The sequence below is a fragment of the Paenibacillus sp. FSL M8-0228 genome (assembly GCF_038007385.1).
GTDB classification, from domain to species: Bacteria; Bacillota; Bacilli; order Paenibacillales; family Paenibacillaceae; genus Paenibacillus; species Paenibacillus polymyxa_D.
The window spans coordinates 5734214-5791884 of record NZ_JBBOXA010000001.1; the positions used below are offsets into that span (position 1 = coordinate 5734214).

Below are 57671 nucleotides of genomic sequence, written 5' to 3' on the forward strand. Positions count from 1 at the left end.
GTCTGCCCCTTTCTCCTTTGTCTACTGAGATCAATCCACCTATTTACTCTCGGATTCCCACTTGGATATCTCTTCACGAACCCGTGGTGCTACCTCTGTTCCCAATAGCTCAATAGCTCTCATGACATCGTCATGCGGCATCGTACCGACGGGCACGTGCAACAGAAAACGTGTAATGCCTACCTGTTTACGGAGATGAATGATTTTCTTGGCAACCGTGTCTGAATCACCTACATATAACGCTCCTTCAAAGCTGCGTGCGGCATCGAAGCTGGAGCGAGTGTAAGGGCCCCAACCGCGTTCACGCCCAAGCACATTCATGCTCTGCTGAGTGGAAGGGAAGAACTTATCCGCTGCCAGCTCAGTAGTCTCTGCGATAAAACCATGTGAGTGTGATGCAACCGGAAGCAGCGATGCATCATGACCGGCATGCCTCGCGGCTTTTTTATATAGTTCCACCAACGGGGCAAACTGTACAGGGCTACCCCCGATAATCGCCAGAACCAATGGCAAACCGAGCAATCCTGCACGAACCACAGATTCCTGATTCCCCCCACTCCCAATCCATACGGGCAACGGATTTTGAACTGGACGCGGATACACGCCCAAATTGTGAATTGCAGGCCGATGTCCGCCCTTCCAGGTGACTTTCTCGGATTCTCGGATTTTCAATAACAGCTCCAGTTTTTCATCAAATAACTCATCGTAGTTATCCAAATCATACCCAAATAACGGGAACGATTCGATAAAAGAGCCCCGGCCTGCCATAATCTCAGCTCGTCCATTCGAAATGCCGTCCAGTGTAGCAAAATCCTGAAACACACGTACGGGATCATCCGATGAAAGTACCGTAACTGCACTGGTTAATCGAATCCGTTGGGTCTGTGCAGCAGCAGCAGCGAGGATAACAGCAGGTGCAGATGCCGCATAATCTTTACGATGATGCTCCCCGACGCCGTACACATCCAGCCCTACCTGATCTGCAAGCACAATCTCCTCGACCACTTCACGTATTCGTTGTGCGTGACTGATAACCTCCCCCGTTTGGGGATCCGGCGTTGTTTCTACAAACGTGCTTATCCCTATCTCCACTTGCTCTACCCCCTATTTTCATGTTTCATTCTCATTCGGCTGCTTTCGAAGCCAATCATTTTAAAAACCGATATCTTTATATTGAACCTTTTTCGCATCTTTTTCAAGCTCTCCTTTTCTGAGTCTGAAAATCAGCCAAGGGAAGTGTCAAGATTCGCCGCAGGAAAAGAAGTCTCTTTGTCGAATATTGTATGGAACAAAGAAGTTTCCCATCCCCACACCATGAATACAACAAGGAGGCACTTACATTTATGGCTTTTGTTATTAATAATTTAAAGGATAACAGCAATGTTGCTATCACTGACCAATTAGGCGGATTTACGGTACTGGAATACATAACAGATTTGAGCTGCACCTCGGTTGCGGCTGCGCAAGACAATTACTATATGAGCAAAAGTAACATGCGCCGCAAGCAACTCATGATCGAAATCAACAATAGTGAGATTATGATGAAGGCGGGAGCCATGCAATATACTGTGGGTAGCATGGAAATGACTACCGGTGTAAAAGGCGTGGGAGGCTTAATGCGAAACTTGGTGTCCGGCGCTGTAACAGGGACAGGGGCCATTAAACCGCACTATAAAGGCACGGGTACCATTATGCTGGAGCCTACCTACCAATATATTTGGCTTATTGATGTCGACAATGATGATATTGCCATCGAAGACGGCTTGTTTTTGGCTTGTGACACGACGCTGGACATATCCGTCGTTGCACGTAGTAATCTTTCCTCTGCCGCACTGGGTGGAGAAGGGTTATTTAATTTAAGCGCCCGCGGAAAAGGAGTTCTGGCACTTCAAGCGCCAATCCCTTCCGAGGAAGCGGTCGTTATAGAATTGCAAAATGATGTGCTGAAGGTGGATGGTAACTTTGCCCTCATGTGGTCCAATACCTTACAGTTCACCGTCGAAAAATCTGGAAAAACCAAAATGGGCTCGGCTGCTTCCGGCGAAGGGCTGGTAAATGTGTACAGGGGAACAGGAACCGTATGGTTAGCGCCCTTATAAACAAAAAAAGGAGAAGCCCTCGGCTTCTCCTTTCTTACATTTTAATTCTTTTTTACAAACTCCGATTTTAGCTTCATTGCTCCAAAACCATCAATTTTGCAGTCAATATCGTGATCGCCATCCACCAGACGGATGTTTTTTACTTTGGTGCCAATTTTTAAGACGGATGAGCTTCCCTTCACTTTAAGGTCTTTAATGACAGTTACAGAGTCACCATCCTGTAGGATGTTACCATTCGCATCTTTGACGACCTTTACGTCTTCACTACTTGCTTCTGGCTCGGTAGACCACTCATGAGCGCATTCCGGACAAATGAAAAGACTGCGATCCTCATAAGTGTACTCTGAATTACATTCAGGACAATTTGGTAAATTAGACATGGTATTATGTACTCCATTCATTTTCAAATTCTACTGCTGTGCTAAGCTTCCCTGGATAGACCAAGCTTGCTCCAAGTCTTCCTTGGAGTTCCCTACAAGTATATTGGATAATCCGTCACGATTCCACTCATGGATGAAACTAATCTGAGTATTGTTGCACCTCATATGTAAGCGTTCTGTCTGCTGAAAATGTCCATAGGTGAACATATAACTAAAAACGGATGTTGCCTACGTAGGCAGCATCCGCTTTACGGCACGTTTATTATGCTTGGATTTGCTTGATCAGTTCACTAATTCCTTGGCTAAGCGGTGTAAGGGGGCGTTTCAACAGCTTCTCAAAATCGCTGCTTACGACATCCAAGGCTCCTTCACGAATCGCTTGTTGAATACCAACCACAATAGGGATTGCTCCTTCCGGGACTCCCGCACCGAGCATAACCTCGGCATACGTAGCATCATCCACCTGCTGGACAGGAACGTTTTTGCCCAGAACCTCAGCAAGTACCGCTGCAAACTCTTCTTGGGTAATCGGCTTACCGGAGAGCTCGTATATTGTATTCTCATGTCCTTCACCAGACAAAACAGTTGCAGCTGCTTGCGCATAATCTGCGCGGGTAGCCCAACCTACTTTACCGGTCCCTGCCGAGGTAAGCCAAGGAGCCCCCGCGAGTACGGATTGGATCGTGCCTGCCTCATTCTCCAGGTACCAATTATTACGCAAGAAGGAGTAAGGAATACCTGACTCGCGAATGAACTCCTCCGTGATGCGATGTACGGGTGCAAGGAATAGAGTACTGTCAGCGGCATTGGCGGCGCTAGTATAGGCGATGAAGCCTACTCCAGCACGTACAGCAGCATCAACAGCCGCTTTATGCTGACGGATTCTAGTATCATTATCCCCGTCTGCGGATATAATCAGCAATCGGTCTACTCCAGCAAACGCCTGATCCAGCGTCTCCGGTTTATCAAAGTCGCCATGACGAACATCAACGCCACGAGACCGTAAGTTCTCTGCTTTTTCTGGATTTCTTACACTAACAATAAGATCGTTTGTGGAGACAGATGTAAGCAACGTATCTACCACGATGGAACCCAATTGCCCCGTTGCTCCTGTTAATGCGATTTTCATTTGAAATCCTCCATTCAGATTGTATTTACTTTTATATAGTAACTAAAAATATAACACATGTCTAATCTAGAGTCTAAAGGTCTGCTTTTCGGGTAAGAGTTGGTACAACAAACTCTCCCCAGAGAAAGGAACATGTATATGAAAAAAGCTATGATCATTGTAAATCCCTCTTCCGGCAAAGAGGAATCTCTCCAACATGTCAGAAACGTAGAAGAAATTCTACGTGATCAAGGATACGTTGTTACGGTTAAAGAAACGGCAAAGGAACTGGACGCCACCCGTTTTTGCGTTAATGCGTGTGAGGAAGCTTGTGACCTAGTCGTTTCCATCGGCGGGGATGGCACACTTCACGAAACCATCAACGGTTTCATGGATCAAGACCACCGTCCAAGACTGGGGATTATCCCCCTTGGGACAGTCAATGATTTTGCCCGTGCCTTGCAAATTCCGCTAAGTCCCGAGCTGGCGATCCGTACACTGACTTCTGCCCGCGTGAAAAACGTAGATATGGGCCTCTTAAACGGCCGAATGTTTGCCAATGTTGTTGCTACAGGTTCGCTTGCTGAATCGCTATCAGCTGTATCGTCAGACGATAAATCCATGTTTGGCACATTTGCCTACTTCAAAGAAGGCATGAAAGAGCTTATCAGCCATCCAGCCCACTCACTTATCGTCCGCTATGATGACAAGACCTGGGAAGGAAAGTCCCCACTCTTTTTGGCCACGTTAACCAATTCAGTTGGCGGATTCGAGAAACTGGCACCCGATGCGACTGTTGACGATGGTCTGCTTCACTGCTTTATTTTTAAAAACCTCAACATATTGAACACCGTGACGGCCAGCATATCCTTATTTTTAGGCAACCTGAAGGATCATAGTGATATCGTTTACTTTACTGCAAAGCATGTAAGTGTCAGCTCCGCAGAACCGATAAGTACGAATGTAGATGGTGAGGAAGGGCCGTCTTTGCCTATCGAGCTTGGTATTTTACCGCGTCATATCGAGGTAATTGTGCCGGAAGACGTTTAAGTCATGCGGTGCTGGTCCTCAAGCTTGAGGATCATACTCGCTTAATTTCCCCTCGTAGATCAAATGGAATCGATCACTTTGCCGAAAATCGTCTGGCGTAACAAGAGCGGGCAGTTTGTTCCATATTTTTATGCCGGATCGCTGTAAAATTTCCGCAACGAATTGCGAACAAAAATAAGAATTGCTGAACTCGACTGGTTCTTTGAGTGCAATACCAATCAAACCCAGTAAGTTATACATATATTTTTGACGACTTCGGATAAATACATGTAAAACTCGCTTCATTTTTTCAACTTCACGGTCGGTTACTTGAAGCTCGTAGATAACACATGTTGTATTCGGAAATCTGCTGTATGTACCTGTCTTAATATCCTCTTTCACGAAACCACCATCCAGAGGGTTATTAGGGGTCTTTCTCCCGAAGCTGTATAACTCCGAAAGTTCCCGGTTGAAGGAAATGGAGGCGTGATTATATGGCGCTCTCGTATAGCTTTTAATGACTCTCGTAAGAAACGTTCCCGTATTCGTAAGCAAGATAAAGACGGATTGATCTGCTACCATTTACGAAATTTCCCCTTATCAAGTTTGAATTATTCCTTCATAATAACATAGGAACCCTAATGGAACCCTATTTCGCGATAAGTTGGTGAGTGGTAATGGACAGTTCGATATTAACGTTAATCCTTATTTTTACAGCCTTATTGGTCATCCATCTGATTTACATAGTAGTAGTCAAAACACAACCAGACAAAGACTATGCAGGGATTGGGCTTCGCATCAAGACATGGTGGGGTATGTTCTTTATCTTTTGCTTGGCAACTCTTTTCAATCCGATCGTTTCACTGCTTTCCCTGATGGCACTCACCTTTTTTGCGCTAAAAGAATACTTTTCCATGATTAGATCCAGAAAAGCTGATCGCAGATTGTTTCTATGGGCGTACTTGGCGATTCCTGTACAATTTTATTGGATTTATATCGGGTGGTACGGAATGTTCATTGTCTTTATCCCTATCTATGTATTCTTACTGCTACCGCTCCCACGATTGATCAACAAAGGAACGGTTGGTTTTCTGCGCAGTGTCAGCTCGACCCAGTGGGGCCTCATGCTGATGGTTTTCGGGTTGAGTCATCTGGCCTATTTTCAGTTTGCTACGCCGCAATACGGAGCGAAACTTGTGCTTTTTTTAGTAGTACTGACGCAGCTCAATGATGTCGTACACTATCTAGCATCACTCTATTTCGGAAAACGGAAAATCGTCCCGACATCCAATCCCAATATAACTTGGGAAGGCTTTGTATTCGCTTTTCCCGTAACTATAGCGGCTTCCTATTTCATCTATCCTTACCTGACGCCGTTTGACCTGAAATTTGGAATTATTTTCGGCATGCTGATCAGCTTGAGCGGTTTCTTCGGCAGCTTAACGGTTTCCGTGCTGAAGCGAGATTTATTAATCGGCGATGATGATAAGTTCGATGCTTTGAAAAAAAGCTATTTAAGCCGGGTGGATAGTTTGACCTACACCTCACCCGTCTTTTTTCACGTAATTCGTTATTTTTTTGACTTTATGTAGCGATTACCTCCGCAATACTCCGCTTCTCATCGGTTTCATTTTGGTTAGCCGGGGTAAGTACTACCGTACCGTAAGCAGTCCTTATCCTAGAAAACGATCTTGAGGAGGCGTTAGAAATGGCAGAGCACAATCATGTTGTGAATAAGGAAGGCGAAGTGGCCTTGAACAAGGTAGATGACGTATTAAATCGGATAGACGACAACAAAAAGGATAACATTCTGGGCAGCTTTGATTCATTCAAAAGTTATTTGAGCGACAAGATTGAAATGGCTCAAAATATTGGTTTGAATGAAGAATTGATCGCAAAAGCAGCTGAGAAGATAGCTGGATATCTGGCAGCCAAAGAAGAACCTCGAAACAGCGAGGAGAAGCTCCTCCAGGAGCTGTGGAAAGCGGGGGACAAGGAGCAGCAGCATGCGCTTGCCCATATGCTAGTACGCGTGGCTCAAACCTCGTATGAATAGTGATGATGAAACACAATATCTTGCTATGAAAAGGGCAGCCTATCCTCACCTAAGGATAGGCTGCTTTCGCGTTTACTACCGTTGCAGTGCGTTCCTGATTCTGCGAACCCCTTCACGAATTTCATTTTCCTTTAGATGCCCATAGCCCATGAGCAGCCGGTTCCCTTCAAGCTGTGCCGCAAATACATTTTGACTATGGAGACATTTCGGCAAATCCTCTCGGAACGGGAACTGAAACTCTGCTACCAAATGTAAACCCGCCGATCGGCCACACACCCGATATTGCCCTGTAAAATGCTGCTCAAGGCTATCAAGCAGGACTTGACGACGCTTGGCATACACTTTCTTCATCTTATGTACATGTTTATGAAGGAGTCGCTTCCTGATATACCGACTCAACACAATTTGCTCCAGGCTCGCCGTCTGGTAATCCGCCAGTTGCTTTAAACGGATAAAATCAGCGACTCGTGACGAGGGAAGAACAATATAGCCGATCCGCAGCGCGGGGAATAATATTTTGCTAAACGTCCCGACATATAGCACCCGTTCTGGGTCCAGACTCTGCAAGGAGTGGACGGGCGCCCCGTCATATCGGAACTCACTGTCATAATCATCTTCGAGCAGAAGACATCCTGTCCGGGCTGCATACTGAATTAGCTCGATCCGCCTTTGGATCGGCAAGATACCCCCCAGCGGGAACTGGTGCGAGGGTGTCAGATATGCCAGTTTGGGGTGTTTCTTTTGCGGCAGATCGGCTGTTATAACTCCCGAATCATCAACAGTCATACTCCGCAGTGTGGCTCCTGTGGCCGCCAGAATGCTTTTTAAATCTTCATTTGTCGGTTCCTCTACCAGGGCTTCATCTCCAGCTGACAGTAACAGACGGGTGACAAGCTGAATCGCTTGTACTGCTCCGCTAGTGATTACAATATGTTCCGGGCTGACTTTCACTCCTCTGGTGTGACTCAAATAGTCGGCTAGCTCCCTGCGTAACTCAGGCTCTCCAGCAGGATCGCCATAACCTAGTGCCAGATCAGGAGCCTCTTTGCATACGCTCTGAAGCAAGTCAGCCCATGATTTGCGCGGAAATAATTCCAATGCAGGAAGGCCTGTCCGGAAGGAAATTACCGACATCTCATTTGAATATGCAGATTCCACTGCAGACGCAGACGCCTCGATAGGCGGTGCGGATACATAACCTGGAAGGACGGCCCCTTCGGCTACATAAGTTCCTGAACCTGAGCGCGCAATGGCTAAGCCTTCGGCTAGCAGCATTTCATAAGCTTCGAGGATAACATTCCGGGAAACGTTCAACTGTAAGGCCAGCACCCGGGTCGAAGGAAGTTTATACCCTGCATTCAGTTCTCCAGCTAAAATACGGTCCCGTATTGCTTGATATACCTGACGCAGCATCGGAACTGTCACATTCTTATCGATAGATAACCACATAGCTACCCCCCAAGCGGTACTGTCGAAAACCTCTTCAACTGGATCTACAAGTGCCCAGTTTCTATTGCTACAGTATATATCAATATCTGTACAAGAGGTGAGATAAAATGAACAAACCAACCTTTTCGACTTACATGGAATTAGTGATCGCCACTTCCATTGTCGGCAGTTCTGTGGTAGTCGGCAAACTGGTCGTGATGCAGCTGCCTGTTTTTTTATCGCAATCTGCCAGTCTGGCTGTTGCCCTTCTGTTCTTGGTACCCATTGTATTCATCAAGAAGTATTCATTAAGGATCAGCAAACGGGATGCCTTAATCCTGTTCATTCAAGCACTGGTCGGCATGTTTCTCTTCCGTGTCCTAATGCTGTACGGGCTGGCCTACGCCTCTGCTTCCGAAAGCGGAATTTTAACTAGCTTAACCCCAGCTATTGTTGTACTTCTTTCGTATGTGCTGCTGAGAGAAAAGATTACGCTCCGCCCCGGACTAGGGATTGCCTGTTCACTGCTCGGTGTTTTGGCACTACAAGTACCTCACATATCGGCGCTCTGGTTCAATGCTCCTAACGCAACCTCGTTCATTGGCCTGCTGCTTGTTCTGTCTGCTGTGTTCGGAGAAGCGGCACTGACAGTGTTACGCAAGATGCTATCCAGCCATGTCTCTTCCCTGCTTGGAACCATGTATATAACACTCTTTTCATTCCTCATGTTCCTGGCTTGTTCCTTTGTGGAGGCCCAACAGTTCAACTTTAACCACGTTGGTGTAGGGGAGATTGGGCTAGTCTTATATTATGGTATCTTTGTCACCGCATTAGGCTACGTATTATGGTTTAGGGGTGTATCAAGAGTACCGGCTAGTACAGCAGCTGTATACACGGGTTGTATTCCCGTCAGCACACTGCTGCTGTCCTATATCATCCTCCGTGAATCCTTCTCATTTGCTCATCTGGCTGGTGCAGGCTTTGTATTTCTCGGCATCATACTTATATCACGCGGTGAACGCCGCTGACTCACGCAAAGACCTTCTCAAAAAAAAGGCTCCCGGCTGAAACTTCGGGAGCCTCTTTTCTTTATTTTAGGTTCTTATCGCATTGAATTAATGCACCTGATCCAGCAATTGATATGCTTCTTCCTTCGTAGTAACTGCCAGAAGCGCCTCTCTGAAATGATCGTCCATCAGCTTACGCGATAACATTTGCAGCACTTTCAGATGCGCATTTTCCTTGCTGTTGCGCGGTACGGCAATCATAAAGATCAGTTTTGCTTCACTTCCGTCTGCACTATTCCAGTCAACACCGCCTTGCTTGATGCCAAATACCACGCTTGGCTTCAGGACAGCTTCCGATTTGCCATGAGGAATGGCAATATTCATACCAATGCCTGTTGATCCTTCTTCCTCTCTGGCTAATATCGCCTGTTTGAAATCACTGGCAGAGCTTACAGCTCCAGTTCTCTCAAGTGCTCCGATCATTTCATCAACCACAGCATCTCGTGTCGTTCCTTCCAGATCCAAATTAATCAGATCCATCGTTACAATATCCGTCAGTTTCTCAATGTGAATGCCTTGCGAAGACACGGCTGGCCCGTTACTTGTGACAGTTGTTGAAACTGATGACTCCGCAACGGCCGTTGTAGTAATCGCAGATTGTCCAGCTCCTGTGGTAGAATGTCCAGGCATCGCTTCCCCAGCAGCATCCGGAGTTACAGTTGCTGCAATATCTTTTTTCAGCAAGCTCACCAGGACAACCGATACGGCTACGCCGACAATAACGGCAATGAAGAACATAAGCACATGGTCCACTGCACCAAGTACAGCTACAATCGGTCCACCGTGAGCTACCTTATCACCTACATTTCCCAACATGGCGATGACAGAACCGACCATGGACCCTACCATAATACTGGGAATAACACGCAGTGGATCTTGCGCCGCGAATGGAATCGCACCTTCGGTAATCCCGAACAACCCCATCGTGAATGTTGCCTTCCCGGCCTCGCGTTCCGCAGGTGCAAATTTACGTTTGTTGATCATCGCTGCAAGTCCCATCCCAATCGGCGGAATACAAATCGCAACGGCGATTGGCCCCATAATTTCATAATTCCCTTCGCCGATCATGGCCGAACCGAATAAGAAAGCAACTTTGTTCACAGGGCCGCCCATATCAAAGGAGATCATCGCACCTAGAATCAATGCTAGTAGAATTGAACTTGTACCTTGCATACCTGCAAGCCAGCCCGTTAAAGCTTCAAACAATTGTGCGACTGGAGCACCAATCACAAAGACAAAGATTAATCCAACAATTAACGATGCCAATACAGGGATAATAATAATAGGCATGATCGGCTGTAACGCTCGCCCAACCTTCATTTTCCGAATACCCAGTGCAACATAACCCGCCAGAAAACCAGCGATAATCCCGCCGATAAATCCGGCCCCCGCCTCACTTCCATAAAAACTGCCGTTCGCAGCAATGAATCCGCCAACCATACCCGGTGCAAGCCCCGGTCTATCCGCAATACTCATTGCGATAAATCCGGCGAGGATCGGTATCATAAAGGTAAACGAAGCTGAGCCGATATCCTGAACCGTCTTCCAAAATGAACCGTCCGGTATAACCAGACCGCCTGGTGTCTTCTCACCGCCAATCGTCAACGCAATAGCAATGAGCAATCCTCCAATGACGATAAAGGGTACCATATAGGATACACCGTTCATCAAGTGTCGGTAGATGGGATTTTGTTTCGGTTTGTTCTCCTGTGAGCTACCCTCGGCAGAACGTGACTCTGCTTGGTACACAGGTACATTCCCCTTCATCACCCGCTGGATCAATTCTTCCGGACGGCGAATGCCATCCTGTACGCCTACGACCAGCAGTTTCTTACCGACGAAACGGTCTTTAACCACCGTTTTATCCGCTGCAATAATAATGCCATCTGCCTCACGGATCTCCTGCTCGGTCAGTTGATTTTCGACTCCAATGGAACCTTGTGTCTCAACTTTCATCTCAATGCCCAGCTTTGCTGCTGCCTTTTGCAGATTCTCAGCTGCCATATACGTATGTGCAATTCCGTTAGGACATGAGGTAATCGCCAATATCTTCATGTTCATTCCCCTTCTCTCTGGTGTTTCCGCTTACATTGATAGTATAAACGCCTATCCTGCTGTTATCGGGCGAACTTTTTACCGGAACTTTCGGAAAAACGGAATTATACCGACAAAAAACAGGACTTATCTATAAGTCCTGCTCCAGAGCACACCTTTTTGATTTTAGTTTATCCCTTCATTCTCCCTAATAATCTCATCGCATCGGTCTCCTTAGATAAGGCATGAACCAAAGCAGGTTGCTCACTGATCAGGGACAATTCCTTGAATAACTGGCGCATCTCTTCCCGCCCATCCTGTTTAACCGCAAGCAAGAACACAAGCTCTACTTTCTCGGTCCCCCAGGTAAGCGGCTGCTTCAAGGTAGCGATTACAATAGAGGACTGCCTTATCCACTCAGAACCGCCATGCGGGATGGCTATGCCTCCCCCAATCGTCGTAGCCGACATTTTTTCTCGCGCCAGTACGCTGTCCACATAACCGGGCTCCACATATCCTTTGTCCTCCAGTATTTGCGCCAGCTTGGAGATCAATTGTTCCGGATGCTGCACTTCCTGCTGGGGAAAGACCAAAAAAGGTGTTGTATATTTAAAAAATACAGATTCGTCTGCCGCCCTATGTTCCGGCTCATCCAGTCGTCGGATCACTTGCTCCAATCGACGCTCGTCCTTGGCATCCAACAAGGGAGAGACGAGAATGTGCGGAATGTTCATCTCTGGGAGATCTACAGTGGTAATGACTAGATCCACCTCCTGGGCTGCCAGATAGTCCTGGACTTCTGCTTTGGAAAGGGTTGTCTCCACATGTACAGCCGGAAATTTACGTTCCACCTTGGTGCGCAGCAGTTGGGACATACCAATGCCCATGTGACACACGATGATGGCTCTCTGGGGATGACTCTCTTTCTGGTGCAATCGCTCCACAGAAGCCTGAAAATGTAGCGTTAAATACGCCGCTTCCTCCTCGGGGAAGGATAACCGGATCCATTTCCCCACCTCTTCCAGCGTAATAATAACTCGGTCGAACATGTAGGGGTACATCTTCTTGATCTCGGCCAGCATAGGATTGGACACGGTCAACCCATATTGAAGACGGTTCAGGGTCGTATATAAATGGACATTCAATCCTTTCAGCAACATTTTGTCCTTGGAAAAGGCAATCATATTCAGCTCGGACATCCGCCGGACTAACTGCTCAATCAACTCAGGCAAAAGCGGGTGGCTATCTGCCAGCTCACCTTGTTTTCCTGTTCTTTCCTCCTGCTGGTAACGGAACTTCCCGCTAAGCAGGTGCAGAGTTAAATACGCTGTCTCTTCCTTGGAAAAAGGCACGGCAAACAACTTTTGCAATTGCTGCAAAAAAGACGTAGCCCATGTAAATTCGCGTCTCTCCTGCAAAAAGGCAATGTCCTGCTTGGAGAGGGAAATGGGTTGTCCCATCTTAGTTCGTTTGACCATTAAAAGGATATGCAGCATTAGAGTTTCGAAAGCTTCGTCAGTAAAGCTGAGCTCATTGCGTTTTTGCAATGCTTTTAATTCATGATTTATGGTTGTAATCTCGTGCGATTCAAACTGTTTGCGCATCAACTGTCCTGTTAACTCAGGACTGTCAATCAGCTGGTTCATCCGCGCCAAAGCGATGCGCTTATTTTTCTCAGAGCCTTGAATGGTTAAGCCTACGCGCTGCTTGGTAATTAAGGCCAGATTAAAGCTGTGCAGCCAGCCATCAATCTTCTCCATATCTCTACGAATTACCGTCTTGTTCACATAATACTGTGAAGCTAGATCCTGGATGGTCACAGGCTTGGCATTCATCAAGAGCCGATAGGCGAGATGCAGTACCCTTTCCTCATCCGACTCATGTTGGGCTGTACTCTCGTCCGCATACAGTCGATGGAACAATTCATTCTGATCTGCTTCACCCATCTCTAGATAAATGCCGCGTCCCGGCCTTCTCACCAGATTGGCATCAGAATGCTTAACGATATAATCTTCAATTACTTTCAGATCGTTGCGGATCGTCTTTTCAGAGCAGTCGGTCAGATCTGCCAAATCCTGCGCTAACCACAACCGGTCCGGTTCAGTTAACAACATGCGTAAAATTTCCATTTGCCTTTTATTCATTCCATTCTCCCATCTTCCAAGTTAAAGAATGTCCAGGGCATTTCGAGCTATATTTTTGCTGGTTTTGTGTTGACTTTAAGTATACTCCAAGTAGTACATTTAAAGCATGGTGGCCGCCAAATTTAAGAATAATGAAAAGAGGAATCACTCATGACCATTGGGAAAACAGTTCTTATTACTGGGGCCAACAAAGGCATCGGGTATGAAACAGCCAGACAATTGGGCGGTATGGGTTTTACAATCCTGATTGGCTCACGGAATGAGCAGAGCGGCCGGGAAGCGGTGGCTAAGTTGGCTAATGAGGGAGTAAAAGCCCGATTGATTTTGTTAGACGTGACGAATCAAAGTACGATTGATTCCGCAGCCCATCAGATCAAGCAAGAATCCGGTTCCCTTGATGTACTCATCAACAATGCCGGCATATCTTTGGGAGGAGCCACTCCTCCAAGTCAGTTTTCTTTGGACGATTTAAGAGAAACGTATGAAACAAACTTTTTCGGTTTGGTCGCCGTGACGCAAGCCATGCTGCCTTTATTGCAAGAATCTCCATGCGGTAGAATCGTTAACTTGTCGAGTGGCCTTGGTTCATTAACCTATAATAGCGATCCTGAACATGAGCATGCCCAATTTAATTTGCTTGCCTACAATAGCAGCAAAGCAGCGGTTAATATGTTCACCGTCACCCTTGCCAAGGAACTCCAAGACTCACCTCTCAAAGTTAATTCGGCTGATCCTGGCTTTACCGCCACTGACTTAAATGGCTTTACAGGACCGGGTTCGGTACAACAAGCTGCTGCTGTCGTTGTTCGTTTAGCCACTTTAAATAATGACGGGCCGTCAGGAGGGTTTTTCGACGCGAATGGAGAAGTTCCTTGGTAATCGTTACAATTAAGGAGTGGGATACTTTGCAGGAAATTCCGGAGACCATAACCTCTATTAGTCAAGCTGCAGAACTAACAGGCTTAACAGAGGATACCATACGCTATTATGAGCGAATTGGCTTGCTGCCTTATGCAGAACGAAGGGCTAACGGACACAGGTTCTACAGTAGAGATCAGATTCTGGGGATTATCTTTCTAACCCGATTAAAAGCCACTGGAATGACCATAGAGGAAATGAAGCATTATCGAGAACTTTCGATGCAAGGCAACAGCACCATTCCGATTAGACACTCCTTACTTGAAAAACATAATCAGAAGATTCAACAAGAAATCTCCAGACTGATGGAGACCCAAAAAATTATTGAATATAAGCTCAGCCATTATCGCGACCTCTCTACCAATCCTGATCTTAGCGACACGAATTGTAACCCTACAACCCCCAGCACCAATCCCCTTTTTTAAGGGGTTTTTTATTGCTTTATCCAAAAAGAAGGTCGATCATGTTGTACAATGATCAACCTTCTTCCTACCCATGCTCCCCCGCTTGATTCACCTCATCTATCATTTCTGAGAACGATTGATATACTCTGATTTGACCAATGCGCACATGTAAAGATCATCATATTTCCCGGACGTAAATTCATATTGGGAGAGGAGCCCTTCCTGCCGAAAGCCTGCTTTTTCGAGCAAACGCAAGGATTGTGCATTCTCTGGCTCTACTAGCGCCTGAATGCGGTTCAATGAGAGGGTATTAAACCCATAGTCGATTACAGCTGCAAGTACCTCCAACATTAACCCTTGGCCCCAATAGTCTCTGGACAATTCATAGCCCATTTCTGCCCGGTGATGACGTTGGTCCCAGTTATGAAACCCGCAAGAACCGATGATTTTACCTTCATTCGTTTGAAGAGCCCAGCGTATTCCCTGATCTGTCTCAAAAATCCGATCATACCCAACTGATCTCATCCAGTACATCCTGTTCAGACTCAAACGGGCTCAGTCCATAAAACTTCATAACCTGCTCATCTGAAAAGTATTCCAACATGTCCTTGCTGTCCGTCGCTACCATTTTTCGTAATACGAGACGTTCGGTCGTTATAACCGGAAACTCACCTTTCACATTCTCACCTCTTGCTGCCTTGTTCGCTTTTGCCAGCTCTTCTTGCATACCCATACCTCCCGAGTCTATCGTTACTTTCTTCTTCCAATTATAGAGTAAATGAGAGGAAGGGATATTTATAATAATTTCTTTGTTTATAGAATGTTTTCCTAAACATGGATTGTAAAATGACCGTTAATATAAGGAGTGTGTTTTTAATTATTAAGAAGAGGTGTATTTTTTGGACGAACAGCACGTACCACACAACCCGCAGGAATCTTCAAGACAGATGTACATTCGGCATGGTCAAAATTATGGGGTAGATCCAAACAGGATGGCGGCGTTATCAAAAACATACGGGAACTCTACTCTGTTTAGACGGTGGGGAGCAACAGTTTTTGATTGCATATTTTTTTATCTTGGGTATATTTGTTTCTTTATTTCTGTCATTCAAATAACGGATAGATGGTTTTGGCCTTTAGCGATTGCATCCCGTTGTATTCTGCTTATTGCTTTCTTCAGCTATTATTTGCTTTTGGAAGGTTACACAGGCTATACGCTGGGTAAGTTCGTCTTTCGTATTAAGGTGGTTAACGGGGAAGGTAAGCCTCCTGGTTTTCTTAAATCACTCATTCGTACGCTGCTCAGGCTAATCGATACCAATCCGTTGCTAATGGGTGGGATACCTGCTGGTATCAGCGTGTTAGTAACTGCATCTAGACAACGAATTGGTGATTTAGCTGCAGGTACATATGTTGTAAAGGTACGGGATTTAGAGCCGATTAGCAAAAAGACAATGAAACGTTCGCTGTTTATATTTTTTACCGCCATGGTGATCTTGGGAGCCTCGTTTGTAAATGCTATTTTTATACTGGCAAATAGTTACGTGCCTCCTGAAGCTCCAGTGAGCAAGAAAGAGCAAAGCTATGTGAGTAAAGATGGACGATTTCAAATCACAGCCCCACTGGACTGGTCAACAGATCCGGACCGTGAAGGAAAAGCAGAGATTGCGATATTTAATCCGTACATTCAAAAGTCCGTTGTGGTACTATCCCACTCGAAAAAGCAATTGGGCAATATAACTCTCCAACAGTATGGTAAGAAAGCTGAAAATAACTTAACCAAAGAGTGGAACCTGTCCAGTGTAGGACCTGTCTCTAATACAACCATTCATGGATATCCTGCCCTTGAGTTCGCGATTAAAGGTAAAAAAGATGTGGATAAATATATCACCCACGTAGCGATTATAGAGACCGAAAAGGATTACTACCAGGTGCTAGGATATGCCCCAGCGTCTAAAGACGGCCGTTTAAAGAAAGAACTGCACGACATTATCTATAGCTTCCGCGAGGTTCGTCATTAGTCAGCGTGGCTGGCAATAAAAAGGATAGACACAAAAAGCAGGTGCTCCTTAGAGCCCTGTTTTTTTGCGTACAACGATTCTTCACATCTATGATAAAATGGACTGACATGCTCGGCGACCTGCCTTATCATATTGTTCAGATGCACAATAAATTGGAAACCCTTTCATAAAGGTAGTACATTAAGGTACACTATATCACGATAGATAAAGGAGGAATCCGGATTTGTTTCAGCTCTCCGAAAAACAAGCCCAAGACATCGTAGACAAAATGATGAAGGATATTCCATACAATATCAATATTATGAATGAACGAGGCATCATCATTGGCAGCGGCGAGAGTGAACGAATCGGAACCATTCACCAAGGAGCTGTTCAGGCGCTCGAAACCGGGAAAATGATTGAAGTGTGGCAGGACGGCCACTATGAGAAAAAGGGAACCAACGAACCGATTGTCATTCATCATGAGTTAGTTGGCGTGATTGGTATTTCAGGCAATCCTGATGAAGTGCGTCCTTTTTGCAATATTGTTAAAACTACAGTATCTCTCCTGATCGAACAGCGCATCTCATTGGAGCATCTGGCCTATGAAGCCAATCGCAAAAAATCTGTGCTGGAAATGTTATTGAATCATCAGGGAGCCTACACGCAAAAAATAAAAAAAGAAGCAGCTCAATATCACATTGATTTGCTTCTAAAAACTTCGGCTGTATATGTAAAGTATCTGCCTGCTGATCCAGCTCATTTAGCCGAGTTGTCCAATATATTCATGCAGCATCCCTCCTTTCGTATGGAGGAAGATTGTTATCTCGTCCTAATACAAAATCAGGAACCGACAGACAAACTGCTAGAGCCACTTGTGCGCAGCCATCCCGATGTGCTGATTACGGTCAGCAGACAAGAGCACAACATTGCGGATGTTTATATGCAAGCCAAGTCAGCTATGAATGTTTTACTGGCTTTGCGCCCGCCTGTGCAAAAAATTTCTTTTGCGGAAGTCGAATTTCTGGTCAAATTGAGTCAAACGAACCTGACGAACACGATCTATCTGGTGAGCAAGCTGGAGGATACCGTGGATTTGCTGGATACGCTGCGAAGCTTTATTAACCATAACGGCAGTGTCTCCTTTACGGCAGATGAATTAAACATTCACCGAAATACGCTGCAATACCGCCTGAAGCGCATCCATACCTTAACTGGTAAAGATCCCCGGAATCTCCTTCAGCTTTTTGAGCTTACGCACGGCTTATTGGCACTGTATCAATGAACAGCTGTTTCACGCCCCTGACCATACGCCAGAAATATCATGTATCCGCTCGCCGCACTCCCAATTTCTCAGTCAATCCGGCTTTAGCTAAGCTCGGGATTACAGGCGAGCGCTCGTATTATTCGGTTCACTTCTCGCTGAATTGAAGTACTCTTGCGATATTCTCGCACGTACGCTCTACGTTTTGCGGCCCTTCGGCCAGCAGCTTACCGAGCTCCGAGGCTCCCGGTACGATGCCGAACACCGCATCTATTCCTTCCTTGTACAACGTGTCGATCCCTTCCCCGATATAACCTGCAACCGCAATAACCTTTTTGCCAGACTGTTTGGCCGCCTGAGCTACTCCATAAGGAGTTTTACCGAATTTAGTCTGAAAATCAATACCGCCTTCCCCCGTCAAAACGATATCGGCCGTGGCGAGCTTTTGTTTTAAACCGGTGTATTCAATCACAATTTCAATGCCTTTTTGCAGCGCCGCTTGAGTGAAAATCAATAAGCCCGCACCCAATCCACCTGCTGCGCCTGCGCCTGGGAGATCGCGCACATCCTTGCCTAGTTGCTGCTTCACCACATCGGCATAATGGGCAAGATTGGCATCCAATTGCTGCACCATCTCCGGGGTTGCCCCTTTTTGTGGCCCGAATACTTGAGAGGCCCCATGCTCTCCGCACAGCGGATTTGTCACATCACAGGCTACAATCAGTTGTACCTGCTGCAACCGGTCATCCAGTGATGAAATATCGACACTGGCCAGCTCGCCCAGACTACCGCCACCGCGCGGAAGAGTATTGCCTGTTGCATCCAGAAATCTGGCGCCCAGTGCTTCCGCCATTCCTGTACCGCCATCATTCGTCGCGCTTCCGCCAATGCCGATGATAATTTTTCGAATTCCCTGGTTCAGACATTCACGGATTAACTCCCCTGTACCGTAGGTGGTTGTCTTTAACGGGTTCTTGTTATCCTTGTTAACCAGATGGATTCCACTGGCGGATGCCATCTCGATTGCCGCCGTGGTGCCGTCTCCCAGCAAGCCGTATGCAGCAGTTACAGGTTCTCCAAGTGGTCCTGTCACCTCAATATAACGAACCTGTCCGCCTGTCGCATCCACCAGTGACTGCACCGTTCCTTCACCGCCGTCCGCCATCGGTACGTGGACGTAATTCGCTGCTGGATAGACCTTGCGCAGTCCTTTCTCCATCGCGATACACACTTCTTTAGCCGTCATGCTTTCTTTAAAAGAATCTGGTGCCAGCACAAATGTTTTCTCTCTCATCTTCTCACCCCATTGTAAATATTAAAGTAAAAATCCATACATGAGTGTCGCTACAATTGCCATCGTCCCACCCACAATAGCTTCGTAAGGAATCAATCCCATCCGTTGTTTAATGCTCATTTTCATGCTGTCTGCCGTGACGTGAAAATAGTTGCCCTGCGGCAAGGAATCAATGACTGTAGCTCCTGTATGCACCATCACAGCTGCGGCGAGCGGGGCCGTTCCCATGTTCAGAATGGCTTCCCCAAACGAGCCTGTCGCCAAAATAACTCCCGTCGAGGTGGACGCCGTGGCGGCTGCCATCAGAATACCTGCAAGCGGTGCCAAAAATGTACCGGAAACTCCCGAAGCTTCAATCAGGCCAACCACCTGTGCAGACAAGTTGGAGGCAGAGATCAGACCGGCAATCCCGCCTGCACCGATCAAAATCAGCACAGTCGCTGTCATTTTATTTAAACCGGAGGCCGAATACTTCAGGATATTGCGCCCTTGTCCCATGGCCAGCATACCCACAATCCCGGCGATCGGCAAAATGTACATCGCATCCACCTTGAAACTCGAAAGTGCTTCAATGCCGGAGATGGAACCAATCGGGTTAATCATCAGCAAAATAACAGCTACCAGCGGGGCTACAATCGCCCGTCCCAACGCTGGATATTTCGATGTATCGACATCACTGTCCATAATATCCTGGTCGGACACCTTCACACCTTTGGTTTTCAACATAGATGCCACCAATACAGTCATGATTAAACCGCATATCGCAGGAACCACGCCCGCCAACATCACGTGGCTTAAATCCAGATTAAATCCGCGCGCCGCCGCAATCGTATTAGGATTGGGAGAGATGATGTTCCCCGCTTTTCCGCCTCCAGACAAAGCCAACAGGAGCGCCAGCTTGGAAATCCCCATTTTGTTACCGACCGACAATGCAATAGGTGCCACAATCAGCACGGCAACGGGAATAAATACACCTACCGCCGTAATAATCATCGTCGCTAAGGCTAGTGCGAGTATCGCTTTACTACCGCCAAATTTCTTTACAATAGCCTGCGCAATCGTCTCCGCCGCCCCGGATTCCATCATTACGCCTGCCAATACACCTGCGGCAAGCACACGAATGACCGTCCCCATCACACTTTGCGTACCGCTTATTAACACGCTGATCGTCTGCTCCAGATTGGCTCCGCCCAATAAAGCGCCTACAATAGCTCCCAAAAATAAAGCATAAACCGGATTCAGCTTTCTTAATATCAGAATAATTGCAATAGCCAGCCCTGCCAGAGCCCCTATCCAACTGATCGTCAATCCTTCCATCTGTCTAACCCCCCGGGCAATTTTTGATTACGCTTTCATTATATCGATTGCTGTATGTGAAAAATATTGAAGAACAGACGAAATTGATTGTGCATTTGCACAAAAAAGTCCGAACAGGCTTACAAAACAAATTTAATGAATACGCTTGCAAATTTAAAATTTAAGATTATAATACCTGTATACAAGTATACTTGATTAATTGAGAAGGTGAAATGATGGTCGAATCAGAATTCCTATATCCCTCCAAATGGCTTTTAAAAGCCTCAGCTGGTGATCGCGTAACTTCCGAGCTTAGAATGCGCATTATTTCTGGCGGGATTGAAAGCGGTACCATATTATCTGAAAATAAACTAGCTGCTGATTTCACTGTAAGTCGCTCACCCATTCGTGAAGCGTTAAAAATACTGGCATCCGAAAATATCATTCGATTAGAAAGAATGGGAGCCGTTGTTATTGGTTTATCAGAAAAAGAAATAGAAGAAATTTATGATGTCCGTCTGCTCATAGAATCCTTCGTATTTGAACGTCTTGTAAAGATGGACACTGATGATTTGGCGAAGGAACTTAGTAAAATACTCGAAATGATGAAAGTCGCCATTAAATATGGTGATGCTGATGAGTTTTCATATCAAGATGTCTTATTCCATGAAACGATTATTCGTGCAGTCAATCATTCTCATATTCTGATGATTTGGAATAATCTAAAGCCTGTTATGGAAAGTCTCATTCTTTTGTCGATGCGTATGCGTTTCAAAGAAAAGTATGAAGATTTTACACGGATTATAAACAATCACGAACTTTATATTGAAGCAATCAAAGCAAAAGATAGAGACCTCATGATCAAGTCTTTACATGAAAACTTTGATGATGTTCAAGGTAAAGTAGAAGACCTATGGATGTCACAACAAATGCTATCTAAAGGAGTCGTGCAACCAAATGACTAACTATATGTTGGGTGTAGATATCGGGACCACAAGTACGAAAGCCGTTCTATTTAGCGAAAAGGGCGAAGTCATCCAACAAGAGAATATTGGATACCCGCTTTATACACCGGACATAGCGACAGCTGAACAAAATCCAGAAGAGATATTTCAGGCTGTCCTACAGGCCATTTCGAATATCATGAAATATCACTCACAAAAAAAGCTATCGTTTGTTTCATTTAGCAGTGCCATGCATAGTGTCATTGCGATGGATGAACATGACCGCCCGCTTACGTCTTGTATTACTTGGGCAGATAATCGAAGTGAAGCATGGGCACATAAAATAAAAGATGAGCTGATTGGCCATGAAGTCTATAAACGAACAGGAACACCCATTCACCCCATGTCACCCTTAACAAAAATAGCTTGGATTGTGAATGATCTTTCTGAAACCGCTGTCAAGGTTAAAAAGTATATCGGAATTAAAGAATATATTTTCAAAAAGTTCTTTGATCAATATGTAGTGGATTATTCCCTAGCTTCTGCCATGGGCATGATGAATCTAGAAAAATTAGATTGGGATGAAGAAGCATTAAAAATTGCGGGTATAACCCCTTCTCAATTATCTGAGCTCGTGCCAACAACCCAGATATTTACCAACTGTGATTCAGATTTAGCAAAAAAGATGGGGATCGATCCACAAACATCGTTTGTTATTGGAGCTAGCGATGGAGTCCTTTCTAATCTAGGTGTAAATGCGATACGAAAAGGCGAGGTTGCCGTCACAATTGGGACAAGCGGTGCCATTCGAACCATTATAGACAAGCCTCAAACAGACGAAAAGGGAAGAATATTTTGTTATGCCTTAACAGAAAAGCACTGGGTTATTGGGGGGCCGGTGAACAATGGCGGGATGGTCCTTCGCTGGATCCGTGACGAACTTGCCTCATCAGAAGTAGAAACAGCGAAAAGACTAGGAATTGATCCATATGATGTACTAACCAAGATTGCTGAACGTGTAAGACCAGGATCTGACGGATTGTTATTTCATCCATACCTGGCTGGTGAACGTGCGCCTTTATGGAATCCAGACGTACGTGGCTCATTCTTCGGTTTGACGATGTCACATAAGAAAGAACATATGATTCGCGCAGCCCTAGAAGGAGTCATTTACAATTTGTACACCGTATTTTTGGCATTAACTGAATGCATGGACGGTCCTGTGACCCGAATTCAAGCTACTGGAGGCTTCGCGAGGTCAGATGTTTGGCGGCAAATGATGTCCGATATATTCGCATCTGAAGTCGTCGTTCCAGAAAGCTACGAAAGTTCTTGTCTAGGAGCTTGTATTTTAGGCTTGTATGCCACCGGAAAAATCCAGTCCTTTGAAGTCGTCTCTGAAATGGTTGGCAGTACCAACAAACATACACCAAAAGAAGAAGCAACCAAGGAATACAGGAAATTGCTGCCGATTTTCATTAACCTATCCAGAGTATTAGAAGACGATTATACACGGATTTCCAATTATCAAAGAAGCTTAATTAAACACTAAAAAGATAAAAAGCAGGGGGTAATTACAATGCCATTAGTTATCGTAGCGATTGGAATTTTAGCATTACTCGTTTTAATCATGGGCTTCAAATTGAACACCTTTATTTCATTAATCATTGTATCGTTCGGCGTCGCTTTAGCACTTGGAATGCCTTTAGAAGAAATTGTTAAAACCATCGAAGCCGGATTAGGCGGAACCCTTGGTCACTTAGCGTTAATCTTTGGACTTGGAGCGATGTTAGGTAAGTTGATCGCTGATTCTGGTGGTGCTCAACGAATTGCCATGACCCTCGTAGACAAATTTGGTGAAAAAAATATTCAATGGGCGGTCGTAGCTGCTTCATTCATTATCGGTGTGGCGCTATTTTTTGAGGTAGGATTAGTATTGTTAATTCCAATCGTATTTGCCATTTCAAAACAATTAAAGGTTTCTATCTTACATCTCGGTATTCCGATGATTGCAGCTTTATCCGTAACACACGGTTTCTTACCTCCACACCCAGGGCCGACAGTTATTGCCCGTGAATATGGCGCGAACCTTGGTGAGGTTTTACTTTACGGTTTCATTATTGCCATTCCAACCGTTATCTTAGCTGGACCTGTATTTACGAAGCTTGCCAAAAAACTCGTACCTGCATCATTTACGAAAACTGGTAATATTGCCTCTTTAGGTGAACAAAAAGTATTTAAGTCCGAGGAAACTCCTGGATTTGGAATCAGTGTATTTACTGCAATGCTTCCTGTCATTTTAATGTCTATTGCTACGATTATAACTTTGCTTCAAAAAACAATGGGATTTGAAGATAATAGTTTACTAGCAGCGATCCGTTTTATTGGTGATGCATCAACTTCCATGTTAATTTCCTTACTGGTAGCTGTCTACACCATGGGAATAGCAAGAAAAATCCCAATCAAAAATGTAATGGCATCTTGTACAACGGCTATTACTCATATTGGGATGATGCTCTTAATCATTGGGGGCGGCGGAGCCTTCAAACAAGTACTGATTAATGGCGGCGTAGGCGACTATGTAGCTGAATTATTCAATGGAACTACATTATCACCCATTTTACTTGCCTGGATCATCGCTGCAATCTTACGTATTTCCTTAGGTTCTGCAACTGTTGCAGCTTTAACAACCGCTGGTTTAGTTATACCGATGTTAGGACAATCCGACGTTAATCTTGCTTTAGTTGTGCTCGCCACGGGAGCGGGTAGTTTAATAGCTTCACATGTTAACGATGCTGGTTTCTGGATGTTTAAAGAGTATTTTGGTTTAAGCATGAAAGAAACATTTGCAACATGGACATTGCTTGAGACCATCATTTCGGTAGCCGGATTAGGATTTATTTTAGTACTAAGTTTATTCGTATAAACCACGATTCCCGGGCGGTAGATCCCCCACTTATTTTTCTTAGAATCTTCTAAGTTTATAAGTGAGGATCTACGGCCTATTCATTTCAAACAAAAGGAGCAGAAAAAATGTCCAACACAATGGGTGTCATTGGTTTAGGGGTAATGGGCCGTAATATCGCCTTAAACATGGCTGGTAAAGGCGAGCAAGTCGCTGTCTATAATTATACGAGGGATTTAACGGACGATCTTGTCAAAAAAAGTGAAGGTCACTCCATCCATCCCTACTACGAAATTCAAGATTTTGTCTGCTCCTTAAAAACTCCAAGGAAAATTTTCCTTATGGTAACAGCGGGCAAACCGGTTGATTCGGTAATAGGTACATTAGTACCCTTCCTTGAAGCAGGCGATGTGATCATGGACGGTGGTAACTCCCATTACAAAGATACGGAACGTAGATATGATGAATTGAAGTCAAAAGGAATCGGTTATTTAGGAATCGGTATTTCCGGCGGCGAAGTTGGGGCTTTACATGGACCTTCGATCATGCCTGGTGGAGATAAAGACGTATATGAAAAAGCATCTCCTATTCTAACAAAAATAGCAGCCCAAGTAGACGGAGACCCTTGCTGTGTTTATATGGGTCCAAAAGGATCCGGTCACTTTGTAAAAATGGTACATAACGGAATTGAGTACGCAGATATGCAATTAATCGCAGAAGTCTATACATTTTTAAGAAAGAGGCTATGTTTATCTGTTAATGAAATTGCCGACATCTTTGAAACATGGAATCAAGGGGAACTGAAAAGTTATTTAATCGAAATTACCGCAGAGATTTTACGAAAAAAAGATGAAATAACAGGCTTACCTCTGATCGATGTGATTCTGGATAAAACAGGGCAAAAGGGTACAGGTAAATGGACAAGTATTCAAGCAATTGATCATGGAATCCCATCATCCATTATTACAGAGTCATTGTTTGCCCGTTACATCTCCTCTTTAAAAGAAGAACGAGTTTATGCAGGAAATATCCTGACAGGCCCAGAGATTGATCAGCGAAGTTTAGATAAAGCTGTGTGGATTGAGTACATTAGACAAGCTTTTTATATGGGTAAAATTTGTGCCTACGCGCAAGGATTTATACAATATAAAATGACTTCTGAGCTTTACGGATGGAATTTACCTTTACAGGATATTGCCCTTATTTTCCGTGGTGGTTGCATCATTCGTGCAGAATTCTTAAACGTAATAAGCGAAACATATCAAGAACAACCGAATTTGGCTAATCTATTAATCGCCCCGTATTTTGCTGAAAAAGTTAAAGAATATCAATTGGGATTGCGAAAAGTAGTCTGTGAGGGTATTAATTCTGCTATTTCGTTTCCATGTTTAAGTGCTTCACTTACTTATTTCGATAGTTACCGGACAGGCATTTCAAATGCTAACCTTTTGCAAGCACAAAGGGATTATTTTGGTGCCCATACTTATGAACGAAGTGATGCAGCAGGGTCCTTTCATACAAACTGGCAGTGATCGATAGTGGTAGTAAATCTCCAGTGCCCTAATGAAGTGGTTCCTTCCCTTCATTAGGGCACTCCTCGTTTAAGCTAAATAAAAAGAAGCCTTGGGCGTATAACATTTCAGCCAAGACTTCTTCAAATAAACATCTACCCAGCCCAGACATTTGGCAAAAGTTTGCATCTGTTGGGGTTTAGGTGCCACCCATAGCTTATCTTTGCAGATATTGTCTCAGCCATTGGAGCGCGGGACGTTCCGTGCCGTTAGAGTTCAGCAGATGTGTGTTCGGCTTCCAAGTTTGCCCCTGGATATATCCCCAGAGCGTAACTCCCTTCACTGAGGAATGTTGCCAGAGTACCGGAAACTTCTCCTTGTATCTGGCAAGCTGGGTGTTGTCGTCGCCAGTTATATCCAGTTCCGACACATAGATTGGCAATCCTGTTGCCGACAGCTTGTTCAGTACAGTGTTCATCGTGTTAACTGAAACAGTGTCCATGCTAAACTGGTGGCATTGGATACCAATTCCGTCAATCAGGCCTCTACTCTTGAGCTGATTAATAATATTGACATATTGGTCGGTTAACGAAGGATCATTGATAATTCCATATTCATTGATCAGCAGCTTGGCATTGGGGAAGGCTTGTCTTGCCTGTTGGAACGACCATATGACCCAATCCCATCCGGTCGACCCGTCACCACCAATGGCATTGCGATAGGACGGCTTCTGATGAAGCGGCTCATTCACCACATCTACAAACTCCGCATTCGGATAGCGTTGACCTGCTGCTTTAATCCACTGAGTCACTTCCGCTTTCTGATCAGCAGCCGACAGCCCCCTAACCCAACCTGGCTCCTGGGCACCCCATACCAACGTATGGAACTTGAACGGGAAGCCATTGCTACGGGCATAATTGTAGGCGGTATCGGCCTGTGACCAGTTCATGTTGTTACGGTTTCCTTCAACCGATTCCCACTTAGTCGAGTTCTCCGGCGTCACTTGATTCCAGTATTTCCCGTAACTAGGAGGGACACTGCCCGCAATGACATTCCCGAGGAATTTGCCACCGTTCGCCATACTGGCACTAGCCGGGTTTATCAGAACTGATGATAACAACACACCCGCCAACGCCAAGCTGCTTACCAACTTGCCCACTTTAAATTTCGACATACAATCTCCTCCTCATACGTATAGTTTTTTAATATTCCCACTCTAAAATAAATCGCTTACATTTCCAATTATAAGAATGTAAGGTTACTATCTGCTACATATAAAAGTAAAGATTTTACCCGAAAAACTTTACATCATTGCGGGGCGACTGAAAACCTGATGCTCCTTTATCCCAAACAACTCCGAAATGACAAAAAAGGTTGATGCAAAAAGTGATATGCTCCCCTTACAGCAGCAAGTTTTAACCTGCCTACTTTTTTGGGAACATATCACTTTGGAGACTGCCCATTTAATAGTTAAGGATTAAGGGCTCTTGCAATTGCGTCTACATAACTTTGGCTAGCACGTTGGCTTACTTCTGCTTGCGGAACCATCCCTTCAAAATTGTGGAATGTGCCGGGATACAGATGGAATTCAACGTCTACGCCCGCTTGGGCAAGACGTGCCACATATTCGATCGTCTCATCTCGGAATAGATCGAGCTGGCCTACGCACGTATAGGTCGGCGGCAGGCCAGCCAAGCTTTCCGCTCTCGACGGCACCGCATATGGGGACACCTCGCTATCTTCGGTACGATTGCCCAAGTACATGTTCCAGGCCGCCAAGTTGTTCTTCCGGTTCCATGGTGCGTTAACGGCCGTAATTTCATGACTTGACGCCGTAATACTGCGGTCATCGATCATCGGATACAGCGGCATTTGGAAAATGAGGGCTGGCCCGCCTTTGTCACGAGCCATTAAAGCAAGTGCTGCGGTCAGACCGCCGCCCCCACTTGCTCCGGCAATTGCGACCCGATCTAAGTCGATGCCCAGCAGCTCCGCTTTGTCGGTCATCCACGTCAAAGCCGCATAACAGTCATCGATGGCAGCTGGGTAGGGATGCTCGGGAGCAAGTCGGTAATCGACCGATACGACGACGCTTTTGGCCGCCTGCACGAAGCGTTCGCACAAAGCATCGTCCATATCAGGATGCCCCATCACATAGCCTCCCCCGTGAATCCACAGCATGGCCGGAAGCCTAACGTCAGTTCGCTGGGCAGGTTCGTAGATTTTGACTAATATCTCGCCTGCTACGCTCGGAATCATCCGGCTTGTCGTGCGTACGTGCTCCGACTGCTCAATAGGAGGACTCGACAAATAGCTCCTGCTCAGCTCTAAGTTCTCTTCCAGTTGAAAACCAGGAAATTGTGCGATTACTGACCTTAATTCTGGTAATAAACGATTTTCAAAATCCACGCAAATCACTCCTATGTTTGGTTTTTATAATGTTTTCTCCGTCTCCGCTTCCCACTTGGCTATTTCCTTCCGAACTCGGGGTGCTACCTCTGTTCCTAGCAGCTCAATGGCTCTCATCACTTCCGCATGCGGCATCGTGCTTAACGGAACATACAGCATAAAGCGAGTAACACCTACATGTTTGCGAAGGTGAATGATCTTCTGGGCAACAGTCTCTGGATCGCCGACATACAGCGCACCTTCAAAGCTGCGCGCGGCATCGTAGCTAGAACGATCATAATGTGCCCAGCCCCGCTCCCTGCCCAATCTATTCATACCTGCCATCGTAGAAGGGAAATATGTATCTGCAGCTTGCTCATTATTCTCTCCGACAAATCCTATCGAGTGCGACCCAACCCTAAGCTTCGATTCATCATGACCAGCGTGCGCTGCTGCCTTCTTATAAAGCTGCACGAGCGGTGCAAAATTCACCGGATTCCCGCCAATAATCGCCAGCATCAAGGGCAGTCCTAACAAACCTGCACGGATAGCAGAATCCTGTCTGCCCCCGCTGCCAACCCAAATCGGTAAAGGATTCTGAACCGGCCGTGGATACACACCCAAATGGTTAATCGCTGGCCGATGTCCGCCTTTCCAGGTTACTTTTTCGGACTCCCGTATTTTAAGGAGCAATTCCAAATGTTGTTCAAACAGCTCATCATAGTCTTCCAAGTCATAGCCAAACAGTGGAAAAGATTCAATAAAGGAACCTCGGCCCGCCATAATCTCCGCACGTCCATTCGAAATACCATCCAGCGTAGCAAAATCCTGAAAAACGCGAACGGGATCAGCTGAAGAAAGCACTGTCACTGCACTGGTCAGCCGAATCCGTTTCGTCTGCCCTGCAGCCGCTGACAGCACAACTGCTGGTGAAGATGCCGAATAATCCTTCCGATGATGCTCACCTACCCCAAACACATCAAGTCCCACTTGATCAGCAAGGACTATTTCCTCGACAACTTCGCGCAATCGCTGTGCGTGACTTATCACTTCACCTGTCTGAACGTCAGGCTTTGTTTCTACAAACGAAGTAATACCTATCTCCATGGTCCATCTCTCCTATTCTAATAGCTTTCTTTGTATGCTAATTAAATACCAGTAAAATATCATACCGATCGGTAAAATATTTTTCCCAGTAAATATAACTCATTAAAAAGAATACTGTCAATAAATATAGTAAAAACACTTTAATTTATCCTCATACTGATATCTCCTTGGTGCGATAAACCAATCTGCATTTGACAATATAACGGGCTAATTATAAGATAATAACATACTAATTGGTACGCAAATGAAGACCCCTGACAATTATGATCAGAGTCATTGAATTAAGAATAAAATTACGAGTAATGAGAGGTATTGATTATGGGACGAATCCGCGAATTTGACGAAGATAAAGTATTAGATGCAGCTATGCAAATATTTTGGGAGAAGGGATATGAAGCTACCTCATTGAGTGATTTAACTTCCAGAATGGAAATTCAACGACCCAGTATATATTCCACTTTTGGAGGCAAAAAAGAATTGTTCGAAGCTGCGCTGCGCAAATACATGATGTCCCGTGCTTCTCTGATCCGAACCAAGCTTCAAAGCAATCCATCTGTAAAAGAAGCATTTCGGACTTTCTTTGAAGGTGTGGTCGATGAGGAATATGCGGAAAATCCTAGAAAAGGATGCTTTTGCATTAATACAATGGTTGAACTTGCGCCCCATGATGAGAAGTTTGAAATTCTTACAAGGGAGCATCAAATGTACCTAGCGGTTATATTTCAAGAAACCATTGAAAGAGGTATACAATCAGGTGAGCTTGAGATCGGGCTCAATGTGAAGGCTGTATCACAGGCGCTAGTCGTATCGTTAATTGGACTGACCGTAATGATAAAGTCTCGTCCAGAACGATCATTTATTGATAACACGATAGAGGTGACACTTACACTTCTTAAGTAATTCGGAATGAATTCAACTTTGAATATATATGCTTTATTATGTATAATAATTCAAAACTAATAAAAAGGGAGTGCATCTAATGTCATTTTTAATAAGAAACGCTAAGCCTGATGATTTAAGCAGTTTGACCGAGTTAATGTATGAATACATCGTTGGTTTTTATCAAAACCCTAGGCCACCTATCGAAAAAATTCATAATTTGATTCAAACCCTTTTTGAGCAGCAAAACGGTATACAATTTGTGGCGGAACAAAATGGAGAATTAATCGGCTTTGCTACATTATTCTTTACCTTTAGCACGATGAAAGCAGACAAAATCATAGTTATGAACGACCTATTTGTAATGGAACCCTTTAGAGATACAGAAGTAGAATCACAGCTTTTTTTAGAATGTCAAAAGTACTCACAAAATCATGGATATGCTCATATGACCTGGATAACTTCTACTGAGAATAAACGCGCTCAAATTTTCTTTAAAAAGATGGATGCTGTCCAAGGGAGAGACTGGGTTCACTTTTCATCGTAACAATACTTTTGATACGGTTCTCCGCGCTAACGACAGTTTAAAGGGCACCCAATCGGGTGCCCTTTGTGCGTAACACATGTTTTCACATATGCTGATATAAAACATGCGTAACAATTGTGGATAAGGATGGAGGTTTTATTAATGCCCGCGATGTTTTTCTTTCGCTTTTTTCTCCTTTAATTCCCTTATCCGTGCCTTCATGGATTCTCTTTGCTGTTTAGAGTAAGCATGTTTCTCCAGCTTGCGCTTCTCATACTCTAACTTTAGGGCCTCTTGTGCATAGGAGGAGACCCCCTTCTGTCTTAATTCATACGCTGCCTGCCTTGCTAGCCGCTTCGGATTGACCTTCTTCGTTTCAGACCACTTTATAGCCACCTCTTGTGAGAGCCGACCAACAAGTTCCCACATTTCCTCACGGATAAAATGGAGAATTTCCTCGTCCTTAGGCTCTGTACCAAAGATATGCCTAGCTGCCTTCAATTTCCCTTGGTCCTGCTCTTCCACGACTCCAACCCAATACTGTCCATCATGATAAACTGTAAGCTTCATTTTAAACCCCCTCATTTTAAATCGAAACGATGGACATCCCGAGGGGGGAAGGTTACTGACATGGTACTCTTGGAATCTGAGAGTCATTCATGCGTCTGGACTACCAACCAGACTGTGTTTTTTCGTCCCAGAAAAAGTATAGTTGCCTTACTGGAAAACAGCAAGACGAAAAGATTAATTCTGTATGATATTGTAAACCGCTGATATGTATTAGAGTGAACGTGGATATAGAGTATACTAGATGAGTATAAGTTCGATACACGATGACATTATATATGTAATGGTATTCAAATACAGCGCAGAAGAGGTTGAAAATGAGTCAGAAGCATTTTACAGATTATGCATTAAGTGAAGAAATTGTAAGAGCACTGAATAGCTTGGGCTATGAGACGCCAACAGAGATTCAGACGGAAGTCATTCCAGTTGCGCTTGAGAAGAAGGATCTTGTCGCCAAATCGCAAACAGGTAGCGGCAAAACAGCAGCATACGGCATTCCAATCTGTGAGCTAGTAGATTGGAATGAGAATAAGCCCCAAGCTTTAATCCTGACGCCAACCCGTGAACTCGCGTTACAGGTCACCGAAGACATCACGAATATTGGACGCTTTAAGCGGATCAAAGCAACGCCCCTTTATGGGAAGCATCCTTTTCATATCCAAAAGGCTGAGTTAAAACAAAGGACGCATGTGGCTGTAGGTACGCCAGGACGTATACTGGACCATATTGAACGAGGCACGCTATCGTTAGATCGGATTGCCTATCTCGTGATTGATGAAGCTGACGAGATGCTGAATATGGGCTTTATCGAGCAAGTTCAGTCGATTATTCAAGCGCTGCCTAGTGACCGGGTTACCATGTTATTCTCCGCTACCTTCCCTGAGGACGTAGCCACACTGTCACGTAAATATATGAAAGATCCTGTTAGAATAGAGATTAAAGCGACCGGTATAACGACCGCCACAATTGATCACTCTCTTATTCAGGTGAAGGAGTCAGACAAGCTGGCACTACTGCAAGATCTGCTCATTGTTGAGAATCCTGACAGTTGCATTATTTTCTGTCGTACGCAGGAGAATGTAGATACATTATTCAGAGCATTGGCTGATCTCGAGTACCCATGTGATCGCATTCATGGTGGCATGGAGCAAGATGAGCGATTTGAGGTAATGAATGCATTCAGAAGGGGCCAATTCCGTTACTTGATTGCAACAGATGTAGCTGCCAGAGGGATTGATATCACGAATATCACCCATGTCATTAACTACGATATCCCCCTTGAGAAGGAAAGCTATGTTCACCGCACAGGACGTACGGGACGTGCTGGCAAAACAGGGAAAGCCATTTCCCTCATCACTCCTAAGGATGGCCGAAGATTAGCTGATATTGAAGCATATATTGGATTCGTGATCCCGCAGGTAAAGGCCCCCTCAGAAGAGGCTGTTGATCTGCGTAGAGAAGATTTTGAGCAGAAACTGCATGTAAAAACCGCACTCAAAAAAGATAAGCGCGAGCAACTAAACCAACAGATTATGAAGCTGAACTTTAACGGCGGTAAGAAGAAAAAACTTAGAGCTGTCGACTTCGTGGGGACCATCGCTAAGCTTGACGGGGTCACCGCAGATGATATCGGGATCATTACGATTCTGGATAATGTGACAGATGTTGAGATTCTGAATGGCAAGGGCCCACTGGTGCTTGAAATTATGAAGAATACAACCGTAAAGGGCAAGCTGTTAAAGGTACGCAAAGGGAATAAGTAGAAAATACGCTGCATTAAAGAGGGTGAGGCAATCCCGCCCAGCACAGCCGATGGTTATCGTTAGCTAACGGGTGGGATTGCCTAGTTTACCTCTTGATCGTTTAATTCATCTTTCCATTTTGAATTTGCAAGAAAATTGTGTGCTCTCTTGGATAAAACCAATAGTCATCTTCACCTTATCAATGACTTAACTTAATTTTATTTTATCTCTCATTCCTTCCACTTTACCTAATCCATAGGTTGTTTTGGAAAAGCACTCCTGAATCGTTTCAGAGATTACTTACTATTACGACGTCTAAACTTATTAAAAATGTAATGTCTAAATAGAACAATTGAAATTTCGGGTAGCAATACAGCAAATATGTATAACAATATAATGAATGGTAATGACGAAATGAAAATTTCAGCGCCCTGGTCTGTTTTCACACGTTCAACTAGCAGCCACCACATAGGTACTGATACAATCCACATCAAGGCATTAGAGATGATTACATAAAGAGTATTTTTCCATAACAGACAAAACAAAATTGCAATAATGGCCGGGATAGTCCATGAACCTATCCTATGACTATTACTTAATATAACAAATGCTATAACAGGATATAAAAGTGCAACCACCATCTGGACTCCCCCATTATCATAAACCCTCATTTCTTATCTCCTTTTTTATTTTTTTACAATCTCTTTCCAAATTTTTGATAGGTATACTTCATCATTCTATTTATTTCCACAATAAAAATCCAAGCTCTATGAAACCAACAACGTTGGTGATAATTGTTCTGCTTTATCGTACTCTCTTAGAGAGTAGATTTAATACTAAAAAAATTTAAAAAAGGTGTCCCTTTCGGTCATCTTCGTTTGTTATACAGGTATAGTTTTCTTTTTGATCAGAGGAGGTGCCTAAATTTTTGAATGAGGAAATCGAATACAAAATCAAACGAGTTCAAGCTGGCGAAATCCAGGATTACGCCTACATTGTGAAGGAGTATCAGCGTCAGATATTTGTGTATTGCTGGCGGCTATTAGGAAGTGAGCATGAGGCAGAAGAAGCCGTACAGGATATTTTGGTCAAAGCTTTTGAAAAAATTAACATGTACAAACCGACAATGGGCTTCTCCTCCTGGCTGTATAAAATGGCTTATCATCACTGCCTGAACTTGATTCGCAGGAAGAATCTACAGCGCAAATTTAAGATTACCCTGTTCACCTCAACTAATATGACTTCAGACAGTGCTGCGCAGGTTTTGGAACGTCAGCTTTTCAGTGAACCGCTGAGCCGGGCATTAGACCAACTGAATGCAGAAGAACGAAACCTGTTGGTGCTGCGCATTTTTGAAGAAAAAACGTTTGGAGAAATCGGGGAAATTATGAACAAGAGCGAGGAAGCTATCAAGAAAAAATACGGCAGAACAAAAACAAAGCTTAAAAAAATAATGGAGCCCATAAAGGAGGACCCGAAATGCGTGAATTACAAGGCAGAAATCAGGAACAAAATCTGAAATACACCGATCCAAAAGACAAAGACTTAAAAAACATGGACAAGCTGACAGAACCAGAAAGTGTCCTAAAAATCCAAGCTTTTGACGTTTCTGACAAAGTGATGGAACAGGTCTACCAAAAGGTGACGCCCAAAAAGGGGTTCATTGTAAAAATGCGTCTTCAACCGCGCATTACCGCTCCCATCATGATCTTGCTTTTTGTGTTAGGGGCCTCTGTGACTGGATACGCCGCTTCGCAATATCTTGAATTCCGCAACAGTAAGGGCGACGTTGTATTAAATACCGCCAAAACACCTGCCGAAACGGACGCCTCGAAAACGTATACCTCCACCTACGCACAGTGGAACGAAAAAGTGAAAGATCGCTTGCAGCCCGGAGAGTATGCCGCCTATTACGTCAAGGATGATTCTATGAATCAGAACAACCTATCTAATCCGGCCCTGTTTGCGTACAAGCCAGCTGAACTTTCAAGTTTCAACAGCTTACAAGATGAAATCAAGCGAACTGAGGCTCCATTATTCAGCAACCCCACTCATCTACCGGATGGCTATCAGTTTGAATTCGGATACGTCTATCCAGGCGCTGCATATCCTAGGATGATGGATAAAAAGGAATATCGAGCTTTAACCGATAAACTGATGCAACAGGCCAAAGCTGCACCGGAGGGTGAACATCTGTTTATTCAAAAGCTGAGCTGGGACAAGTCAGACACCTCCTTTGCCCGGTATGCGAGAGGAAACGACTATGTAAACATTACCGTCACCAAATACACTCCTGAAGTCACAAAGACAACCATCATGCAAAATGAACAGGATTCGGCTGAGCAACTGACAATTAAAGGAACCAAGGCCTATTACATCAGGGCAAGCAAAACAAGCAATCCCTTGGAGGCCGGAAAAAACCGACTGGGCTGGCTTGATGAAAAAAGACGGTTACACTTCAACATATCTGATAACCAGGACAGTCCACTGACCAAGAAAGACCTGGTAAAAATAGCCGAGGATTTGCTTAACGGTTCACCGCAATAGCTATACAAGAAAAGCTTTGAAGAGAGACCATCCTTTTTTAAGGGTGGTCTCTTTTTGGAGAATAGTCCTTATACCTTTTCCTCACAAACTATTACGGCATGTTCCACAATCTTTTCACCTCAACTAATTCCTGATCATTGAATTCCATTCTGTATACGTCTGGCTTGGATGTATGTAGTAAAAAATTCAAATCGTACTGCTTGTCATAATACCCCATCATTAAAGTCATTACAGCTCCATGAGTGCCTAATGCGATTTTCCGTCCTCGGTAGATTTTTAGCAATTCCTTTAAGACTGTTATACTTCGATTCTGACAAACTGCATTAGACTCTCCTCCCGTTAAAGCAAAGCTGGGATCAGAAAATGACTTATCTAACAAAGGGAATAATTCATCATCGGGCATTCGGTTGTCTTCATTCAAAAAAATTCTTTCTTTAAGATCCTCGAGTATTAAAACTTCTTGTCCTGAGTATTGAGCTAATTCTTGAATGGTTAAGATTGCCCGTTGATATGGGCTTGAAACGAAAACCTCAATCCTCTCTCCTTTCAATAACTCAGTTATTTGAAAAGCATCTGACTTGCCTTTATCAGTCAAACCTCTTGTTCTTTCATTTCCTTCCGTCTTTGGTGATTCGCCATGTCTCACCATGTAAATGAAAGTTTTCATATTAACCTCCATGAAGATCTGATGATTTTCTATACATTCCTATCTAGGGCACTATTCGCAGTTGCCATGAATCTTTAGAGCAAATCATTCCGCATGATAAATCTAGCTCCTTCCAATAAATAATTGACCCGATAAACTTCTCAATCAACTGAGACACTAAGGGAATTACGCAAATGTTTAACATCACTCATCGGTGGACGTCCAAACATGCGTCCATATTCTCGGCTGAACTGCGAAGGACTCTCATAGCCAACGCGAAAGCCTACAGTGGCGGCTTCCAATCCCTCCGAGAGCAGTAAGCGGCGTGCAGCCTGCAGTCGAATGGCCTTCTGATACTGCAGAGGACTTATAGCCGTTACCTTTTTAAAATGCTTGTGTAAGGAAGAAGGGCTCATGTTTACTTCCTTCGCCAATTCTTCGATCACAAGAGGCTTAGAGTAATCGCGGGTAATCAGATGGATCGCTTTGGAGATGCTATGTGCATAGCTGCCAACTACGGCAAATTGCCTGATTAAAGCCCCCTGCTCACCTTGTAATACACGATAAAGGATCTCGTGCGTGATAAGCGGCGCAAGAAACTGAATATCCGCAGGCGTATCCGAAAGTCTGACAAGCCGAAGCAGCGCATCAAGCAGCAGAGGGTCAAATTGGCTCACCAGTATGCCGCGTCCAGTCTTTACGTTACATGGAGGAGGACTCTTCTTGATAATGTCCAGGATGGCGTCTGGACTAATGGATAATTGAAGACTTAGATAAGGAAGCTCCGACGAGGCTTGAGTTATTTTACCAGTTACGGGAAGTTGAACTGATGTGACCATGTAGGTTGTTGGATCGTACACATAGTTTTCTCCAGCCAGCATTGCTGTCTTTGAGCCTTGCGCAACCACGTACAGGGAGGGCATATGGACCATATGATTCAGCTCGGACACATGGCTTGCACGTCTGAAATAAAGTCCTGGCACAGACGAAACAAACGTACCGTCCGAAGACGCGCGTTGATCAATCAGACGAATCAGTTCTTGTAGATTCGTAGAAATATCAGAGGGGGGAGGAGACGAAACCATTCATGCTTCACCTTCCTTTCCGTTGAACGCTAATATTGATGTGCTAATTATATGCACGCCGAATAGGATTAGGCAAGAATTGGACTTGATCGGTCTACCTGTCTCAATCGAATTCTACTTAAAATTTACTTGCAAGGCCAACAAAGGGCCTAAGGCAAATAGATCAAAGGAAGAAGGATGGGGCTATGAGTTTGGAAGGAAGAATAGAGAACAAAGTCGTTGTGATTACAGGTGCGAGCAGCGGAATTGGAGAAGCAACAGCACTGTTGCTTGCCGAGCGTGGAGCAAAAGTCGTGCTTGGGGCACGCGGGGTGGACCGCCTTGAAGCACTGGCGACACGTATTACGAATAAGGGTGGCGAAGCTGTCTATGCACGCACTGACGTGAGACGGCGCGAGGATCTGTGCAACCTCGTTACTTTGGCTTGCGAACGATACGGGAAGCTGGATGTTCTCGTCAGCAACGCTGGCGTTATGCCTATATCCCCTCTCGATGATCTGCGCGTGGAAGATTGGGAGCACATGATTGACGTCAACATTAAAGGCGTTTTGTATGGCATTGCTGCAGCGTTGCCTGTCTTTCGCAAACAGGGTTTCGGACATTTCGTGAACACTGCTTCTACAGCAGGACACAAGACCGTTCCGAACCAGTCGGTCTACTCTGGTACGAAGTTCGCCGTACGCGCCATCTCAGAGGGGTTGCGCCAGGAAGCTGGCGATAAGCTGCGCGTGACCATCATTTCGCCAGGTATTGTGCAGACAAATTTCACCGAAAGTTTAACAGACCCGGCTATAAGAGATCAACTCGCCGTCATCCGGGATAAACTAGCCATGACACCAGACGCGGTAGCCCGCGCAATTGGATTCGCAATTGAACAACCTGCTGACATTGATGTGAACGAAATCGTGATCCGCCCAACCGCACAAATATAACATAAATAGATAGGGGCACCCCCCCTTGTGAGTGCGCCCCTATCTATTCATACATAAAGCTTTACCATGAAGGCTGTTCATCCATGTGACATCAAAAATGCAGAAGGATTGCAAAACTTTGTATTGTTAAACAAGCATTTTTAGCGGTGGGGACTTTCTTCCCACCGCTTGGTGTTGTTGCTTATTGGACTCTAAAATATATCGTAAGATTACTGTGCTTTTTATTAAAAATATTTGGATGATCGAGTTACTAGCCATGTGAAAATTAACGATGAAGCGGTTCTCTTTCGCCCAGACCGAGCACCTCCGTTGTGGACTCATAAATTTCTTGGTAAAGTTCTGGGTTTTCCGCTAGTGACACCCCATAAGAAGGAATCATTTCTTTTATTTTTGGTTCCCACTCTTCCATATGTTGTGGGAAGCACTTTTCCAATACTTCCAGCATAACGTGAACAGCAGTAGAAGCACCCGGAGAAGCGCCGAGCAGTGCAGCTACCGAACCATCAGCGGCACTAACCACTTCTGTACCAAATTGAAGTGTTCCTTTACCGCCCTCCGTATCTTTGATCACCTGCACACGTTGACCCGCTACCACGATCCCCCAGTCCTCGATTTTGGCGTTCGGAATAAACTCGCGTAATTCTTCCAGACGCTTTTCATTCGATAACATCACTTGCTGAATCAGGTATTTGGTCAATGCCATCTCTTTTGCGCCTGCCGCCAACATCGTGATGAGATTATTGGGTTTTACAGATCCGATCAAATCCAAATTTGAGCCCGTTTTCAAGAACTTCGGTGAGAAGCCGGCAAACGGTCCAAATAGCAGTGCTTTTTGGTTACCGATATATCTTGTATCCAGATGCGGAACAGACATGGGAGGAGCACCAACCTTAGCTTTACCGTATACTTTCGCATGATGCTGGGCGACAACCTTAGGATTGTTACATACCATAAATAGTCCACTTACCGGGAATCCCCCGATATATTTGGACTCAGGAATACCGGTTCTTTGTAGCAAAGGTAGACTTCCACCCCCACCACCGATAAAGACAAATTTGGCAGTATGGTATTCGATTTTACCGTTATCCAGATTATGGACTTTGACTTTCCACGAGCCGTCGCTCGCACGTTTAATATCCTTTACACTATGCTTGTAATTGATCTCAACGTTTTTACTTTTTAAATGCTCAAACAACATGCGTGTTAAAGCACCAAAGTTGACATCTGTTCCAGAGTCGATTTTGGTTGCCGCGATTGGTTCATTCAATGTACGGCCTTCCATAATTAGCGGAATCCATTCCTTCAGCTTTTCAGGGTCGTCGGAAAATTCCATGCCTTGAAATAGAGAAATAGTTGAAAGCGCTTTAAACCTTTTTTTCAAAAAAGATACATTTTTCTCTCCTGTTACCAAACTCATATGAGGTATTGGCTTGATAAAGTCCTGAGGATTACGAATCAAATGGCTGTTTACAAGAAAAGACCAAAACTGTCTTGAAAGCTGAAACTGCTCATTAATGTCTACAGCTTTACGAATATCTATAGATCCATCAGCTTTTTCGGATGTATAGTTCAGTTCGCACAGTGCAGCATGGCCTGTACCTGCATTATTCCATTCGTTAGAGCTTTCTTCTCCTGCGTTTGCGAGTTTCTCAAACACTTTAATTTCCCATTCTGGTGCTAACTCTTTTAGCAATGATCCCAGAGTCGCGCTCATGACTCCGGCACCAATTAAGATAACGTCTGTATTTTTCTGAATGCTATTCATAAAAACCTTCCTTATCTCTTATATTTGCAAAAAAGAGCAGGCCCTCCTGCTTAGGTGATACAAGAAGCAAGGCTCCACTCAGGAACATATCTTTTCTGTCTCTATTATAACTAAAATATAATCTTTTAAAAATTATATTGTCTATTATCTGATAATTATAAATCATTTCTGCTAAAAAGTGAGAATTTTCTTTGCAAAATAATAAGAATGGATCTCAACACGCTGTATTATTGGGGCTTCACTTACTAGCAGTAATAACAGACACTGACAATTCTTCGGTAAACACACCCGTGGAGTCCATATCTAGTAGAACAGATGTTAAATCATTTTCAAATCGTACTAAATTATCACCAAAAAGGCGTCTTGAAGCAAATGATGTAGAGTACAGATTTCCAATGATCGAATCAACAGTCCATGTATATGAATAACTCGGTAAAATATGTCTTTGGACATTTTTGAATCCAGATTTTCTTACAATATCCTCATACCTCTCCTTTGGGGGAGTGTAAGTGCTATTACCAGCTCTTCTTGCGTCTCCTAGCCAACGTCTCACTACTTCGTTGACCTTGAGTTGCCAAAGTAAGGGTTCCTGCTTCCCAGTATTATCAATAATAGCTACGCCACCATTAGTATCAGAACTGTTATACAGAATGTCAAGAATGGACTCTCTATCCATCCAATGAAATGCTTTCGCAATTATAACGAGGCGAAAGACACCCCAGTCACATACGCGCTCTTCCGCCCTTCCTTGTACCCATTTAACATTGTCCAACCTTTTATCACTGGACAAACGGTTTGCTTCATCTAGCATTTCTGATTCAGTATCTACACCTACTATTTCTTCAAACCAATCACTAAATCTTAGAGCTAGCTGACCCGTTCCACATCCTAAGTCAAGCAAGCGACCTTCCCCATTCAGAGAAAACTTGTTAACTAAAAACCGAATAAGCGACGAAGGATAAGGAGGTCGATACCTAGAGTAGTACCAAGCGGTACCTTTAAATAGATCTGGACCATAATCACTCATAGCTTATAACCTTCTCTCTACTGAACTTTTAAAACATGAGAGTCACAGGGCTGCCTGTAACGGCAAGTTTTTGGGCCAATCTTTACGGGACAGGCCCTTTCTAATTGCACTAACGTTTCCTCGAATGAGCTTCATGGTTTATAAATACTTCATCATGATATTCGAAACAGTCTGTTGTTGATTCACCCAATCATAATCGGAGTTATCCATAATAAACGATTGAAAAGGAAGTTGCTCAATAATTTGTAATTCTAGCTCTCGTCGATGTTCAAGGAACTGAATATATCCCTCATACCCGTAAAGCCCCTTCTTCTTTCCATAATCTTGCTCTGTATGGTACCAAATCGTGAAATCTAACCATTCTTGAGATCTCATCGTTTTTACTCGCTCAATCGTCTCACGCACATCAGGTTGCTTCAAATAGAACAAAATTGGATTTAACTCCTGAATTTGCTCCGCAATCTGTAATACATGCCGAACAAATCGATCATTTCCAGCATCATGCCGGGCGAGTAATGCACACCCTGGGTTCTGTAAAAAACAGCATTCGAGTATGATTAGCTTTTCCTTTTCTCGCTGATCTTTAACAAAAGACTTCCAACGTTGGATCATCAATTCGCAGTACTTTTCCACGGGTACTCCATCGTAGATTTCATAACGCTGGATTTCCTCATACAAACTAGAAGGAATTTTATTTTGGGCTGATTGCTGCGCAAGCGCATATGCGATTAAAGAGTCGTTGCCATTCAAAGATACGAACGGATCAATGTAATGAAACACCTCGGAATAGATTGATCGGAGCCGATCAAGTTCTTCGTTCGGCATACATGCAACCGATTCATAATCAGCGGGATGCCGTAAATTTCCTTCTAAAAATAGTTCCGATTCTATTTGATGTGTATTTAACATGTCATGTATGTATCTAGATAATGTGGATTTGCCAGAGCCAGGTATGCCTTCGACGATAACCAGTTTCGTTTTCGTAGCTGGTACATTCGCCATAGTATCACATCCTTATGAATTAAATGATTACCTTAAGGAGAATCCAATTATCTCGTTATATCGCCAGATAGCTTAGGAACCTTTCCTTTATCTCGACATCCTTAGAAAACCAATAAAAAGCATTGGATCCTAAGGACTGACCCAATGCTTTTATAGATGGCTATCTTCTAGTTATTTAATAATTACGTATTCCAGGTTAACCAGTTTTGCATAAGTCACAATTTGGTCTGTGGTTAGATTCAAGGAAACCACAGTATGGTGACCGCCACCGTTCTCAATCCATGCCTTAACTCCATCCTGGAAGTTAGGCTTCACGTTCCACAGTACACGGGCTACCGGAAGATTTGGAGCAGGAACTGTCGGTTCAAATGCAGTAACCTCATTGATCAGCAGTTTATAATGGGTGCCAAAGTCAGCCATAGAAACAACCACACCGTCTCCTGCCTTGCCGTCAAATACCAGACGGGCTGGATCTTCACGATCGCCGATACCTAACGGAGAAACGATGACTTTAGGCTTGTTGCTCGCCAACGTTGGGTCAACTTCAAGCATATGGGATTGAAGGATCGATTCCTGACCAGCCGCTAATTCATAGGTGTAGTCTTCCATAAAGCCAGTGGATTGGTTATGGCTCATGACTTTAAGCAGGCGATCGAGCGCTGCAGTCTTCCAGTCTCCTTCACCAGCAAATCCGTATCCTTGTGCCATCAAACGTTGAACGGCAAGACCAGGGAGCTGTTTCATACCATAGAGGTCTTCGAAGTTCGTAGTGAAGGCAGTATAGCCGCCATGATCCAGGAATCGTTTAATAGCAATTTCATAGCTTGCTTGCACTCTTACACTGGCTTCCCAAGCTTCCTTGCTATAAGTACCATAATCGAATTCATAAAGTTCAGAGTATTCCGCAAACAAAGCATCAATCTCTTCTTCTTTCACAGCATTGACGTACTGAACGAGGTCGCCAATTCCGAAGTAGTCAACAGTCCATCCAAATTGAATTTGGGCTTCGACCTTATCACCTTCCGTAACGCCAACATTACGCATATTGTCGCCAAAGCGGGCGACTTTGATATTGAAGCTTTCGTTATAAGCAACCGCTACATCCATCCACTCTGCGATTTGTTTTTGCACTTCTGCACGTTCCCAGTAACCTACAACCACTTTATTCTGTTTCTTCAAGCGGGCGTTGATAAACCCATATTCACGGTCACCATGAGCTGCCTGATTGAGGTTCATGAAGTCCATGTCAATTGTAGCCCAAGGAATGCTTTCATTGTACTGTGTGGCCAAATGAAGTAGCGGCTTTTGCAGCAATTTAGTACCGCGAATCCACATTTTTGCAGGTGAGAAAGTATGCATCCAAGTGATGACACCAGCAACCTCATCACGATAGTTGACTTCTTTCATAAGGCTGGTGATTTTGTCTGCACTAACCGCCAGATCTTGCAATACAAGCGGATAAGGCAGAACGCCGCTCTTATTTAGGGCATCGGTCATTTCTTGTGCGTGTGCTTTGACTTCTGCTAATGCTTCTTCTCCATACAGATGTTGTGAACCTACGACAAACCAGAACTGTTTTGTACCTACTGTTGACATAACATTCATCCTCTTTTCTTCGTTTTTAGTTTAGTTGGTCTTACTTTTGCCCGTAGTAGGCATCTTTCCCATGTTTGCGCAAATAGTGTTTATCTAGAATCCGCTGCGGCAATTCTTCGGCAAAATGATTCAATTCCCGTGCGAATAAATTCATTTTCGAAACTTCTTCCAACACGACGCTATTCATAACTGCGGATTTCGCATCTTTCCCCCAAGTGAAGGGAGCGTGACCCTTAAGCAGGACACCTGGCACTGCTAAAATATCCAGCCCGCGCTGCTCAAAAGTTTCGATGATGACACGGCCGGTTTCCGCTTCGTAACCACGGTCGATCTCCTCTTGTGTCAGGAAACGAGCACAGGGAACAGAACCATAGAAGGTGTCTGCATGAGTAGTCCCCATTACAGGTACATCCAGGCCTGCTTGAGCCCAAATCGTCGCCCAAGTCGAATGCGTATGCACAATACCGCCGATCTCTGCGTAGTGCTTGTAAAGTACGGCATGAGTCGGTGTATCCGATGAAGGTCTCATCTCTCCTTCAACAACATTGCCGTCAAAATCAACAACCACCATATCGCTAGGTTTCATCGTGTCATAACTAACACCACTCGGTTTGATAACGAATAAGCCACGTTCACGATCAACAGCGCTTACGTTACCCCAGGTGTATTTCACGAGTCCATGTTTAGGCAAATCGAGATTGGCTTGAAATACTTCTTCTTTCAGCTGCTCTAACACGTCAATTCCTCCAGTTTTCCACTAGATTATCTACAGCAGCCTGCTCAATCGCCAGGCCTTGTGTGTAGCGTTCTAAGAATGTTTCGAACCCCTTAACATCGGAACCGTCAGGATGAATTTCTTGTCCCTCAACATCTCTAAATACTTTTTGGTCGAGGAAGTCTTCCAGACTTTCTTGTTGATCCTTGTTCATCATGTAAGAAGCCAGAATAGCCATACCCCACGCTCCGCCTTCTCCAGCTGTTGACATCACGGATACCGGGACATTCATAGCAGCCGCAACAATCTTTTGTCCGACGATAGGGGTTTTAAATAAACCACCGTGAGCCAGAATGCTGTCAATTGCGACGTATTCTTTCTTCGTCAAAATATCCATTCCGATTTTCAAAGCAGCAAATGCAGTGAACAGATGAGTCCGCATGAAATTGGCCAAATTGAAACGGCTCTCAGGAGAGCGGACAAACAACGGTCTGCCTTTCTCTATTCCGGTGATATTCTCCCCTGACAAATAGCCATAGCTGAGTAAACCACCGCCATCTGGATCCGCTTCCAAAGCCTTATTCAGCAACACACTGAACAATTGATTCGGATCCGCCTTGTGCCCCATGGCCTCATAGAATTCACGGAACAAGCCCAGCCAAGCATTGAGATCACTTGAACAGTTGTTGGCATGAACCATGCCGACCGGATTACCATTCGGTGTGGTCACCAGATCAATTTCCGGATATACCGCTGAAAGGTCTTTCTCTAATACAATCATGGCAAAAACCGAGGTTCCCACAGACACGTTGCCAGTACGTTTTCTCACACTATTCGTAGCGACCATCCCTGTTCCCGCATCACCTTCTGGAGGACAAAGCGAAATACCAGGTTGTAAATCTCCGGATTTATCTAAGATTTTCGCTCCCGCTGCGGTTAGTACACCTGCCTGCTCGCCTGAGATATGAACTTTAGGAATAATATCTTGTAACTTCCAATCGTAGCCTTTGGCTGCAATGAGTTCATCAAACTGCTTAACCATCGACTCGTTATAATCATGTGTAGTCTCATCAATTGGGAAAATCCCCGACGCGTCTCCGATACCAATTGCCTTATCGCCAGTCAGCAGCCAGTGGATATATCCAGCCAACGTCGTCATAAAATCAATATGAGGGACATGTTGCTCTTCGTTCAATATCGCTTGATACAAGTGAGCAATACTCCATCGCTCAGGAATGTTGAATTGAAATTTATCAGTTAAAGCTTTTGCTGCAACCCCGGTTGTCGCATTCCGCCAAGTCCGGAACGGAACAAGCAACTCACCCTTGCTGTCAAAAGCCATATAGCCGTGCATCATTGCAGAGAATCCTATAGAACCAACCGTACGAAGGGTGACTCCATATTTTTGCTCAACCTCTTGCTTCATTTCACGATAAGCCTCTTGCAGGCCCATAATAATACTCTCTAAGTTGTACGTCCAATATCCATCTACCAGGAGGTTTTCCCACTCATAGCTTCCAGATGCGATGGTTTCAAAACGATGATCAATCAGCACTGCCTTGATACGTGTGGATCCAAATTCGATACCAAGTGAGGTTTCTCCCTTAGTAATCGCTTGTTTAATGTCTTGATCCATGCTCACGTTACTCCTCTCTCTGAACAACTGTTATAATCGCATTAATTGAAAGAAGGCGCTTTCTTTTGTTTACAGCCTTAGTATATTTTTTGTGCGTACATTTGTCAACACAAAACCGTAGTTATACTTACAAATAATTTGACAAACCGAGTGTTTTTCTAGTTTTAACTTTAGTATTTATACAGATAGGACAATAGATTATAATAAACTCATAATTATGCTAAAATATGTACATACAAATATTATAGATGCATTAATTAGTATTAGAACAACTTGGAAAGAAGGAATAAAGTGAAACCAAAGTATCAGGTCATCCTTGAGGATATAAAAAGCAATATTCTTTCAGGGGCATACAGCGTAGGAGAACAAATTCCAACGGAATTCGCTTTGCAGGATAAGTATAAAGTTAGTCGTCAGACGGTTCGGAAGGCTATTTTGGAACTATCCAACGAAGGTTTCTTAAGAAGTGAAAAAGGATCTGGCACCTATGTCAGTAACCAATTCCGCTCAAAGACTGGTGGGAACTCCAGTAATAAAACCATCGGAGTCATCACGACCTACATCTCTGATTACATCTTCCCCTCGATAATTCGCGGGATTGAAGCCAGATTAAATGAAGATAATTATTCATTACTATTAGCGAGTACCAATAATGATGTCGCCCAGGAAAAGAAAGCCTTGGAGATGATGCTGTCCTTTGGTGTGGATGGTTTGATCATTGAGCCTACGAAGAGCAATCTATATAATCCCAATATCGCTTATTATCTGACGTTCAAGGAACAGGATGTTCCCTTCATCATGATTAATGCCTATTATGAAGAGTTGGAAGTTCCTTACTTCTGCCTCGATGACGTACAATCCAGCTATCTGGCAACCAAAGAATTGATCGCTAACGGACACACACAGATTGGTATCATTGCCAAAATGGACGATTTACAAGGAAAGTATCGAATGAAAGGCTATATCAAAGCGCTTGGAGAAGCCAAATTACGGTTTCACCCCGAGCAAGTGCTCTCATTCTATACTGAAACGAAGCAGGATTTGTCCACCAATTTGAGGAAATTTCTGACCGAACAAAGAGACGAGTTAAGCGCAATTGTCTGCTATAACGACGAGGTAGGATTAGAAGTTGTACATGTATGCAGACAACTTGGGATATTGGTGCCCGAAGACTTATCCATTATTGGTCAAGATAATTCCTATATTTCCAAGAATGCAAACATCAAACTAACGACATTAACGCACCCCCAGGAACAAATGGGACGTGATGCCGCCGATTGGGTTATTAAGAAACTTCAAGGGAAAAAGGATCTACGTAACCACACCTATTATCAGCCTGTGTTAATTGAAGGAGAGACGGTTAAGAAGAAACTGAAGTGAAAAAGGATATGTAACTGTGGTGAATTTCCGTTTTTTCTGAATGAACCATCGCCCTTTAAACCTAGTGCCTAATTGTCATATGACACTTTGGAGTGACTTGGTATGGTGGGTGGCGAAATGTAACTTGTTGGTATGACAAGTCCTTTGCCATACTTGGTTTTGCCGGACGCTATAAGGCAAAAATACATTTCAAGGAGAAATCATTCATGAAAAAAATGATTCACACCAGTCTCGCGGTTCTACTATTATCTGCTACGGTAACTACCGCGTGTATGGCACCCAACGGCGCATCAGTTGCCGCACCCGTTAACGTACCAGTTGCATCTGAGAAGGCTAGCTTGGAGGGACCGCGAGATGCTAAGGAACTAGAAGCTTTTGCGGATGGCGTTTTTGCGGACAAGATGAAGAAGTATAATACAGTTGGTTCTAATTTTGTGGTCGTTGCAGGTGGGAAAGTGATGCTAAGCAAAGGTTACGGGTATGCCGACAAGGGCAAAAAAATTCCTGTTGATAAAAATACCGTTTTCCAAATCGGCTCTGTTACAAAGTCATTCACTGCATTGGCAGCTATGCAGTTGGTCGATAAGGGGAAAATGGATTTAAAACGCGATATCCAAGAGTATTTAGGAGGAATAAAGGTTCCGAATAAAACAGGAAAAAAACTGACGATGTTTGATCTACTTACATATTCAAGTGGATTTGATGAACCAGATATTTCCATGGAAATGCATCCAGAATACGCGGACAAATATTTTCCGATGAAGAAGTTCATTGCATCAAATATGCCAACTGTTGTCAGGACTCCAGGAGAAGCGTACACTTATGACAATTTTGGTTTCATGCTAGCGGGATATGCTGTAGCAAACGTAACGGGTATGTCATATTCCAAATATATGGAAAAGAATATTTTCAAACCGTTAGGTATGAATTCGACGAATGTGCGGTTTACCCCCCAATTGTTAAGCAGAATGGCTGCTCACTATGGACCAACAGGCGAACTGATACCCTTGGACGGGTTTAAACCAACGGAAAAACCTGAAGGCGGTATCGTCTCAACAGCAGATGACATGGCGAAGTACCTTATTATGCACCTGAACAAAGGCAAGTACAAAGGTAAAGAAGTAGTGAGTCCAAAGAGCATAGAGCAAATGCACACATACCAATTATTCCCTGATAAGGAGTTCCCGGTCACAACAATTGGATTCGAAGGCTACTTCAAAGAGAAGATGAATAATCAGCATGTGATTCTAAAAGGAGGAAATGTTACAGGGCATTCTTCCTTGATTGTTATTCTGCCTGAGAAGAATACAGCAATGTACATGTCCTACAATAACGACTCCATGATGAGTCTTGACGTGTATGAGGAATTTATGAATCATTATTATCCGAGAAAATCAGAACTTCCAAAGTCAACCTACGCGACAATAAGTGAGCAGCAGGCCCAAGACTACGTGGGATTATACCAAAACACGCGTATCGCTGCCTTAAGGACGAAGGTTTCGTATTCGGACGGGAAATTAATAATGGAGACAGGAACATCAGGCAAACATACACTAAAAATGATCCACCCTTTATTATTTGAAGATGAATCAGGTAATAAATTGACGTTTAATAAAAATCAAGCAGGCCATATTGCATATTTGTATTACATGCAACTCCCAGACCTCGTTGCTTATGCGCAAAAAATAAACATTGATTCACCATTTTCTGATGTACCTGCGGATAGTAAATATATTCCATATATAAACAACCTTAATGCTTTGAAAGTCATGAGCGGAAAATCAGCCCACCTCTTCGATCCGAAAGGAACGATGACTCAGAGAGAATTCTCAGAAGTGCTGCTGCGCGCCCACGGGTGGTATAAACAACCTTTCATGATTGAACCGAATACAAAACAGATGATGGCCGGACTACGTAATTATCAGCCTAATTCTCCTATCACTAGACAAATGGCGGCGGTAATGATCCAGAACCTGAAACAGGTTGAGCCTGGAATTAAGGTTAAATTGGGTGGCGAAACGGATGCTTGGGCAGTTAAAGCCATCACAGCTCTTGTTTCCCAAGGTATCATGGACCCGAATACCAAGATCAATTTAGACGGCTCCATAGACTTCCGCTCCAAACAGCTTTTGAAGCGTCAAGAAGCCAGTGCCTTGTTGGATCAAGCATTTAATTACTATACGTTGCCAATCAGTCACTAATTCAAAAGGATTAAGTAAATTTTCTACCGTAAAGGACAGTGCTTACTTCGGGATTAACGAAAAAAAGCGCGAGTGCAGGGGGGATTTCCCCATGACTCGCGCTTTTTGGCTCATCTCGCCCATTCGAGGATGTTATGGGCAAGCAAAAGCCAACCGATAAGGGCACGGTACTAGCAGGCACCTAAGGAGGCGTACCGAAAGTTATTCCATAAGCCCTGCCTCCCGGGCCTTTTGCACTGCTTCCTCTCGGTTGCGAACCCCCAGCTTCAGATAGACCGATGACGCATAGTTTCTAACCGTACCATCGGATAAATACAATTTGGAAGCAATGGTTTTATATCGCAGTCCTTTCGACACGAACTGTAAAATTTCAAGCTCCCGTGAAGTTAAATCATAGGTCGCAGCCACTTTGGTTGTCGACGGAACGTCTCCGCTCTTGGCGGCTTCCAGCTGAGCAAACAATTTGTGCGACATCTCCTGATCGATCAGCGTGCCTCCGCGATAGACCGTACGTATTGTTTCGGCAAGCTCTACCGGCTTCATCGACTTCAATAGGTATCCGTCCGCTCCGCTTCGCAGCGCTTCCAGAGCCTGTCCAGTATCTTCGAACGTGGTGAGAATCAAGATGCGGATGTGGGGCCACGTTTGTTTTATGGTACGGGATGCGGAGATTCCGTCCAGGTTCGGCATGTCCAAATCCATGAGCACCAGCTGAGGCTGAACCTGCCTGCACAGTTCGATGGCTTGCTCGCCATCTTCTGCCACCCCTACGACTTGCAAATCTTGCTGCTCCTCGAGAAGAGTCCGTAGACTTTCACGGATAAAAGGCTGGTCATCGACGACCAACAGACGGATGACATCATCCTTAAGCTCCGTTTGTCGTGGCAGGGTGCAGGTAACGAGGGTGCCTTCGCCCGGTTGGGTATAGACGCCAACATGACCTTGCAAATTCATCGCTCGCTCTTTCATGGCGTTCAAGCCGAAACCATCCCGTCCATGTTCCATCCCACGGCCGTTATCTTGAATTTCCAGTCTCGTCTGCTGAGGCTCGAATTGCACTGAAACCGTAATCTCCGTCGAGTGTCCATGACGCACGGCATTCGTCAATGATTCTTGCAAGCAGCGATACAGCGCTATCTTCGCTTGCTTCGTTACAGGGTATTCCTCCCCGAAGGCCTGGAAACGAACCGACACCTTAGCATGCTCCTGAAACTCCTCTGCCAGCTTCCGCAAAGACTGAAGCAGTGGGAGTTCTTCATGCGGCGATTCGATTTGATGCACATAGCCTCTCACTTCATCCATATTTTCCCGGGCCAGGTTCAATAGGGAATCGAGCCGTTTCGTTCCTGTATCCGTCTCTAGCTCAGGGCGCAAGGTTTCCAACCCCATAATGAGGGAAGTGTACGCATGACCGACGGTATCATGGAGCTCTTTGGAGAGCCGATTCCGCTCTTCGGCCAGCGTGATGCGCTCGATTTGGGACAAGTACTGCTCCAGCACCGCATTTTGCTCGCGTATAATTTCACTTTGACGATGATTGACCATCAATAAATGGAAGGAAAATCCGAATGCATAAGCCGTCCCGAATTGAATGGTCATAATCCAAAAATCAATCTGCTCTGCAAGCAGCTTAATTATAGCGGGTAGGAGCAATATCGATAAAGGACCTGACCAAAGATATGTTCTTTGTTTGCTATTAGAGGCAATCAAAAATGCATATACCAGGAATGTGAGGTAGGCTTCTGGAAAGAACAAAACTAAATACAAGCAGAGCCCGCCCGGGATCACAATCTCGGTAAGCAGGTAGTATCTATAATTGAGCTGCAAGCACAGCCAGGGAACGGAAAAAGCAATAAGCTGCCAAAACACAAGAACCCAAAGCGGCAGCGTGAAATGAGCTTGCCGCTCTATGATAGTGAGCAGGAGAGAAGTACTGCAAATCAGGCGGATCATAAGCATGAACCAGTCGTACCAGAACCACTGCTTTACCATATCGAACAAAACCATCAACCCCTAAGAACTATCAGTATGACATTACGTAACTATTATAGAGCAGATCATTATCCAACAATACTTTTAAATCCAGACCGGGACATTCCGGCTACCGGTTCACACTCTTGATCATACGACGGGTGTAGCCTCCTAGCATACGCGTGAAGCTGTTCGCAAGCCTGTAGCTCACCATAGTGAATATGACTCCTGAGGCCGAAACCAGTACGGATTTTATCACAGTATCTATAGGTACACCCATAAAATAATAATTAAATAGTGGAAAGAGGAGCGGGGCCGCAATCATTGCGAGTGGAGTTATATAAAGCAAGGCTGCACTAATGAGGCTTAAAATCCCCACCGGAAGCTTCAGCATCAGCCAGCCGATAGCGATCCAGTTGCGCCGATTTAGCAGCTCCTTCCTTGCTTGAAGCCAGATAGAGTCATCGGTGTTTATTGGTTTAACGTAAAGCTCTGTGGTAATATCCGTATAGATCTTGGTCTGTGTGCGTTCAAATTGCAGGAAGGTGTTTGTAGTTCGCAAAATGCGAGTAATCAGAGGAACGCCCGCGACGGTAAACGAAAGACTCAAGCCTAATGTAAGAGCGACCAGATAAAAGCAAAAGTAAAACAATCCGGTAGCGAAAGTAAGCAGTAGGAAATAGCCATTTTGAATAAAGCTGACGACGGTTCTTGTCATCAAAGAGCCCACATCCTTTACAAGTAGTCATCGTATCCTACGGCTCTTGATGTCAAATCCGCCAGTGCCATAATGTCATATGACACAAAGCGAAAGCGGTCTGCGAACCTAATGGGGAAAAACAACAGTAGTTACTGTGTGTACGGCAATTTTCGATCGCACGGCTAAACAAAAACTGCCCACCAAAAACTTAGAAGCTTGAAATTTACACTATCCATATATTGAGCTTGTCATTATAAATTGAATAACATTTAGAGATACGTAGAAACCTTATCTCTTGACATTTTATGGAGAATACTATATATATTCAAAGCCAATACGAAAGACAGGAAGGGAGGATCTGCATGCACAGAGTGATCAAAATCAAATTTACGCTCTTTTACGGTGAAGTTCCTGAAGCAAAATGTTATGGGTACTTGGAGTTGAATCAGGATGGCAATATGATCGCGCTCTACAATAGGTACGGTGAGGAAATAGACATGTATGGCGGACATGAAGTTGTTAGGGTAATTTGATGACCAAGACCGTGATAATTTTTATTCTTTGTTAGAAAGTGATGGTGTAGGATAATCTGCACGATAGGCTGACGATTCCAGTGCCAAGGCACTACGAAAAGTCAGCCTTTTTGATTTTATTTGCCTTATAGAGTTGACCGGCACGTTATCATAATCCCCTAACCTCATCTTGTCAAGAAATAATGCGCGAATGAGCGACACCGTGGTGGAGCCCCCCTTATGCTTTCGAAATATGAATGAATTTCCGAGTATGATGGGCAATTTCACTTTTTCCAATTAATCCCACTTCACGTAAAATGATCTTCAAGGCGTTGCGGGTTAAGCGATATACAAACAATGGACGGAACGTAATGAACAATCGGGAGGTAGAAGATGGACAATCAGGATCAAGATGCAAGAGGAATGAAGAGAGGGGCAATATTAACCGCTCTACTCATCGGTACATTTGTCGCGTTTCTTAACGAAAATTTACTTACCAATGCGTTTCCTGCGTTGATGAGAGAATTTAGCGTTGCTGCTTCGACCATACAATGGTTATCGACGGGATATATGCTCGTGATCGGCGTACTGGTGCCGGTGACCGCATTACTACAGCAATGGTTCACGACTCGCCAGATGTTTATGTCTGCGATGGCGTTATTTTTGGCCGGTACCTGCTTGTGTGCAGTATCCCCGGGATTCGGAATCTTGCTGATGGGCAGGGTTGTTCAGGCTTGCGGGACAGGATTATTGATCCCGTCGATGATGAATACGATTCTCGCTCTCTATCCTCCAGAACGTCGGGGTGCCGCCATGGGTCTCATGGGGCTGGTCATCATGGTCGCCCCTGTCATCGGGCCGGCTTTGTCTGGCTTAATTATCGATACCTTTCAATGGCGATGGCTGTTCTACATGGTGATTCCTGTCGCACTGTTTTCGATGATTTATGCATTCGTGTACTTAAAGAACGTGACAGAACTGACCAAGCCAAGGGTCGATCTTGTATCCATTGTGATGTCAACCGTCGGTTTCGGCTGCGTCACCTATGGCTTCAGCCAAACAAGTGTCTCTCTTGAGCCAGAAGGTTACGGATCGATTGCAATAGGTAGCCTTTTCTTGCTCTTGCTTGTATGGCGCCAGCTTAAGATCAAAGAGCCGTTGATCAATCTTTCCGTATTCCGGCATTCCACTTTTTCTCTGGTTGCGGTATTGATTGTAATTCTGACGATGGTTCTATTCGCCACAACAACTTTGCTGCCGTTCTATATGCAGGATGTGATGAAGTTGACAGCATTCGCGACAGGCTTACTTCTAATGCCGGGTAGCATTTTGAACGGAATGCTGATGCCGGTATCGGGGAAATTACTCGATAAATTCGGGCCGAGACTCGTCATTGTGCCCGGGCTATTCCTGATCGTTCGCCATATCGTTGTGGCTGTTTACCGGCATCGACAGTGATACAACACAAGGCTCCGTTCTGTTCAATCATATCCTGTTATTCTTAGGCATGTCATTCGTCGTCATGCCGGCTCAGACGACAGGATTGAGTCAACTTCCACGTCACCTGGTTCCTCATGGCACAGCCATATATAATACGCTCCAACAGATTGCAGGGGGAATTGGCATCGCATTGTTCGTCGGCATCATGTCGTCTGGAGCCAATCGTTATCTTCACCATTCGCTCAATCCCACTGCGATGCATGAGAAGACACAAAGCATGGTTTCCGGTCTACAAACGGTTTTTTGGATTGAATTTATTCTGGCAATACTTATTCTGGCGCTGGGTTGGTTTATAAAAAAGCCACCTGAACATAATTAATTCATTACTAGGCACAGATTGAATCATAAGTTTAAAACCGTACAAGAAGCATGGGCTGTCTCATAAGGGGCGGCCTTTTATTTCGTTGTACCTTAGAACCGCTAACTATAAGGAGAGCTGATTTCTGCCTAAAAGTTTATTTTCGAGAATCAAGAATAAACATAGATGCATCTTGTCCCATGAATATTTTACTTCCGTTAAAAAAAGTTTTGGACTGAATATCTCTATATCCTATTTTAGTCATAATGTCAGTCAGCTCTTCTTGATGAAATCCGTTATGAACTATATCTGAAACTACTTTTTCATTTTTATTAAAATCTACGATTAGTAAATGTCCTCCTTCATTTAGAACATCAAATAGCCTTGATAAAACGATTTCAACATCATGAATATGGAGTAGAACCTGAGCCATAAAAATATAGTCCGCATGTAAATCCGTTAGACCTTCCTTTTCAAAATCAAAACATAATGTATCTGCATTCTGAATGTGAAGATCAGTAATTTTTTGCTTTATTTGATTAATCATGTTTTGTGAAGTATCCAGAAAAAGCATAGAATTAAAATCATTTAACAAGCTCATTCCGACAAGACCTGTTCCACACCCAAAATCAATAGCATTCTTACTATTAGCGTCAACCACATATTCGCGAATGGCATCAGATGATACCTTTGCAATTTGAATTCTTTCAGAAGTGTCATATACATTAGCTATCATTTCAAACTTATCCGTATTTCCCATGATTACCTCCCCAATCCGCCTTAATAAAAAACACAACAATATAGAATGATATTCTATCGAAGCATTAGCATTTAGTCCACATTCTTATTAGTAAGCTCTTAGTCTTGGTCCGTTTCTGTACAATTTTGCTTCAAAATTCTCGCCCTTATTTGTGATACGGTTCACCACCCTACCTGTAACGGCAAGTTTAAAGACCATCCCGCTAAAAGGATGGCCCTTAGGACTGCTAATCTATTCTAATTGCCTCGATATAAAGCTCGATTCTCACTTCATTTCCGACGATAACCCCGCCTTTTTCCAGAGGCGAGTTGAATGTCAAGCCAAATTCATTGCGGTCAATACTGGCTGTTGAATGAAATCCTACACGTTCCCGGCCGCGAGGGTCTTTGTTTAGTCCTTCAAAAAAGGTATGAAAAGTGATGGGTTTGGTTACTCCATGCAGAGTTAGATTGCCTGTAAGTTCATATTGCCTTTCGCCAGCAAGGACGCAGCTGGTGCTTTGAAACGTAATGGTTGGATACTTGGCTGCATGAAGGAAGTCGTCACTCTTCAGGTGTTCATCTCGTTGCGATTGGCGAGTTGTAATACTATTTGCATCTATGGAAGCCTGAATACCCATGGTTTTTAAATTGTTGGGGTCAAAACTCAAGATCGCTTGGAAATGCTCGAATACTCCTTTAATTCTACTAATCATTAAATGCGTCACCGAAAACTCGACGGAGCTGTGGTCCGGATCCACTTCCCAATTGATATCTTTCATAAATAAATTCCACCTCTATAATAAGATTTTGAGAAAGGTCGCCCCCTCTCAAAGCACTGCGATATTCGCATACACTTAATATACAAAAACGCTACTGACAACGGGATGTCAGTAGCGTTTTAGCATTTTTTCGGCTTCCTCGTAAATCCGATTTTGGAATACTCAGGCTCCGCCACGTCATAATTAAATCCAAGGTAAGCCCACAGGTGCCCATCATCTGGAGGATGATACTCTGAACCTTATTGGTTCGTATTTTATGGATAATTCATGTACGCCTTCATTACGATTCGTCTTTGTCGAAATAATCATCTGGCAAATGCAGTTCTCGCAAACAACCGATAAATTTTTCTCCGAAATTCGGATTGCTTTTGTATTTCGGCCATACCTCCTTATAGTAAGACAGCAGCTTCTCATGTGGAATAATGCCCCAGTATAAAATCAAGTTATTCAGAACCTGCGGGCCGCCCCCCATCAACATCTGTTCAATGATCTGCCAGCTTCCCAGCTTGTTTTCGCAACTGCGCGCGGCATAGATGGCAGTGGTATGCATTTTCGGGTCGGCGTGACACAAGAAAGGTGCAAAGTTCTGGAGCGTAATCGCACCGTACTCTTCCAAGATATACCCTGCATAACGCAACGTTTCCGGGTCGTGAATCCGGTCAAGCCTTTGCAAGATCACTGGAATAAACTCCGTTAAATCCTCAGTTTTACTGGTAGCGTGCAGAATCTGTAAAGCTTGCAGAAAATCCCCGTGTTCATCCGATTGCAACAGCCCCAGAAGATATTTTCTACCCGTGTCAAAAGAAGTTTGGCAGATGAGCCAAATGGCTGTGGTCCGATTTTTGGGGCTTTGCTCCGCAATTTTCTTCAAAAAAGCAAGGGTTAGCTGAGAGACTTTCTTAAACTTGAACATTCCATCAAGCGCTTTGGCTTGGATTTCTTCGTTTGGAGCGCTCTGATAAATCTGGATCAGCGCATTCTCATCACCCGGCATTCGACTGCCAAACCACCCGATATCATAATCCAGAATAATTTCATCCAGCCAGCGCTCGTACCAGTCCAGAAAGCTGTCTTCATAGACAAAGAAAAAAGGATGATCAGGATGAAAATCGGAGGTGTACACAATTCTCCCCCTATATTTCCCCTCAAGTACGAGATACATGTCGTATTCGCAGCCTTGGGTGCCTATGCACAACATGCCGCCCAACACCTTATTACAGGTGTCGTCGTATTCCTCATCGGGAATGTCCTCGTCCTTGGTCAGGGGCTCAATTAGACGGTTCCATTCCTCTTTGGTCATCCCGGGGTACAGAACGGATTTTGCAAGGAGCGCTTGGCGCTCGGTGTAGGAAGTTGCCTTTTCAATTGAATATATTCCATAATAGGGTCCGGCGCCTCCATTGCCGATGTTCGTTAAAAACAGCGCATAAGGCTCAGGAAGTGTGACCTGATTGTGGGCTTGCCAGTCCGCCAGCTCTTTTGCTGTAAGCTTCTCTTTAACCCTATATTGATGTGAGGATGATCCAAACACTGAGAAACCCGCGTCTT

47 protein-coding genes and 3 pseudogenes (1 of these 50 cut by a window edge) are annotated in these 57671 nt (G+C 44.3%); 23 read left to right on the plus strand and 27 right to left on the minus strand.

The features are described 5' to 3' along the window. Positions 1-39: 39 nt before the first annotated feature. Entirely contained in the window at positions 40-1092 is a 1053-nt protein-coding gene (locus tag MKY98_RS25970) for an LLM class flavin-dependent oxidoreductase (RefSeq protein WP_069012299.1), read from the minus strand. Between the two features lie 251 nt (positions 1093-1343). Here MKY98_RS25970 and MKY98_RS25975 point away from each other — a divergent pair, with 251 nt between their 5' ends. Continuing rightward, on the plus strand, positions 1344-2099 hold the full coding sequence (locus MKY98_RS25975; RefSeq protein WP_029518860.1) for an AIM24 family protein: 756 nt from the start codon (positions 1344-1346) through the stop codon (positions 2097-2099). A gap of 41 nt (positions 2100-2140) precedes the next feature. On the opposite strand, the gene MKY98_RS25980 is transcribed toward MKY98_RS25975, so the two are convergent. Both MKY98_RS25980 and MKY98_RS25985 read right to left on the minus strand, forming a co-directional pair. Continuing rightward, positions 2141-2479, minus strand: a complete 339-nt coding sequence (locus MKY98_RS25980) for a zinc ribbon domain-containing protein YjdM (protein WP_069012300.1) — start codon at positions 2477-2479, stop codon at positions 2141-2143. Positions 2480-2741: 262 nt separating this feature from the next. Next, the gene (locus MKY98_RS25985) at positions 2742-3608 is read right to left on the minus strand and encodes an SDR family oxidoreductase (protein WP_069012301.1); all 867 of its coding nucleotides are present in this window, start codon (positions 3606-3608) and stop codon (positions 2742-2744) included. A 138-nt stretch (positions 3609-3746) separates the two neighbouring features. Between MKY98_RS25985 and MKY98_RS25990 the strand changes: the two genes are divergently transcribed. Beyond that, positions 3747-4637: a diacylglycerol/lipid kinase family protein gene (locus MKY98_RS25990; RefSeq protein WP_069012302.1), complete on the plus strand. Its 891-nt coding sequence runs from the start codon at positions 3747-3749 to the stop codon at positions 4635-4637. Positions 4638-4655: 18 nt separating this feature from the next. Here the strand turns inward: MKY98_RS25990 and MKY98_RS25995 are convergent, their stop codons facing one another. Beyond that, positions 4656-5198: a hypothetical protein gene (locus tag MKY98_RS25995; protein ID WP_023991046.1), complete on the minus strand. Its 543-nt coding sequence runs from the start codon at positions 5196-5198 to the stop codon at positions 4656-4658. Between the two features lie 95 nt (positions 5199-5293). Between MKY98_RS25995 and MKY98_RS26000 the strand changes: the two genes are divergently transcribed. Together MKY98_RS26000 and MKY98_RS26005 are read left to right on the plus strand one after the other, a co-directional pair. Continuing rightward, positions 5294-6208, plus strand: a complete 915-nt coding sequence (locus MKY98_RS26000) for a phosphatidate cytidylyltransferase (RefSeq protein ID WP_069012303.1) — start codon at positions 5294-5296, stop codon at positions 6206-6208. A gap of 116 nt (positions 6209-6324) precedes the next feature. Continuing rightward, on the plus strand, positions 6325-6672 hold the full coding sequence (locus MKY98_RS26005; protein WP_069012304.1) for a DUF3243 domain-containing protein: 348 nt from the start codon (positions 6325-6327) through the stop codon (positions 6670-6672). Positions 6673-6747: 75 nt separating this feature from the next. Here the strand turns inward: MKY98_RS26005 and pdxR are convergent, their stop codons facing one another. Further along, positions 6748-8121 carry a MocR-like pyridoxine biosynthesis transcription factor PdxR gene (pdxR, locus tag MKY98_RS26010; RefSeq protein WP_069012305.1) on the minus strand — a complete coding sequence of 458 codons (1374 nt, stop codon included), beginning with the start codon at positions 8119-8121 and terminating at the stop codon, positions 6748-6750. Positions 8122-8228: 107 nt separating this feature from the next. Between pdxR and MKY98_RS26015 the strand changes: the two genes are divergently transcribed. Then, positions 8229-9128, plus strand: coding sequence for a DMT family transporter (locus MKY98_RS26015; protein WP_069012306.1), 900 nt, complete (start codon positions 8229-8231; stop codon positions 9126-9128). 87 nt (positions 9129-9215) lie between these two features. On the opposite strand, the gene MKY98_RS26020 is transcribed toward MKY98_RS26015, so the two are convergent. Together MKY98_RS26020 and MKY98_RS26025 are read right to left on the minus strand one after the other, a co-directional pair. After that, positions 9216-11222, minus strand: a complete 2007-nt coding sequence (locus MKY98_RS26020; RefSeq protein ID WP_069012307.1) for a PTS fructose transporter subunit IIABC — start codon at positions 11220-11222, stop codon at positions 9216-9218. 170 nt (positions 11223-11392) lie between these two features. Continuing rightward, a complete protein-coding gene (locus MKY98_RS26025) occupies positions 11393-13345 on the minus strand; it encodes a BglG family transcription antiterminator (protein WP_341011396.1) in 1953 nt (650 codons plus the stop codon). 150 nt (positions 13346-13495) lie between these two features. On the opposite strand from MKY98_RS26025, the gene MKY98_RS26030 reads away from it, so the two are divergent. After that, positions 13496-14224, plus strand: a complete 729-nt coding sequence (locus tag MKY98_RS26030; RefSeq protein ID WP_069012309.1) for an SDR family oxidoreductase — start codon at positions 13496-13498, stop codon at positions 14222-14224. After that, positions 14218-14688, plus strand: a complete 471-nt coding sequence (locus MKY98_RS26035) for a MerR family transcriptional regulator (RefSeq protein ID WP_238437914.1) — start codon at positions 14218-14220, stop codon at positions 14686-14688. Before MKY98_RS26030 ends, MKY98_RS26035 begins: the two co-directional genes overlap by 7 nt. Before the next feature lie 99 nt (positions 14689-14787). Here the strand turns inward: MKY98_RS26035 and MKY98_RS26040 are convergent. Next, positions 14788-15346, minus strand: a pseudogene (locus tag MKY98_RS26040) (GNAT family N-acetyltransferase). Positions 15347-15557: 211 nt separating this feature from the next. Between MKY98_RS26040 and MKY98_RS26045 the strand changes: the two are divergent. Then, on the plus strand, positions 15558-16688 hold the full coding sequence (locus tag MKY98_RS26045) for an RDD family protein (protein ID WP_256026111.1): 1131 nt from the start codon (positions 15558-15560) through the stop codon (positions 16686-16688). Between the two features lie 223 nt (positions 16689-16911). After that, complete coding sequence (locus MKY98_RS26050) at positions 16912-17952, plus strand: CdaR family transcriptional regulator (protein ID WP_029518873.1); 1041 nt, start codon at positions 16912-16914, stop codon at positions 17950-17952. Positions 17953-18079: 127 nt separating this feature from the next. Here the strand turns inward: MKY98_RS26050 and MKY98_RS26055 are convergent, their stop codons facing one another. Next, positions 18080-19225 carry a glycerate kinase gene (locus tag MKY98_RS26055; RefSeq protein ID WP_069012311.1) on the minus strand — a complete coding sequence of 382 codons (1146 nt, stop codon included), beginning with the start codon at positions 19223-19225 and terminating at the stop codon, positions 18080-18082. 21 nt (positions 19226-19246) lie between these two features. After that, positions 19247-20542: a GntP family permease gene (locus tag MKY98_RS26060; protein ID WP_025719225.1), complete on the minus strand. Its 1296-nt coding sequence runs from the start codon at positions 20540-20542 to the stop codon at positions 19247-19249. Positions 20543-20754: 212 nt separating this feature from the next. Here MKY98_RS26060 and MKY98_RS26065 point away from each other — a divergent pair, with 212 nt between their 5' ends. The 4 genes from MKY98_RS26065 (at position 20755) to gnd (ending at position 25902) form a co-directional block, all read left to right on the plus strand. Beyond that, positions 20755-21486: a GntR family transcriptional regulator gene (locus tag MKY98_RS26065; RefSeq protein WP_029518875.1), complete on the plus strand. Its 732-nt coding sequence runs from the start codon at positions 20755-20757 to the stop codon at positions 21484-21486. Next, positions 21479-23017 (plus strand): gluconokinase, encoded by a 1539-nt coding sequence (gntK, locus tag MKY98_RS26070; RefSeq protein ID WP_208332565.1) that lies wholly within the window; start codon positions 21479-21481, stop codon positions 23015-23017. Before MKY98_RS26065 ends, gntK begins: the two co-directional genes overlap by 8 nt. Before the next feature lie 27 nt (positions 23018-23044). Further along, a complete protein-coding gene (locus tag MKY98_RS26075; RefSeq protein ID WP_029518877.1) occupies positions 23045-24391 on the plus strand; it encodes a GntP family permease in 1347 nt (448 codons plus the stop codon). 107 nt (positions 24392-24498) lie between these two features. Continuing rightward, positions 24499-25902 (plus strand): decarboxylating NADP(+)-dependent phosphogluconate dehydrogenase, encoded by a 1404-nt coding sequence (gene gnd / locus MKY98_RS26080; RefSeq protein ID WP_069012313.1) that lies wholly within the window; start codon positions 24499-24501, stop codon positions 25900-25902. Between the two features lie 196 nt (positions 25903-26098). Here the strand turns inward: gnd and MKY98_RS26085 are convergent, their stop codons facing one another. From MKY98_RS26085 to MKY98_RS26095, 3 genes are all read right to left on the minus strand, one after another. Further along, entirely contained in the window at positions 26099-27055 is a 957-nt protein-coding gene (locus MKY98_RS26085) for an endo-1,4-beta-xylanase (RefSeq protein WP_069012314.1), read from the minus strand. Between the two features lie 296 nt (positions 27056-27351). Next, the gene (locus MKY98_RS26090; protein WP_069012315.1) at positions 27352-28290 is read right to left on the minus strand and encodes an alpha/beta hydrolase; all 939 of its coding nucleotides are present in this window, start codon (positions 28288-28290) and stop codon (positions 27352-27354) included. 24 nt (positions 28291-28314) lie between these two features. Continuing rightward, positions 28315-29376: an LLM class flavin-dependent oxidoreductase gene (locus MKY98_RS26095; RefSeq protein WP_069012316.1), complete on the minus strand. Its 1062-nt coding sequence runs from the start codon at positions 29374-29376 to the stop codon at positions 28315-28317. Positions 29377-29694: 318 nt separating this feature from the next. On the opposite strand from MKY98_RS26095, the gene MKY98_RS26100 reads away from it, so the two are divergent. After that, a complete protein-coding gene (locus MKY98_RS26100) occupies positions 29695-30276 on the plus strand; it encodes a TetR/AcrR family transcriptional regulator (RefSeq protein WP_069012317.1) in 582 nt (193 codons plus the stop codon). Positions 30277-30355: 79 nt separating this feature from the next. Then, the gene (locus MKY98_RS26105; protein WP_069012318.1) at positions 30356-30802 is read left to right on the plus strand and encodes a GNAT family N-acetyltransferase; all 447 of its coding nucleotides are present in this window, start codon (positions 30356-30358) and stop codon (positions 30800-30802) included. Positions 30803-30940: 138 nt separating this feature from the next. Here the strand turns inward: MKY98_RS26105 and MKY98_RS26110 are convergent, their stop codons facing one another. Further along, positions 30941-31351, minus strand: coding sequence for a YjdF family protein (locus MKY98_RS26110; protein ID WP_069012319.1), 411 nt, complete (start codon positions 31349-31351; stop codon positions 30941-30943). A 314-nt stretch (positions 31352-31665) separates the two neighbouring features. Between MKY98_RS26110 and MKY98_RS26115 the strand changes: the two genes are divergently transcribed. The 3 genes from MKY98_RS26115 (at position 31666) to MKY98_RS26125 (ending at position 35637) form a co-directional block, all read left to right on the plus strand. Beyond that, positions 31666-33111 (plus strand): DEAD/DEAH box helicase, encoded by a 1446-nt coding sequence (locus MKY98_RS26115; RefSeq protein WP_069012320.1) that lies wholly within the window; start codon positions 31666-31668, stop codon positions 33109-33111. A gap of 907 nt (positions 33112-34018) precedes the next feature. Beyond that, positions 34019-34609: an RNA polymerase sigma factor gene (locus tag MKY98_RS26120; protein WP_069012322.1), complete on the plus strand. Its 591-nt coding sequence runs from the start codon at positions 34019-34021 to the stop codon at positions 34607-34609. Further along, a complete protein-coding gene (locus MKY98_RS26125; protein WP_069012323.1) occupies positions 34570-35637 on the plus strand; it encodes a DUF4367 domain-containing protein in 1068 nt (355 codons plus the stop codon). Before MKY98_RS26120 ends, MKY98_RS26125 begins: the two co-directional genes overlap by 40 nt. A 91-nt stretch (positions 35638-35728) precedes the next feature. Here the strand turns inward: MKY98_RS26125 and MKY98_RS26130 are convergent, their stop codons facing one another. After that, positions 35729-36304 carry a histidine phosphatase family protein gene (locus MKY98_RS26130; RefSeq protein WP_069012324.1) on the minus strand — a complete coding sequence of 192 codons (576 nt, stop codon included), beginning with the start codon at positions 36302-36304 and terminating at the stop codon, positions 35729-35731. A 140-nt stretch (positions 36305-36444) separates the two neighbouring features. Beyond that, entirely contained in the window at positions 36445-37368 is a 924-nt protein-coding gene (locus MKY98_RS26135; protein WP_069012325.1) for an AraC family transcriptional regulator, read from the minus strand. Between the two features lie 185 nt (positions 37369-37553). Here MKY98_RS26135 and MKY98_RS26140 point away from each other — a divergent pair, with 185 nt between their 5' ends. Next, the gene (locus MKY98_RS26140; RefSeq protein ID WP_069012326.1) at positions 37554-38300 is read left to right on the plus strand and encodes an SDR family oxidoreductase; all 747 of its coding nucleotides are present in this window, start codon (positions 37554-37556) and stop codon (positions 38298-38300) included. Between the two features lie 265 nt (positions 38301-38565). On the opposite strand, the gene MKY98_RS26145 is transcribed toward MKY98_RS26140, so the two are convergent. From MKY98_RS26145 to MKY98_RS26170, 6 genes are all read right to left on the minus strand, one after another. After that, positions 38566-40065, minus strand: coding sequence for a malate:quinone oxidoreductase (locus MKY98_RS26145; RefSeq protein WP_069012327.1), 1500 nt, complete (start codon positions 40063-40065; stop codon positions 38566-38568). A gap of 238 nt (positions 40066-40303) precedes the next feature. Beyond that, a complete protein-coding gene (locus MKY98_RS26150) occupies positions 40304-41092 on the minus strand; it encodes a class I SAM-dependent methyltransferase (RefSeq protein WP_029518892.1) in 789 nt (262 codons plus the stop codon). A 138-nt stretch (positions 41093-41230) separates the two neighbouring features. Further along, complete coding sequence (locus tag MKY98_RS26155; RefSeq protein ID WP_069012328.1) at positions 41231-42094, minus strand: hypothetical protein; 864 nt, start codon at positions 42092-42094, stop codon at positions 41231-41233. Positions 42095-42265: 171 nt separating this feature from the next. After that, positions 42266-43690, minus strand: coding sequence for an L-arabinose isomerase (araA, locus tag MKY98_RS26160; protein WP_029518894.1), 1425 nt, complete (start codon positions 43688-43690; stop codon positions 42266-42268). 40 nt (positions 43691-43730) lie between these two features. Beyond that, positions 43731-44426: an L-ribulose-5-phosphate 4-epimerase gene (locus tag MKY98_RS26165; protein WP_013373853.1), complete on the minus strand. Its 696-nt coding sequence runs from the start codon at positions 44424-44426 to the stop codon at positions 43731-43733. Between the two features lies 1 nt (position 44427). Beyond that, on the minus strand, positions 44428-46041 hold the full coding sequence (locus MKY98_RS26170) for a xylulokinase (protein ID WP_069012329.1): 1614 nt from the start codon (positions 46039-46041) through the stop codon (positions 44428-44430). Between the two features lie 291 nt (positions 46042-46332). Between MKY98_RS26170 and MKY98_RS26175 the strand changes: the two genes are divergently transcribed. Together MKY98_RS26175 and MKY98_RS26180 are read left to right on the plus strand one after the other, a co-directional pair. Further along, positions 46333-47421 (plus strand): GntR family transcriptional regulator, encoded by a 1089-nt coding sequence (locus MKY98_RS26175; RefSeq protein WP_029518896.1) that lies wholly within the window; start codon positions 46333-46335, stop codon positions 47419-47421. Positions 47422-47627: 206 nt separating this feature from the next. Beyond that, positions 47628-49622 (plus strand): serine hydrolase, encoded by a 1995-nt coding sequence (locus MKY98_RS26180; protein ID WP_029518897.1) that lies wholly within the window; start codon positions 47628-47630, stop codon positions 49620-49622. 201 nt (positions 49623-49823) lie between these two features. Here the strand turns inward: MKY98_RS26180 and MKY98_RS26185 are convergent, their stop codons facing one another. After that, a complete protein-coding gene (locus MKY98_RS26185; RefSeq protein WP_069012331.1) occupies positions 49824-51623 on the minus strand; it encodes a helix-turn-helix transcriptional regulator in 1800 nt (599 codons plus the stop codon). Positions 51624-51723: 100 nt separating this feature from the next. Next, positions 51724-52311 carry a sensor domain-containing protein gene (locus MKY98_RS26190; protein ID WP_029518899.1) on the minus strand — a complete coding sequence of 196 codons (588 nt, stop codon included), beginning with the start codon at positions 52309-52311 and terminating at the stop codon, positions 51724-51726. Between the two features lie 344 nt (positions 52312-52655). Between MKY98_RS26190 and MKY98_RS26195 the strand changes: the two are divergent. Together MKY98_RS26195 and MKY98_RS26200 are read left to right on the plus strand one after the other, a co-directional pair. Beyond that, positions 52656-52881, plus strand: a pseudogene (locus MKY98_RS26195) (hypothetical protein). Between the two features lie 317 nt (positions 52882-53198). Then, positions 53199-54624 (plus strand): annotated as a pseudogene (locus MKY98_RS26200) (MDR family MFS transporter). A 136-nt stretch (positions 54625-54760) separates the two neighbouring features. Here MKY98_RS26200 and MKY98_RS26205 read toward each other — a convergent pair. From MKY98_RS26205 to MKY98_RS26215, 3 genes are all read right to left on the minus strand, one after another. Next, positions 54761-55363 carry a class I SAM-dependent methyltransferase gene (locus tag MKY98_RS26205; RefSeq protein ID WP_069012332.1) on the minus strand — a complete coding sequence of 201 codons (603 nt, stop codon included), beginning with the start codon at positions 55361-55363 and terminating at the stop codon, positions 54761-54763. Positions 55364-55589: 226 nt separating this feature from the next. Beyond that, positions 55590-56123 (minus strand): YceI family protein, encoded by a 534-nt coding sequence (locus tag MKY98_RS26210; RefSeq protein WP_069012333.1) that lies wholly within the window; start codon positions 56121-56123, stop codon positions 55590-55592. 280 nt (positions 56124-56403) lie between these two features. Beyond that, positions 56404-57671, minus strand: the 3' portion of a protein-coding gene (locus MKY98_RS26215) for an SMI1/KNR4 family protein (protein WP_069012334.1). It continues 67 nt past the right edge of the window; 1268 of the gene's 1335 nt are visible here — the last part of the coding sequence; its start codon lies off the right edge, out of view — the gene reads right to left on this strand; the stop codon is at positions 56404-56406.

Bases quoted from the DNA above. Each gene is read 5' to 3' on its own strand.
- araA (WP_029518894.1), bottom strand. From the start codon at position 43,690: ATGTCAACAGTAGGTACAAAACAGTTCTGGTTTGTCGTAGGTTCACAA.
- MKY98_RS26115 (WP_069012320.1), top strand. From the start codon at position 31,666: ATGAGTCAGAAGCATTTTACAGATTATGCATTAAGTGAAGAAATTGTA.
- MKY98_RS26135 (WP_069012325.1), bottom strand. From the start codon at position 37,368: ATGGTTTCGTCTCCTCCCCCCTCTGATATTTCTACGAATCTACAAGAA.
- MKY98_RS26170 (WP_069012329.1), bottom strand. From the start codon at position 46,041: ATGGATCAAGACATTAAACAAGCGATTACTAAGGGAGAAACCTCACTT.
- MKY98_RS26125 (WP_069012323.1), top strand. From the start codon at position 34,570: ATGCGTGAATTACAAGGCAGAAATCAGGAACAAAATCTGAAATACACC.
- MKY98_RS25985 (WP_069012301.1), bottom strand. From the start codon at position 3,608: ATGAAAATCGCATTAACAGGAGCAACGGGGCAATTGGGTTCCATCGTG.
- MKY98_RS26130 (WP_069012324.1), bottom strand. From the start codon at position 36,304: ATGAAAACTTTCATTTACATGGTGAGACATGGCGAATCACCAAAGACG.
- MKY98_RS26205 (WP_069012332.1), bottom strand. From the start codon at position 55,363: ATGGGAAATACGGATAAGTTTGAAATGATAGCTAATGTATATGACACT.
- MKY98_RS26155 (WP_069012328.1), bottom strand. From the start codon at position 42,094: ATGGCGAATGTACCAGCTACGAAAACGAAACTGGTTATCGTCGAAGGC.
- MKY98_RS26075 (WP_029518877.1), top strand. From the start codon at position 23,045: ATGCCATTAGTTATCGTAGCGATTGGAATTTTAGCATTACTCGTTTTA.
- MKY98_RS26085 (WP_069012314.1), bottom strand. From the start codon at position 27,055: ATGTCGAAATTTAAAGTGGGCAAGTTGGTAAGCAGCTTGGCGTTGGCG.
- MKY98_RS26030 (WP_069012309.1), top strand. From the start codon at position 13,496: ATGACCATTGGGAAAACAGTTCTTATTACTGGGGCCAACAAAGGCATC.
- MKY98_RS26145 (WP_069012327.1), bottom strand. From the start codon at position 40,065: ATGAATAGCATTCAGAAAAATACAGACGTTATCTTAATTGGTGCCGGA.
- MKY98_RS26065 (WP_029518875.1), top strand. From the start codon at position 20,755: ATGATGGTCGAATCAGAATTCCTATATCCCTCCAAATGGCTTTTAAAA.
- MKY98_RS26190 (WP_029518899.1), bottom strand. From the start codon at position 52,311: ATGACAAGAACCGTCGTCAGCTTTATTCAAAATGGCTATTTCCTACTG.
- MKY98_RS26020 (WP_069012307.1), bottom strand. From the start codon at position 11,222: ATGAAGATATTGGCGATTACCTCATGTCCTAACGGAATTGCACATACG.
- MKY98_RS25995 (WP_023991046.1), bottom strand. From the start codon at position 5,198: ATGGTAGCAGATCAATCCGTCTTTATCTTGCTTACGAATACGGGAACG.
- MKY98_RS26180 (WP_029518897.1), top strand. From the start codon at position 47,628: ATGAAAAAAATGATTCACACCAGTCTCGCGGTTCTACTATTATCTGCT.
- gnd (WP_069012313.1), top strand. From the start codon at position 24,499: ATGTCCAACACAATGGGTGTCATTGGTTTAGGGGTAATGGGCCGTAAT.
- MKY98_RS26060 (WP_025719225.1), bottom strand. From the start codon at position 20,542: ATGGAAGGATTGACGATCAGTTGGATAGGGGCTCTGGCAGGGCTGGCT.
- gntK (WP_208332565.1), top strand. From the start codon at position 21,479: ATGACTAACTATATGTTGGGTGTAGATATCGGGACCACAAGTACGAAA.
- MKY98_RS26025 (WP_341011396.1), bottom strand. From the start codon at position 13,345: ATGAATAAAAGGCAAATGGAAATTTTACGCATGTTGTTAACTGAACCG.
- MKY98_RS26105 (WP_069012318.1), top strand. From the start codon at position 30,356: ATGTCATTTTTAATAAGAAACGCTAAGCCTGATGATTTAAGCAGTTTG.
- MKY98_RS26055 (WP_069012311.1), bottom strand. From the start codon at position 19,225: ATGAGAGAGAAAACATTTGTGCTGGCACCAGATTCTTTTAAAGAAAGC.
- MKY98_RS25975 (WP_029518860.1), top strand. From the start codon at position 1,344: ATGGCTTTTGTTATTAATAATTTAAAGGATAACAGCAATGTTGCTATC.
- MKY98_RS26000 (WP_069012303.1), top strand. From the start codon at position 5,294: ATGGACAGTTCGATATTAACGTTAATCCTTATTTTTACAGCCTTATTG.
- MKY98_RS26005 (WP_069012304.1), top strand. From the start codon at position 6,325: ATGGCAGAGCACAATCATGTTGTGAATAAGGAAGGCGAAGTGGCCTTG.
- MKY98_RS26140 (WP_069012326.1), top strand. From the start codon at position 37,554: ATGAGTTTGGAAGGAAGAATAGAGAACAAAGTCGTTGTGATTACAGGT.
- MKY98_RS26095 (WP_069012316.1), bottom strand. From the start codon at position 29,376: ATGGAGATAGGTATTACTTCGTTTGTAGAAACAAAGCCTGACGTTCAG.
- MKY98_RS26015 (WP_069012306.1), top strand. From the start codon at position 8,229: ATGAACAAACCAACCTTTTCGACTTACATGGAATTAGTGATCGCCACT.
- MKY98_RS25990 (WP_069012302.1), top strand. From the start codon at position 3,747: ATGAAAAAAGCTATGATCATTGTAAATCCCTCTTCCGGCAAAGAGGAA.
- MKY98_RS26110 (WP_069012319.1), bottom strand. From the start codon at position 31,351: ATGAAGCTTACAGTTTATCATGATGGACAGTATTGGGTTGGAGTCGTG.
- MKY98_RS26100 (WP_069012317.1), top strand. From the start codon at position 29,695: ATGGGACGAATCCGCGAATTTGACGAAGATAAAGTATTAGATGCAGCT.
- pdxR (WP_069012305.1), bottom strand. From the start codon at position 8,121: ATGTGGTTATCTATCGATAAGAATGTGACAGTTCCGATGCTGCGTCAG.
- MKY98_RS26210 (WP_069012333.1), bottom strand. From the start codon at position 56,123: ATGAAAGATATCAATTGGGAAGTGGATCCGGACCACAGCTCCGTCGAG.
- MKY98_RS26150 (WP_029518892.1), bottom strand. From the start codon at position 41,092: ATGAGTGATTATGGTCCAGATCTATTTAAAGGTACCGCTTGGTACTAC.
- MKY98_RS25980 (WP_069012300.1), bottom strand. From the start codon at position 2,479: ATGTCTAATTTACCAAATTGTCCTGAATGTAATTCAGAGTACACTTAT.